Below are 57,381 nucleotides of genomic sequence, written 5' to 3' on the forward strand. Positions count from 1 at the left end.
CCCCGGCCTCCTCAGTAGTGAAACGCTCATCCACATACTCGACTTTCAGGCCTGTTTCAGCCTCAAGCGCCCTGCCGAACTTCATTACTTTTGGATAGATAGTCCCCTGACTGCCGTCAAGCCTTAAAGGGAGGCCGAGAATTATCTTTTCCGCGCCGACTTCATCAATTATCGCCTTGACTGCCTCGATATTTACGCGTTTTCCGACGCTTTTAATCATGCGGAGAGGCTGGGCCGTTTTCCCCAACTGGTCGCTTATGGCGACACCAATACGCCTTTCGCCATAATCAAGCGCTAAAACCCTAATTTTATTTACCTTTCCTCCAGAATCCGCATATCCCATTGTAAAGAAAACGAGTTGACTTGACAAATGCATTCTGGTAGCTTTCAACGTGCAACAAAGTTGCTGGTATCAACAATAACCTGTAAAGAATCATACAGTTAGGAGGTCCTCTTGGGCGGTCTGCGGGAAAAGATTTTCCACCATACCATCAATACGTCTCTCGCCAATTTGAGAAGCGAGATGTGCAAGAAATACAAGCCGAAAAAAGAGGGGCGTTTCTTCCTTGACGGGATCACATACGAGGTGAGCGAAGGGAAGCTGACGGTTGACGGGATACAGATAGAGATAAGCTCCAAAATACCAAACGAAATATTTGACAAGAAGGGCCTCAGTGAAAAATATTTCAAGGAAATAAAAAGAATAATGTCTTCAAAGGACAAGAAACCTTTGGACGTAAAAATGGAAAACATCATCCACTCCACCACTATAAACGAGATCAAGGAGCGGGATTACGTTAAGTGTACCTACGTTTACAAGGAAGATGAACTTTTTACCGACAGCGAAGTAATGAAAGTAGTGAAAGAGGCCGAAAGCGGGAAAGTGGATCTCTCCGGAATAACCGGCGTAAATACCGCCGCCGGACGCGCCGTGATATACATAATCGGCGAAAACATCTTCAAGACTGCGAAAAAGAACCTGGAAGATCTTGTTGATGCCAACAGCGAAGCGGCAAAGAAGTTTTAGATGATACATACACTCGATGAAATCAAGGCAATCCTTCTCGACCTGACCGCCAGGATGGAACGTCTTCGAGGTTTTCTTTGACTTTGAAAGCAAGGTAGAAGAACTCGAACGACTGGAAAAGAAAATTCACGAACCGGATTTCTGGAACGATCCCCATTCCGCACAGAAACTGTTAGCGGAAAAAACCGCGCTGACAAACCGCGTTAAGCTGTTCAAAGATACATACATGAAGGTAAATGACGCGTCACAACTCCACCAGATGGCGGAGGAAGAAAAGGACAACGAAACGATCGAAGAGATCGACCGCTCCCTGAAAAAACTGGAAGACGAAGTATCCTCGCTTGAGATAAAACTCACGCTTTCCGGCGAATACGACCGCGGTAGCGCGATAGTTACCGTCCACGCCGGGGCGGGGGGGACCGAATCGCAGGATTGGGCACAGATGCTTTTCAGGATGTACATGCGCTTTGCCGAGAAAAACGGATTTAAAACCGAAGTGCTCGACTACCAGCCGGGAGAAGAAGCGGGAATTAAGAGCGTCACCTTTTCAATTGACGGCGAATATGCATACGGATATTTGAAGGGGGAGACCGGGGTTCACCGCCTTGTGCGCATCTCGCCGTTTGATTCCAACAAAAGACGGCATACCTCCTTCGCAAGCGCGCATGTGCTCCCGGAGATCGACGACAACGTGGCGGTGGAGATAGATGAAGCCGATCTAAAGGTCGACACGTATCGCGCGTCGGGAGCCGGAGGACAGCACGTAAACAAGACCGATTCCGCGATAAGAATTACCCATATACCTACCGGAGTCATTGTGCAGTGCCAATCTGAGAGATCCCAGCATAAGAACAGGTCGACCGCCATGAAAGTATTACGATCCAAGCTTTTCGAAATTGAAGAGGACAAGAAAAAGGACAAGATCGATTCCATCTCCGGCGAGAAGAAGGAGATAGGATTTGGAAGCCAAATACGCAATTACGTACTTCAGCCATACAGGATGGTCAAGGATGCGAGAACCGGCCTTGAAACCAGCAATACCGAAGCGGTGCTCGATGGGGATATAATGCAGTTCATTGAAGCGTACCTGTCGAGTTCCGGCAACAAGCCGAAACCTGCAAATTCGGGATCAACCAGCGGGAAGGCGTAATAATGTCGAAAAAGAAAAACGAAAAGAGAGTTCTTATCCGGGCAGACGGATCGAAAAAAGTCGGGTTTGGGCATCTGGTCCGCACTGCGAATCTCGCCCAGGAGCTGATCAAGGCTGGGTGGGTTGTAAAATTCTTTACCCTTATGGAAGAAAACGACAAAAGCCCCGCGAACTTCTTCGAACTGCGCAACCTCAAATACCGTAAGGAGCTGAAGACAATTCACGATCCGGCCAAGGTACACTTGGAAGAGATGAAACACTTTAACTGCTCCATCACGATACTCGACTCCTATTCGGTGGACGACTCCTATCGACATTACCTTAAAAAGGCCGGGGTTACCATTATCGCCGTGGACGATGTATACAAGCATTACTCCCACTCCGATATAGTTCTGAACCACAATCCCTCCGCGGACACCAGCCGATACGGGGATTACCGCGGGAAGATGCTGGTTGGCCCTACCTACTCGCTGATAAGTCCGAGATTCAGCAATATCAAAAGAAAGCTCCCCTCATGGCTAAGTCCCCCCAACATCCTTGTCACCATGGGGGGCTCCGACGCAACGGACCAGAGAACCCGCGTGGTGCGCATACTTGAAAGCATGACGGAAAAATTCAACATCACCGTCGTCGGCGGATTCTACTCCGCCAGATCCGAAACCGGAAAAAAAGGGAGCGGTGTAAAACATAAAATTGAGTTCATCGGAAAGAGCGACGATTTCCCCGCAGTTGTTGAAAAATCCGACGCCGCTATCACTGCCGGAGGAATTACGACAATGGAGCTTGCATCAGCCGGCATTCCGTTCATTGTGCTCCTTACCGATTCCTTTCAACTCGACAACGCGAAAGAATGGGAAAAACTTGGAGCCGGCATTTACGGCGGAGATACATCGAAACTTTCGGACGAAGAGTTAAGGGAGGTTTTCAGCCGGTTCATCGCGCTGAACAGGAAGTGGGTGACAATGGGACTTTCCGGACGCGAAATATTCGACGGCAAAGGTGCGGAAAGAGCGGCTCAAAAGATCACAGAATTCCTCTCCTGAAACAACCTTTTTCTTGGATAGCCCCGCGATGGGGAATACAATGTAAACCAATATGGAATTTACAGAAACTAAACCGCTTGTCAGAATCGTGGAACCTGTCCCTATCGAATACGGTGGACAGAAACTCATTCTCCTAAGGGATCCGCAGAGGATTACCGACATCACCCTTACCGTTTCCTTTCCGGCCTACTGGGTTATCAGCCAGATGGACGGCCAAAATACCGTGCAACAGATAAGGGACGCGTACAACGGCACGTTCAAAACGAGCCTCCCTGTCAGCGAGGTGGAAAAACTGGTGTCGATGCTCGACAAATCATTTTTCCTTGAAAACGACAACTTCAGCAAACACAGGGAATCGGTGATAAAAACGTTCTTTGACAGCGATACTCGACCGGCAGTCCTTGCCGGGCAGAGCTACCCCAAGGACGGCAAGGAATTAAACGCAGAACTTGACAGTTACCTGTCGCAATTCAAGCCGAACGGAAAGATACCGTACGCCATTGTCGCCCCCCATATCGACCTGAAAGCGGGCTCCCGCTCCTTTGGCGCGGCCTTTTCAAATCTCAAGGATTCAAAAGCTGAAACATTCCTGATACTGGGAATAGGCCATTCGCTCGGCGGGGATTTCTTCGCCTGCATAGACAAGGATTTCGAAACACCGCTAGGCAGAAGCGCCATAGACATGGAATTCCAGGGGGAACTTGAGAAATACTTCGGAGAGCCGATATACAACGACGCCTTCGCCCACAAGTTCGAACATTCGATCGAATTTCAGGTTCTGTTCCTGCAAAAACTTTTCGGTGGAGATTCAGGCAGAAAAATTGTCCCTATCCTCTTCTCGTTCCCGGACGAGATAGACGGGCTGGATCATCCGAAATTCAACCTGGCCCGGGTTCAGGCTTTTTCCAGCGCGCTTAAAAAAACGGTAGAGAAAATGGGTGACCGTCTCTGCATCGTTGCAGGGATAGATCTCGGGCATATCGGAAAAAGGTTCGGTCAGCCGGATGGAGCCACAAAAGAGCGTCTTGAACTTCTTGAAAAGGAGGACAGGGAACTTCTCTCGTTTGTCGCCGAAGTGAACAAACCGGAATTTCATAAACTCGTGAAGAATATAAATCCGAAAAACAATATCTGCGGTTTTCCAGCCCTTTACATCCTGCTCGACCTCCTGCAAGGAAAGAAGGGGGAACTGCTCGACTACGGTCAGAGCGTGGAAGGGAACAACGACTCCGCAGTATCGTTCGCCGCAATGGCGTTCCACCACGAATCGTGAAAAAACGGGGCGGTTTCATAACTCCCCCCCATCCCGCATACAGTATTGATTTACTCAATGGAATCAAATAGCATCTCTCTTTAATAATTTGAATTTAGGAACATAACCGTGACATCCCAAAACAGCGTAAAAAAGATAGCCATCGCAAGCGACCATGGCGGATATGAGCTGAAGAAAGCGATAGTAGAACTCTTTCTCGAAAAAGGGATCGAATTCGACGATATCGGCACAAACTCGACAGAATCGGTCGATTATCCCGATTTCGCCCATGATGTGGCGGGGCGTATCGCCAACGGTCAAAATTCCAGGGCTATACTCATATGCGGCACAGGGATCGGAATGAGCATAACCGCGAACAGGTATGAGAACGTACGGGCCGCCCTCTGCAACGATGTCTTTTCTGCAAAGATGAGCAGACAGCATAACGATGCGAACGTCCTTGTTCTCGGCGGGCGCGTGGTAGGCCCCGGTCTCGCAAGGGAGATAGTCGACACCTGGCTCCAGGCCGAATTCGAAGGGGGACGGCACCTGCGCCGCCTCGGAAAAATAGAGAATGAACATTTAAAGAATGTCGTCCACGCCGTAGTCTCCAGACACATAAAGGAGAAAAAGGAGATGGACGAAAATGGAATTAAAAAGATCGTGTCGGAAACCATTGACCAAATATCTCAAAAGAACGAGAAGGAGAAGAAATGACGCCTCTTGAAAAACTGGATCCGGAAATTTTCAAGTCGATACAGGATGAAACCCGCAGACAGTCTTCCACACTTGAAATGATAGCTTCAGAAAATTTTGTTGAGGAAGCGGTACTCGAGGCGCAAGGCTCCGTTCTGACAAACAAGTATGCTGAAGGATACCCCGGCAAGAGGTATTACGGCGGCTGCGAATTCGTCGACGTGGCGGAAACGCTCGCTATCGAACGGGCGAAAAAGATCTTCGGCGCGGATCACGCAAACGTACAGCCACACTCCGGTTCGCAGGCGAATACAAGCGTCTACGTCGCCATGCTGAAGCCCGGTGACAAGATCATGGGGATGGACCTCTCCCACGGCGGACATCTAACGCATGGTCATCCGATTAATATCTCCGGCAGGATGTACAACATCGTCAGCTACGGAGTAAACAGGGATACCGAGAGAGTTGAGGCGGACGACATCCTACGCATAGCACGCGAGCACAAGCCGAACCTGATAATCGCCGGGTGGTCGGCATATCCGCGCATACTCGATTTCGAGGTTTTCGCGCAGGCGGCAAATGAAACAGGCGCCCTACTCATGACCGATATGGCACACTTCGCAGGACTCGTCGCCGCGGGGCTTCACCCAAGCCCGGTGCCGCACTCCGATTTCGTAACAACAACTACACATAAAACCCTCCGCGGTCCGCGCGGAGGGATGGTGCTCTGCAAAAAGGAACATGCAAAAGCTCTCAACTCCGCCATCTTCCCCGGTATTCAGGGGGGGCCACTCATGCATGTAATCGCAGCGAAGGCGGTTGCCTTCAAGCTCGCGCTTGAGCCGGAGTTCAAGGTTTATCAGGCACAGATATTGAAAAACGCGAAAACCCTTGCGGACAATTTATTGAGCGCGGGTTTCAGGCTGGTAAGCGGCGGGACAGATGTGCATCTTGTGCTTGTCGACCTTAGACCCAAGAACATAACCGGCAAGGAAGCTGAGGAGGTTCTTGAAAAAGCCGGCATTACCGTTAATAAAAATACGATCCCATTCGATCCTGAAAAACCGATGGTAACGAGCGGCGTACGCATCGGCACACCTGCGCTTACCACGAGAGGGATGAAGGAAAAAGAGATGACACAGATTGCCGAATGGATAACCGAGGCAATAGAAAAGCGTGACAACGAAACAGCTATCGGTGAAATCAGAAAGAAAGTGGAAAAGCTCTGCGCCAACTTTCCGCTGTATAAAGACCGGCTTGTAAGCTGACGCTCCAAGCCGGCTTCAATTATTAGGGGTGAGTTATTAAATCTCCACCGCTGAAATAACAATAGTCGTCGCGAACGTGCCGTTCCGCTCGATATAAATATTTCCGTCGCTGTCACATGGACACCATCCGGTATCGGTATGATTCTTCGCCGCAACTACCGCATCAACTCTCGGCCCCTCCGCTCCGGCACTCCCTGCCCGAAGCATCAAATATGTATCGACAGCTCCCGGATTCCCGGTCAGCCGCGCCTTCACCGCCTTACATCCTCTCGGTATCTTGCCGTTGGATTCGCTTTCCAGATTAATAGCCGCGTTCGCGGAAACCGATGTGGCATTGTAATTCGTAAGCGTCACCGGCTTGTCGAAATGGATAACGTTTTTACCGGGGGAATAATTCCCTGTTCCTATTTTTGAGCCAAGAATCAGCATTGGTCTGGATATATAAGTATTCAAACCGATTGCACCAGTAACCGATATGCCGTATCTCAATGCCGTTGCTCCGACAGGTACTGTTATAGTTTTCTCGATCCAAACAAGGCTACCGGTTTGGGCCACATCGCTATAAGAGACAGTAGTTCCATCATCAATTACGATTTTGGCGGTGTTCCCGGCTTCCGTATATACAAAACAGCCGAATGTAATAGTCCGCCCTTGATATTTTTTAAGATGTGAAATTTCTGTGTAGTTATACGGCCCATAGAGCCACCTCTCGGACGCGGAGCTGTTTTTTATCCATGCCGCATACTGTCCCTTTCCTTTTGTCTGGTCGGTCAGTCTGTGTCGATACGATTCTAAGGTATCGCTTCGCCATCCATCAAATACCGGGACACCGCCGGTTTTTTTACCCGGCACCACTTCGTGAAGCGTGAGGTTGTCAATCGTGCCGGTAAATGCGGAACCTACGGATATCCCTGTATTGGCCCCAGCCGAACCCGTGGCGATGAATCGTCTAGACCAAGTTCCGTTTGCATTTATAACTTCACTTCCAGATACACCCTCGGCATTGAAGCGTATATAACCGCCAACATATCCAGACACATCAATTTTAATTTCATAAATAGCATCTTTTGTAAGCGTCTTTGATTGAAGCACCGCGCCTGTGGCCGCGGTTCCCGCGACATTATTCGCGCCGTATGCCCACCCGGTGCCTAAAGCCCACCCTGTCGCATCCCCCGTGAACGTGGCATTACTGAAAATTTCGTTGGCATCACCGGGCGCTGAAACGCTTCCATCGACGGCGGAATACATCCCCGCCGAATTGCTACACCCGCCGAAGTTAGAATTAGTAAGTAGATTTATTCGTGCGAGGGTGCTCAAGTAACCGATGTTCTCGTCGAGGAGGTCGAGGTTCTGGTCGTACTCCGTCTTGTACTCGCTGTCGAGAACGCTTTTCTTCAGCCCGTTCGTCGTTGTCGATTCAACTGTCATTCTATATTCTCCTATCTATAGTAAGGGAGGGTTTCAAATCCTCCCGGGTAGTCACCCATAACTTGCTCCCGAATCGGTCCCCTTTCCGTGGCGATGACCGAAATAATGCCCGAATCCCCCCGCATTGGCGGGTCTGTGTGAAACAACCAGTTTTGGAAATACGCTGAACGGCGTGTCGACTGCCGATGGAACATTTAACCGCATCTGGATGTGCCGCGCCGCTCCTGGTGGTATGTTGCCGATCCTTCGCCCTTCGCTCACCGGTTCGCCGCCGACAGGAGCAAAAAAGGAATGCGCGTCGTCCGTAATGCCTGTACCAGAAACGCCGGAGCTTTTTACCTCCAGCCATTTTTCATCAACCATTTCCTGACCATTTGGGAGCGAACCTCCGCTGTACTCGCCGTCCGTCAAGGCAAGAGAGAGGTAAACATCTTTCATCTCCAAAACTTCCGCTGTTCCGCTCTTCCGGTTCCAAAGATACAGCGTCATCTCGGCCGACATTTCGCCGCTTTTCAAAAGTCCGAAATATAGAGTGTCGATCTTCACACCAGAAGAGGTGTAAATTTCCACTTCCGGGACCAGGAGACGATATGAAGCAAGCAAATATTTTTGTATCGTCTGGAAATTGGAATAAATATTTGAGAAATTCTTAACCGATCTCTGCAGATTGGAATAGCGGGAAGAGGCCGTCTTTGTCATCGGCTGGAGCACGTCATATCTTGGAATTGTGGATTTCACCAGATAGAGCCTCTCCATAAGCTCCATCTCCTTGATCCCAGTAAAGTACGCGCTGAAGGGGGTATACCAGTGGTCGATGATCTCCAGCTTGTAGTAGAGATAAGCCGTAGAATTTGAAAATGCATACTCAAACCACTGATCCGCGTTTGTCGATGTAGCTTCCGTCAACAGATTGTCCCACACGCTATCGTCGTTGGAGCCGTACAGCTTGAAATTCTTTATCAGCAACACCGACCCGCCTGTCGAATAGTCGGGGCGAAGGCGGAGTTTTTCTCCCCTCTTCGCGGTAGCAAGCTGATACTTTATCCACTGCGGAGAGGTAGTCGCGCTCGCTTGCCACTTGGTTCCGGTGTCGTCATCGAAACCCTTGCTCGGCGTATTCGAGCCGTTTGTGCTGGAAGCTGTGGCCGTCCCCCCTATCAGGAAATCGATATCGTATGCCATCTCTTAAACCGTGTCCGCCTTGAAGGTGAATGAAAAATAGTTGTTCGCGTACCGCTGACTCGTTACGCTTACTACCCTTTTTATCCAGAGGCCATACACCGCTCCCGCCGCCAAGTTTCCAATTGAAAGGGCGTTCGCTTCCCCTGCGGCTGTGTAAAAGGTAAGGCCGGTCGGCGCGGTTGTCTCGTTTGCAATGCTCTGGATCGCGTTGCTGACCGGAAGCTCTATTGCTATCTCTACAGCATCGTCGGCAAACGGAGTGTTTGTTTCGATCCACACCTTCATTGAATTCATGGCGGCGGCGGAATCGTTCTTTACCATCACGGCGCGGTACTCGGTGCGTCCGACAGCAGCTTCCCCCGACAAGACATTGTCGAAAAGATTTTCCGACATTGTGGCAAGCGCAATGCTATCGCTCTGATTGGATGCCGGAAGGCTCGCCGACGTTACGGTAACTATCATGTATTTTGTCGCGGTGTCGGAATACAAGACGTAGGAACCGTCAGCAGAAACATCCACTCCGGGTCCGGCCGTATCTCCCGGTGCAGTGTAGGCCAGAAGTTTGCCGGTGAACGTAAATCCAAGCGTTGCCGAACCGGCCCCGCTTGGCGATGGCACATCGTTTATCACAACACCGGTCACGTTTGACGGCGCGCTTGCCGAAAGCGATTTTAATACCGTTCCGGAACGCTTCCCTCCAAGCGACGCGCTTGGATTCGATTGCGGGTCGCCGTCCGTGGCGACACCCGTTAAATAAATATTCAAGTGATCTTCAGCCATTATTTCCTCCTGTAAATGATCTGGCGGTGCTTGAAACCCGCCCCTACAATGTTGATTGCCGTTTTGCTTTAATCGTCATCCGCTCGTCCCTCGGCTGAACTCTGTAACCGATCTCCGTCACCTCGACTATTTCGGAAATACCCGCACGCGAAAAATTCAGTTTCAAACGGGAGCCGAGCTCAATGTATGGATTTATTCTTGAAAGCGAGAAACGTAATTCCGCATGGCCGACCTCAAGACCTGACGCCATCGAGGATTCCGAATACTCGAAATCAAATTCACCGCCGATGCCAACCGGATTGAATGGCTGACCGGGCGCGGGATCCTCAACCAGCCGATATACGATCTGCCCGTTGCGGTCGCCGTACCTTATCCTTTTCTGCCCGACAAGCGGATTTGATTTATCCTGCTCCCCTATCAGAATTGCGTCCGCCGCCATAAGCGCGTTTGGATAATTCCCTACGCAACCGCCGACCGGTTCCAGCGGATAGAGCGTCGCATGTTCTATCGGGTCGAGCACCACATCAGCCGCGTAATCGGCGTGAATGGTGGAAACTATTGCAGGCTTCGTGTAGTCGCTCATCCGTCCCGCGACGCCCGTCACATCATCAATCCGTATCTCCACTGTCTCCGCGCCGTAGCTTTCCGTTATCCCGCCGGGGAACGGCACACCGGTCAAAAGGGGAATTTCCTTTTCACCGCTAACTGTATGCGCGACAAGGTAGATCCGTATCCTGTCGAAATCTCCCGGCACAAGGAGGTTCTGCCACCCCCCCGATGTTCGGGGATTCTTTTCGTCCGGCCATGCTATCGTGAGCGATGCGAATGTGCCGGAGAAGGAAGTTCTGCCGCTGAAACCGGCGATAACCCCGAGGTCGGTTACAGCCGCCCCGTCGTCCCAGACCGCTCTTAAGCGCTTCATTATCTTTTTCGGTTCAGGCAATGTTTGCGGAACGGAGCTTCGGGTCAGGGTCTCCACCACCTCTTTGTTGGCAATGACGGCGCTTACCGGAAAAAGGGAGATCATTATTAAATTTCTCCTGTTACGGCAAGGCTGATTTTCACCGCATAGCAGTTATCGGATTTCCGCCTGCTCTCGAAGGAACTTACAAGACATGCATACTCAGCAAGCGGTTCCGAATAGCCGACAGGCGCGCCATTTTGAAAATATCGGTAGAGAACAAAGAGCTTGTCCCTGTCCAGCTCCGTCTCCAGCGCAAACGAAAGGTCCGAAGCCGAAGAACCGACCATCCTTGAATCGGTCCCTTCCAGCGTCTCAATAGAGACCACCCTGTTTTTCAGGCGCAACGCCTCGAACCCCGGAACCTCAAGAAAAAGTCCCGCATCGTTCAAACTGAAAAGTGTCGCCATAACATCCCCCTACAAATAAAAGAATTCAAGATTTTTGCATTCAAGCTTCACCGGGTTCGCCCTGAATGAAACTCCCCCCGGCGAATAATCGATATCGTGAATCTTCCCTTGGGCGTAGAAGGAAATCTTTGACAGCTTCGGGAATATCCGTTCCGGGTTAACCTCTTCGTTGAAAACAAAAGGATAGGCGGCGGAAAAATCTGCCGCGATATTTCTTATGACATCCGACCCGCTGTTTATTTCAAAGTAGCCCGGAAAAACTCCGTATTCCCCTGATGGTGATGGGGGCGGCGTCACGTCGGCTCCGCCTGAATCAAAACATCTCATCAGGAGGTTTCCGATATTATCGAAATCGTTTTCATCTCCCGACATCGGAACATTGAACGCCATATCGGTTAGCAACCCGGAGGCGAAACCGATTGGATGTCCTTCGGCGTCCCTTCTCGGCTTGCTCCTGAACAATCCAAACCGCCCGTTATGAGCGGAAGGGAGAGAAGTTCTCAAACTTGAAAAATCAGCGCTCCCTGGGGAAACATAAAGAAGGGAAAAATGGAGATCAAGATTTACTTCGCATACCGATGAATACGCCGGCATCCCTGGTTCCGATGTATACCAACTCGTGTTTATTGTTGAACCGTCCAGATAATCGGGGTATGGGGCCTTGCTGAACGTAAGTATCATGCAGGCCGGGAGTTGAAGGCCGGTTCCATAGCCATCCACGTCAATGTAATGATCGTAAGTATCGGAGGTAAAAAGATTCACAGACATGTTCAGGTCCTTACCGGAACAGAAAAGCGGAATACTCACCTCAGAAGAGACTGCAACGGGAGGGGATATTATTATCGGGCTGTCCGACTTTTGAAAATATATCGGCCTTGGAAATTTCACCGATGCGTAATCATCCCTCGCCACAGTGAAACCCTCCTCCAGCACCGCGGTCTCAACAGCAAGCGAGCCGCCATTGACAGCGATGCCTGCCGGGATTCCAAACGGGAAACCTTCTTTTACATAGATATCGGAAAGCTTTACGTCCCACCTGTTAATTTGAAAACTTCCGTTATCCCAAACTTCGTAGTCGAGCGGATCGGTTTTAATTTTGCTGAATATGAAATATCCCGGATGATCGTCCTCCTCATTCGGATGCCCGCCGCCGTTTTCAATATCGGCCGTCGAAGGGGAGTAACCGCTCCAACTCTCGTTCCTTGACGCACAGCCTGTTTTCGGTTTCTGTCCGCATCCATACCCTGCTACCCACGGCTCCCCGTCCCGTGGTAGAAGACAGTTCTTCTCATCCTTGAGATCATGAATGACTGCAACACAATCACCGACCGAATATGAGTGCTCCTGCGGAAGCAGTGCGCAACTGGCATCTTGGAAATATGCGAGGCCGTACGCGATTTTCGATATCACCTTTTTTCTGTCGAGGGCATATGCGCCCCCCATCCTCTCCCCCCATAGATACATTGCTGAAGCTGTTGCCGGCTTACTCTTTGCCAGTTCACTAGCGGAAGCCCATCTTTTGGAGGTTCTGTATGGGAGAAGCCTGGAGTCGCATGGAGAGTATCTGCCGTCCGGCACGAAGAGCCGGTAATGTTCTCCCGCTACAAAATTGAAATCGGCAACGGCGCTCTGTACCGGATAACTGTTTCCGAGGTCATCAGCAACCATAAACCACCCTTCCATGCCATCAATCGGCATAGTAACCTTCGCCCTCCCCATCAGCCGTTTAACACCTTCAGAATATTCTCCTGCCTGGCCCGAATGATTATCTCTTCAAGTACGCGGGATACGAGTTCCGCTATCGCTCCGTCGGTATTTTCAACCTTGACTGAAATTGGCTGTGACTTCTCACGGGAGAGTACGGCGATGAGCGCATCTATCTTCGCGATCAATTCCTTGATTGAAGGTGGCGCCTCCGCTGGAACGCCATTTGGGTCGATGGTTCGATTTGTGTCAGCCATTTCTCTCCCCTCCTTTACGCGCCTGCGACGATCGGCCCGGCAACCGGAAGAAGGAGGTATTCGCCCGCCATAAGTTCACCCGGCTGATATGATAAGTTGTTTTCAACAAACGCATAGAAAATTTCCTTTCTTGTCCCGGCTGAATCGGGCATGAATTCAAAAAGCCTTACGCTCCCTTCAATGCGCCTTAGCAGATCCGACTGATCGCCGGAAAGTGATATTTGAATACGACCTTCCTGAATCTTCGACTGCGCAAGCCTGGAAAACGAATAGTCAAACTCCCTCCTTGAATAGGGAGGGGTGATTGAAAACATATCGACAGGAGCCACCACCGGTTCGCAGTACGTTATATAGATATTTTTCGATACTCCTCCGGTATGGATAAGGGGGAGCTCTTCCCGGAAGATGACTTTTCCCTCATGCGGAGAGAGGTCAAAGCTCGGCGCAAACGAATACTCCGGAAAAAATGATATTTCGCTTTCGCTTATCGGCCCGGACACATCAGAAAGTTTCAATATGGCGATCTCAACCTTTCCCACGTCTACAAATGGCGGACCTCCCGCAGCGCCTCTCGAATCGGAAAAATTCGCCCCCTCCGTACCGTCAACCAGTGAGATGCTTCCAAGAGAGTTGGCGACGACCGAAACCTTTTTCACGCTCCCTGATACCGGCCTGGTTATCGTGATATCGGAGGATGCGTTCACCGCGACCTCCGCACCTGCGATCCAAAGCGAACCTTCGGAGACATCCACCGCATCCGAAATGCCTGAGGAGGCTCCTCTTATCCGGCAGCCGTTTCGCAGACCGTCGGGGCGCACCACTGGGCGGCGGTCGACCCCGTTCTCATCCTGTTCGCAGAGTGAAAAACTTGCAGCGCCGCAGACAAAGGTTCTGCTGTCGCCGGTACCGGTCATCAGTTGCGGGCCGGCCTGAGAAAATGAATCCTCGATCTTCAACTGCATCCCGGAGGTTGTAGGCAATTTAACGCTCATATTTTCCTTTTCCGTTCACTCAAAAATTTCCAGTTCCCATTCCTGCCGAAAGACCGTCTGTGTATCCGATTTATCAAACACGCTTTCCCTGACAAACCGGATCGGCTGAATGTTCAAGCCTGCGTCCGACCCCTGGAGAATATTTCGCGCGGTATCAAGTGTGTTGTATATCCCCCCAGTGACAACGTCACCCCTTACTGCGGAAGAGGGGGATCGGAGGTTTCTCGCCACGATGTAGAGATGAAACGAGAACAGATGTCTTTTCTTCATCGCGCTTCGGACACCGGTGGTACTTCCATTAAAAACCACAAACACTTTCGGCGATGTCACCACCTCTTTTAAAAACTCATCCGCCGACGGTTTTCTTCCGAATACCGAGGCTTTCATCCCGCCGCTCTCTATAGCGGTTACTATCGCGTCTTCAAGCTGGTTTGCCGTGTACATCCGTTACCACTCCGACAGTTTTGTTCGCGAAAATTTGCGCTCTTCCGCCGTATATCCGACGCTTGATGCTAATACGCCCGAAGGTGAAGGTTTGTCGACCACCCCTTCAAGAGCGACCTTGCGTTCACCGACCAGGCTGAAAAAACTAATAGCCATTTTGTAGGCATCCTTCCACGCCGGGCCTTCAACCGAACGATAGAGGTGAAGTTTGTAAATGGCGATAGACGCCGAATACTCCTTTACTATCCTCGGGACCGGGGAGAGAGGCACCTGATACACAGGGGATATGAATCCGTTTATAAGTGCGTCCGCGTCTTCGATCGCCGCGCTTACAAGAGCGGTATCGACGACACCGCTTCCGCTCCTGTCCGTCAGCTGTATCAGCAAAGCCTCGTCGACCCTCTCCTTTAAATCCGCCTCTGTTGAATATGCCATTTTCGTTTCCCTTTTTTTGTGGGGCGGACCGAAACGGCCCGCCCCTGACCGATTGGTTACGCGCCGCCGGTGGAACCGAAGATGAGGTGCGGTAGACCGTAACCCGAATTGCCCCGGTAATCGACGCCGTATACATACTCCTTGCGCATGAAAACGTTTTCGTCCGCCAGCTGGTCAAGAGCGACAAACTGCGGCTCCCTCCTGGTCTGGAATATGAACGGTTTCGCCGCATGCCTGAGGTCCGCAAGGAACCAGTAGGTAGGATTCGCGGCAAGTTCCGGCGCGACTATTACGTCGGCTGAATCCTTCCAGATATTCGTCTCGCCGTTCGCCGATTTATCTGCGCGCAATATCTGCCTCGCAAGCCCTTCCATCTGCGGCGGAACGATGAGGAAATTCGGAAGTATCCTGAGCGGACGCCCTTCGTCATTCACGAGGCTCATCATCTGCGCCCTCGCATCCTGATAGGTCGTCGCGCTCAGCACGTCAGCCGAGGTATTGCTCCATGCCGCGAGCTTGCCGTTCGGATGCGACGCGGAGAAAAAGTTCTGGCCATCAAAACATAGCGAGGTGAAACCTTTCACCAGGAGATCAAAGATAAGTTCGTCCGGATGCTGTTTTGCCGATTCGGCGAGCTGTTCTATCATCGGCCTGTAAAGGCCTATCGCGTCGTCTTCGATGTCGTTCCTGTCCACCGAAACGGTAGCTTCAAAATCGCGGTTCTTTATCACAAAACCGTCTACCGAAAGATCCTTGACCACTCTTTCCCCTATCCACTCGCGAAGACCGGGAAACTGACCGAGCCACTTGTACTCTTCCTGCCTTGCCGAAGAGGGGACAACAACCGCCAGGTTACGAAGCGAAGTCGCCGCGCCGTCGTATGCTCTCTGGAAAACAGTCTTAAATCCTGTGTATGCCGCTTCAAGCGTCGCCTGATTGATCACTACGCCAAGCAACGCCACATTCCTAAGCGATAGAGGCGCGCTATCGTCTCCGCAAATAACCACGGCAATGACCGCCGAAATGAAACTTGATATTCTCAAAAACACTCTTTTACTCCTTTTAATAGATAGATTTTTTATTGCCCCCCCTCATGGAAGCGATGACTTCCATGAGGGGGGATGCGCATATCCGGCGCGAGGCGACAGGGAAGTGGTCCCGTAAAAAGGGGGTGATAACAGAACGGGACATAAAGGCAGGCATTCCCCTCAGCTCCTCGCCGCCGTTGAAATATCAATGAAACACGAGCTTGCCGAAACAACCTCGATTATCCTTCCGACCTTCTGGCTCCTCAGCTGGATACTGTCGCTTTGATCGGTTCCCGGAAGAGACGCCGAAACTACCGTGGCGATAACGTTCGAACCATCGGTAGCTGTCAGTGTGTACGAGCCGTCGGTACCGACATTTACCGCAGTGCCGCCGCCATAGGAAAGAAGCGTACCGGTCGCCGTGAACGCCAGCGTCCTTGTTCCGCCGGTCGATAACGCCGTCCTCGCAAGTGTGACCCCTGTCACGTTCGCAGGCTGGGCTACTATCCCCTTACCTACCGAATTGTCGTCGACGACAAACGCGTCCTTCAGCATCTCCGACTGCGTGATCGCGGAAGTTGACACTTCGAATATCCCGGTGAGGTACCCTTCGCACGTCACATCGCCATTGGCCCCGGCGCTGTTATCGGCGAACCTGCGGGCTACACCGAGGAATGTCTCGGATGAGCTGTCGCTCGACGGAACCAGATACCCCGCCGAATTTGCACTGACAAGACTGCCTGCAAATATTTTCACCGCGGCGGCTACCGGAAGCTCGAATATTATCCCCTGCTTCCTCTCTGTCTTTTTGTCCTTTGTTAAAACTGCCATTACCAACTCTCCTTAACTGTTATAGGTGTCGAATACTTCCCTGGAGATACCAAGGAGCGAGTTTATTTTTTCCTGAACTTCGCCTATCGCCTCGACAGCCGAACCGGAATTTTTCGCCGAGACTATTTCCCCCATCCTGACGATCGACCTGCTGTTGGCGAGGAATCGGCTGAATCCTTCAGGATCGGAAGAAGCGTAGCTATATGCCCACTCCTTCTGAGCCGGAAGAATTTTTCCCGACTCGATAGCGGAACCGATCTTTTCCTTCAGCTCCTTCTCTTTCATTGATGTGAGCTCTTCCCTAAGTCGCGCCAGCTCTTCGATGGTTGAGGCTGTTTCCTCTATCGTCCCGCCAGTCGATTCAATCGCCGTTTTTGCCGCCTCGAGAACTTCCTCCTCCCCGGCTTCTTCCGGCATATCGAGAGTGGCTTTCAAATTCGCAATACCCTCCCGCGCGGAATGAAGCATCTTTATGCTTTCAACCGCTTTGGATAAAACATCCGGCGTTTCCGTTTCCTCAGCAAGGCCCAGCGCCTCCTTGAGGCCTATCAACAATTCATGCATTTTTTCCTCCATTAGATTTTGGTTTAAAAGTGGCTTCATCGACCCGATATTCGGGTGATTCGTAAGACCGAAACTGACTACCCTTTCTATGTGCAGTCTCCCGCCAACAGAATGGGCGGGATTGAAGACAAAAACAGGAGACAGGTAGCGGAACCCTTTTTGCCTTAGGGACTCCTCCCCCCTTTGTGTCCATTCGATTTTTCCATACAGCCCGTCTGGAGTTGTTTCAAGACTATTCAATGCAACCCACCCAGCCGCTTCGGCCTCCGAGGCGGTAAACGATTCATGCCCGAAGTCGACCGGGATGTCGCGCCCCTCCCTTTTCGCTCCTTTGAGGATTCTCTCAAGAGCCTCCGCGTCTATAACCTGCAGTCCCGCTTCGTGCGCAAAACTCCCCGCGGGAACGAGCTGTACCTTTTTGTTTATCAAATTCATCGCGCCGCCCCCTTCCCGTTTTCACTGCGGAGGACTTCTTCCACGCTTGAAGGGGGGAGTATCCCGGCAGACTCGTATAGCTGTGAGACAGGAAGCGGTAGCCCCATTTCGAAGAGCTTTCTCAGGTCATCAAGCTTTTTTGTTTTTGATTCGCGGTTCTCGAAATCAGAAACAAAACGTGGATAGACTTTCTGCTCCCCGAAATTCGCCTTGATGAGGGGGACAATGAAATCCCTTGTCAAAGTCTCATCAAGCATCGCGCAATCGAAACGGAGTATGTCCATCCTCACCCTGTCGTGAACATTGCCAAGTGAGTATGAACCGCTCTGCCCGTGCTCCGTCGTAAGCGTCTGCCCCAGCACCCGCTTGCTCTTCTGACGATTGAAAAACTCGACTGCGTTCTGAAAAAGATCGTGACTGCCGGCTAGCCGCGATTCTATGAATTCTATTGTTGTATCCTCGCTGATAATCGCCGCCGCGTCCGAGCCGAGATCCTGCACAGCTTTTTTCAGGATATTCCGCGAACTTTCATCGGCAGACGGCTTGAATTTGCCAAGTCTTAACGGAATTCCGTACACATCCATGAAAGACATCCAGTCTTTTATGGAGTAATTGGTAAAAAGAAAGTACCACGCAAGGCCGCGGTACAGCCCCCCCTGCAAAAGACCGCTCCCCGCCGAACGGTTTATGTGAAAAATGAATTTATCTCGCGGAAGCTTCTCCCCTTCAGACTCTCCGTATGGGAGATAGAGCGGAAACTCAAGTATCTTTCCGCCCCCCTTCATGTCGAAAAAGGTAAAGAGCGTCTGCGGACAAAACTTCAGTTCGCTCACTATCAGGTTTCCTTCGCGAACCTCAAAGACCATCTCAGTAACCGAAAAGCCTTTTCCTATCGATGAAAGGATGTCGTGAATGGCAAGAGTTTTTCCGCTTATCCCCTCCCACACCTCGGAGATGAAATCGCAATGCTTCCTCGCCTCATCGCTATCAGAGGCTGGAACAATCCGCCTTGATGTGGAAGCTGTCGCGGTTATCCTCGTCTGCATGACGGTAGCAAGATGGATATCCTTCTCCTCCATTTCGCCGAAAAGCTCCATCGCGTTTCTGCAGTAACCCTGGTCAAGCTCCCTCAACAGGGAGGCAAGCTTTTCAGGTGTGAGGTTCTTTCCCGGGTAAGAGCGGAATCCCGCGGGCGAGACAGCCTCAACCAGCTTGACCCCAGGCGCAAATTTTCCAGAATCGTTCATACCTTTACCATCTCCATCCATTTGAAATTTGTTTTTCAGCTCCGTATCGAGGCCTTCGGCTCAATGTTTCGTAAACTATCTGTTCCTCCCTTCCCTCTTCCATACCAGCTAGGCACGCGAGGAAAAGGGCCCATGCCGCGTCGGCATGATGCTCCGAAGAGGATGCCACCGTGAAAATGACGTTCCCCGCGCCGGTAATTTTCTGCTCAATCGACATAAGCTGTGATATGAGAAACCTGTCGAGCGGCAGGACGAGCCTGTCATCCATGAGATTCACGCGAAAGAGGTTGATCATTTTCGCTTTCGATTCCGCCGTGAAATGTACAGGGATGATCCTCTCTCCGAAACTGTCTTTCAGTCTCTCGGAAAGGTGGAGCCCTATTCCTGTCGAATCGATAGCCACCCTCCTTACTCCGTGGCTAACCGCCTCGCATAGAACCTTCTCCTGCGAAGTGAAATCGACATTCGCAAGCCGCACAAGCATCCTCGCTTCCATACGGCCGTTTTTTGTTTTGTCGAAAATGAAAAGCGCCGATTCGTCCTTTTTTCTTCCGACGTCATACCCGGCGAAAGCTGAACCTTTTATCCGGCACTCCAGCCACTGCCAGTCCGACATGGCGGGAACTCCGTTTATGGTTGCGAACATCAGATCGGCATCGTCGGTGACGCCGTAATCCGGCGTACAACATCCGGTTATCGAGTCGACCGGGAACGCCGAAGAGAGCGAATCGAGAAATTCAAGCTCCGACTCCTGTCGGAACGCGGCCTCCGGCATCGAACCATAAATAAGGCGCATAGAAGGGGTCCCGAAACTTTCTACCCTTTCGGCTGTGGAAAGCTTCGGGGCCTCCAACTTTGCCCGCGCCACATCCACGCAAAGCGCGCTCGATTCCCACCATGGGACTTCGAAGAGGGAAAAGCCGGGATACTTCCCCCTTGAGATCGGATAAAAAACCGAATCGGCGCCAAGCGGGGTGCTCTCTATAACTAGAATGTCGTTCTCGCTTCGCGATGTGGAGTGAAGAGCGCCTTCATATATCTTCGCCGCGTCACGGCAGTGGGGGAGTTCGGAGATACCAATGTCTCCCCCCTTCCCTCTTGGAGGACGGGAAGCAAGCGACCTTAGCGCGGACCTTCCGCCGCCCGAATCCTCGAAAAGAAGTTCGGTGCGCGATCGCGCCACCCGCTTTTTCCTGAATCTGCGCGGTATCGAGTCGTAAATGGCGTCCGCATATTCTATCTTCCCTTTTGCCTCCTCAAGATTCATGCTGATGAAGGTGCCTGAATAGTTTCTCTTCAGCTGTGAGCGGATGAACATTTTGAGCGTCAACGCCCAACTCCCCCCGACGCGCCTGCTCTTGAGGATATTTATGAATTTCGACTCGCATCGCAAAAACTCCCTCTGCCAGTCATCCAGCCTTATGCTTCTGCCGTTTGCCTTCACAAGGAGTTCCGCGAAATTCTCCGGCTTTATCAGCCAGGCTAAGAATTCCTTATTGTCGGCGCGGTCAAACATCAGCTACACCAGCCTTGTTATTTTGGAATTGCTCGTAAAGGGCCTGCATCTGCTCAAGTTCAGCGAGGTCGTCCTTCAAACCCTCCTCGGCGACAAGTTTTTCAAATTTTTGTATCAGCGACTTTTCGCATTTTGCATAAGCCTTCTTTAATGAAGCGTCATTTGCTAACTCCATTCTGACCAGCTGGATGATCTTCGCCGCAAGCGCGCCCGACAGCTTCTCCCCCGTGGTAGATTTGAGGCGCATCTTCTTGTAGTCGTTCGTAACCTTTATTACGTCCTTTATATCCCAGTCGCCGAAAGCATCTTCCTCGATGGAATACCTGTTGAGACAATCGACATAAACTGCGTGTTCAAGCACCGCTTGAATATGCGATACATCTTCACCAACTTTTATCTTTTCCAGAAATTCCCTTACTATCTGCGCGCCGCTATTCTTGAAAAGAAGGTTCCGGCTCACCTTCTCCCCTTTCCCCTGCATGTATTCTGTAATCTGCTTTTGGGGAATCGTCCGGTTCAGTGACTTCCTGATGGAGTTTTGAATTTGAATCGCATTTTTTCCGTCTTCGATGCCGCGCGAAATTATTTCCTTCGCTTCAGGTGAGATCTCTGCGGCGGTCGGCCTTGCACGTTTTTTCATTTTCAGGAAACTCCCGCCTCGCTAACGCCGTTTTCAATTACGTCGATCCCCTTCGCGGTGATGCGCGCCATGAAGACCTGCTCTCCGCCGACGCTGTATGTATTGAGCGTTAAGAGGGATTTCCTGTCGAGGTACCAGAGATGGAAGCGGATCTCTTCAAGTAGCAGATTGGAAAATCCCGATTCCCTGAATTCCTCCAGAATTTCCGTATCCTCATTAAAATACTCCTGGAACGAGTTGCAGTACGAAAGTATCTTTCTGCGAAGCTCCTTTTGATATTCAAGCTTTGTGTACTGCCCCGAAGAGGCCTCCACACCCCGAACGGTCACCGCGCCGTCCAATACGTCGATCCCCGCCGGAGTTATCTGTATGGAGGATGTTGACCCGTTTTTTCTCAGCAAGACAAGTTCCTTCTGCTCAAGGTAGTTGAAGAGTTCCTGCACATGCTCAAGGGAGAGGGCTGGAAACCTTGTCTTGAGATTGGAGGCAATCGCCCTGTCGGTCTGCGGATGAAGATAAAGCTCTCTTGCCAGCTGAAGGAGATGTTTTCTCAGTACCCTTTTCTTTGCGGCGTTCAGAGGCACGTTCATTATTGTTTAATCCCTTCCATGGTTAATCTTTCGTAAATGGAATCTATCTTGTGATTAATGTTCGCGGCGAACGCGCCAAACTCCTGCCTGCTTGCGAACGACTGCGCGTGCGATCTCGAAAGTTTTTCTATCCTTTTCTCCATTTCATCCATGTTCATATCGCTCTGGCTTTTGATATTTCTGATCACCTTTATGAACTCCCTCCTTGCCCTTATGGAAAGATTGCGGATTTCGCGCCCCCTGCGTGCGTCCTTATGCGCAATCTGCTTCTTGAGTTCCTTTGCTTTCGCCTGCAACTCCTCAAAATTTGCGTCCATCTTCCTGTCCATGGACGTCAGGGTTCGCTTCCCAAGGAACAAAAGGAGCGACCAGCCGATGCTGATGAACAAAACCAGTAATTGCGCAACAAGGCTTTCAAACATAGGTTGCCTTCCCGGAATCAAGGTCGATAGAAATGAATACCGCGCCAGCCATCACTGGGACAGCCCGTTTAAACTTTAATTGCCCCGCTAGATGGCGGCGCGGTATTCCCCTGTTTCTTTTTCCGTATTTCTCAAAAGTCCTGGTAGCAAAATTCATGACCGAAAAATAACCGAAATTTCAACCGAAGTATATCGCTATGCGGTCATTTGCAAATAAAACAGAATTTTGATGATTGATACGCTTCCGGTGAACTACAATCTAAAGGCAAACCTGGTGGATTTGACGGGATATAGACCTGATTCCTGTCGCCTGTCACCGACGCTTACAACTTAAGGAAGTTTTTTTAAATTTTAAGATAAGACTATGATTTGACTAGCATTAATATATTCGGTAAATTAACAAGGTTGCGAAAGTGGCGGAACTGGTAGACGCGCTGGATTTAGGATCCAGTGGGTAACCGTGGGGGTTCGAGTCCCCCCTTTCGCACCAGGCGAATTTTTGGCAAAGGTTGCTTATTGGAATTACCGGTCTTATAGGTACCGGAACAGTTTAAATAAAGGAAAGACGACGTGACGACTACAGCAGAAGATATAAAGATAGAAACAACCGACGTCCAGCCATGCGTAAAGAAGCTGGATATTGAGATCCCCGAACCGCTCGTTTCAAAGGAATACGCCAAAGCGCTGAACAGCATCAGGAAAACAGCCGCTGTTCAGGGTTTCAGGAAGGGGAAGGCTCCAAAGGAGATCCTCGAAAAACTGTATTCGCACTCCCTTCTTCTGGAAGTCGGGCAGAAGATGATCAACGACAGTTATGAAAAGGCGGTCACCGACAAAAAGGTAAGAGTTTACGGCGATCCGGCCATTGAAAATGTCGTTGTGGAGCAGGGGAAACCGATCTCCTATTCGGCGACGGTGGAGACGATACCCGAAGTAAAACTCCCAGACTACTCCTCCTGGAGTTTTGATAAAAAGATCGAGAAGCTGGATGAAAGCGAAGTGGAAAAACCTATCCAGAACACGCTTGAACAGTTCGCCGAACTTGTCCCTGCCGATGAAAATCCGGTAAAGGAGGGGGATTTCATCATTGCGGACTACTCGGCAACAATGGATGGAAAGGTAATGGAGAACATGACCGGTGAAAACCGGGAGATGATAATCGACTCCAGTGAAGGAAACCTTCTTGCCTCATTTTTCGAACAGATAATAGGGATGAAGAAAGGGGAGGAGAAGGAGTTCACGGTAAAACTTTCCAAGCAGTTCCCTGATCCCGAACTGGCCGACAAGGAGGCGCTTTTCAAGGTGAAGATCCACTCCATCAAAGAGAAGAAGCTTCCCGAGCTGAACGACGAATTTGTTTCCACCAACACATCCTTTAAAACCGTGGAGGAGATGAAGGAGTCGATTAGGAAAAACCAGACCGAAAACCTAAAGCGGAAAGCCGAGGAAATGCTCAGGATGGAAATTGTCGACAAATTCATAAAAGAGACAAAGTTCGAGCTTCCGCCGAACATGGTAGGTGAGTATGCCAACATGCACGCAAACCGGGTTAGGGAGCGTGCGCGGTGGAGCGGGATCGACCTGGAGAAAAGTCCCGGATTCAAAAAGGACGAATTCGAAAAGGCCTGCCTAGTAGAGGGTGAAAGGCTTGCGCGCGAAGATGTGATAATCAGCGCCATAAGCGAACAGGCCGATGTAAAGCCGGATCCCAAGGAGATAATGAACGTCCAGAAAGAGTATCTCCAAATGATTGAAAACCAAGGCTCTTCCGCAAAAAACATGGAAAACGCGAGGAGGAGAGCTCTCTCGCTTGCCATAAAGGAAGTTCAGACCGGAACAGTTTATAAATATCTTTTTTCAAAATTAAACATAACGGAAAAAACTGTCGATAAAAAGAAGGAGAAAAAGTAATGCCGTTAATACCTATAGTCGTTGAGCAGACCGCCAGAGGGGAGAGGTCCTATGATATCTACTCCAGACTTTTGAAGGACCGAATCATCTTTTTGGGAACGGCTATCGACGACCACGTAGCAAACCTGACGGTAGCCCAGCTCCTTTTTCTTGAAGCGGAAGATCCCGACCAGGACATCTATATCTACATAAACTCCCCCGGCGGCGTGGTCAGCTCCGGTCTTGCGATATACGATACGATGCAGTTCGTGAAACCCGACATTCAAACCATCTGCACCGGTCAGGCCGCCAGCATGGGTTCGCTTCTCCTCTCCGCGGGAACCAAGGGGAAGAGGTTCTCCCTTCCGAACGCCAGGATCATGATCCATCAGCCGTCATCCGGCTTTCAGGGTCAAGCCACCGATATTGAGATACAGTCCAAGGAGATCGGACGATTGAGGACGTCGCTTGAGAACATATACTCAAAACATACCGGTCACCCTCTGGAAAAGATAAACAGGGACTGCGAGAGGGATTTTTTCATGACCGCCAAGGAGGCGAAGGAATATTGCCTGATCGATGAGATAATAGAAACCAGGGCCATGGCCAAGAAAAAGGCTGACGGTAAAAAAGGCGATAAGAAATAGGTTAATATAGGAGTAAGAATATGCCAAAGAAGGACGACAATCGCAACCTTGGGTGTTCTTTCTGCGGAAAGAGCCAAAGCGAGGTTAAAAAACTTATTGCCGGTCCCATGGTTTACATATGCGACGAATGCATCGACCTCTGCAATGAGATAATCGTTGAGGAGTGGAACCAGGAGAAGAGCGCCGCTTTTGCCGGGCTCCCGAAACCTTCCGAGATCAAGGCGATACTCGACGACTATGTTATCGGGCAGGATCACGCTAAAAAAGTCCTCTCTGTTGCCGTGCACAACCACTATAAACGGGTTGACGCCAATATCGGCGTGGACGATGTCGAACTCCAGAAGAACAACATACTCCTCATAGGTCCCACAGGGACGGGAAAGACGCTCCTGGCGCAGACGCTCGCGAAACTTCTGAACGTCCCTTTCACGATAGTCGACGCAACTACGCTTACCGAGGCCGGCTACGTTGGCGAAGATGTGGAAAACATCATTCACCGGCTTCTTCAGGTGGCAGAGTATGACATCGAAAAAGCCCAGAAAGGGATCATCTATATCGACGAGATCGACAAGATCAGCCGCAAGACCGACAATCCATCAATCACCCGAGACGTTTCGGGAGAAGGTGTTCAACAGGCGCTTTTGAAGATTATCGAAGGGACCGTTGCCAACGTCCCCCCTCAGGGCGGGCGAAAGCATCCACAACAGGAATTTCTGCAGGTCGACACTACAAACATACTCTTTCTCTGCGGCGGCGCATTTGTGGGCATCGACAAGATTATTGAAAACCGTCTTGGCAAGGTGACGGTAGGTTTCGGCGGAAAGATCAAATCGAAGAAGGATGTCGACAAGTCGATGTCGCTCAAGGAGGTGCTCCCCGAAGACCTGTTAAAATTCGGACTCATCCCGGAATTCATCGGCCGTCTCCCTGTTTGCGCGGTAATGGATGAACTAACAGAGGATATGCTGAAGGAGATCCTCGTAAAGCCGAAAAACGCACTTACAAAGCAGTACCAGAAACTTTTCAGCTTCGACAACATCAAGCTCAGATTTTCCGATACGGCTCTTAACGCGATCGCCAAGGAAGCGATAGAGCGAAAACTTGGCGCGAGAGGGTTGAGGGCAATTCTTGAAAGAGCGATGCTGGATATCATGTATGAGATCCCGGGAAACACTGAGATAGAAGAAGTCCTCATAAACGAGGAAGTAATAAAGCATAACGCCACCCCTCTTATCTCATACAAGAAAAAGAAAGTCGGCTAAATTTGGAACAGATAGACAACAAGGACAAGCTCGCTTCCTTTTTCAAGAACGGCATGGAACTCCCGCTGTTGCCGCTTCGCGATATAGTTATATTCCCGACGATGGTCGCACCGCTGTTCGTCGGGCGTGAAAAGTCGATCCGGGCCGTTGAACACGCGGTCGACAACAACGCAAACTATATTTTCCTGTCCGCTCAAAAATCGGCAAATGACGAGGCGCCGAATCCGGATGCGATCTATGAAACAGGCTGTATCTCCGAAATAATACAGGTCTTCAAAATGCCTGACGGCACGGTGAAGATCGTAGTTGAAGGGATTGCGCGCGCCACTGTGGAAAAGTACACCTCAAAGAAACCTTTTTACATGGTTACGGCGAATCCGATACTCGATGAGCCGGAGGAAAAGACCGGAACAGAGCTTGAAGCTCTCTCAAGAGGAATTAAATCGATTTTCGAAAAATTCGTAAAAATGGATAACCGGCTCCCTTCTGAAATTACATCCGCCGTGTCGGAAATATCAAATCTCGAGGAACTAGCAAACACGGTCATGTCGCATGTCGGCCTCCGCACAGGCGACAGGCAATCGATACTGAGCGAGCGATCGCTAGCCAAAAGGCTTGAGATGATAATCAATTTCCTGGAAACGGAAATTGAGATCCTGATGATAGAGAAGCGCGTGAAAACTCGCGTTAAAAAGCAGATGGATAAAAGCCAGAAAGAGTACTACCTCAACGAGCAGATGAAGGCCATACACAAGGAGCTCGGACGTACTGACGGAAAATCGGAAATAGAAGAGTTCCGGTTAAAAATCAAAAATGCGAAAATGCCCGCCGATATAGAAACAAAGGCAGTGAAGGAACTTGCCAAACTTGAGCAGATGCCCCCTCTTTCGGCTGAAGGGACGGTTGTAAGGAATTATCTGGAATGGCTTGTCGATATACCATGGAATAAAAAAACCGATGACAACCTTGACACAAAGAGCGCTCAAAAGATACTCGATAGCGACCATTACGGACTGGAAGACGTAAAAGAGAGGATCCTCGATTACCTCGCCGTGAAGAAACTTTCGAAAACAGGGCGCGGCCCGATACTTTGCCTTGTCGGCCCTCCGGGGGTCGGAAAAACATCGCTGGGAAAATCGATAGCCCGTTCACTGGGGCGCAACTTCGTAAGGGTTTCGCTCGGCGGTGTTAGGGATGAGGCCGAGATAAGGGGTCACAGAAGGACATATATAGGCGCTCTGCCGGGGAGGATAATCCAGTCGATGAAAAAGGCAGGGAGTATCAATCCGGTCATGATGCTCGACGAGATAGACAAGATGAGCATGGATTTTCGGGGTGATCCTTCGTCCGCCCTCCTTGAGGTGCTCGATCCGGAACAGAACAGGAATTTCAGCGATCACTACCTTGAAGTCGATTACGACCTTTCAGAAGTGATGTTTATCACCACGGCGAATATGCTTCATAACATACCGGGTCCCTTGCGCGACCGGATGGAGGTGCTTGAGATCGCAGGATACACCGAACTGGAAAAACTACAGATCGCGAAGAATTTCCTTATCAAGAAGGAGCTAAAGGAGCACGGCCTCTCCACCGAACAGCTCGATCTGCATGACGCCGAAATTAAAAAAATTATTTCAAATTACACCCGTGAAGCTGGGGTCAGGAACCTGGAGAGGGAGATAGCTACCGTCTGCAGAAAGGTGGCAAGGAAAGTGGTCGAGGAAGACAATTACAACGTCGTGCCGGACGCAAAGGATATCGCGAAGTATCTCGGCCCCGAGAAGTTCCTGGTGGAGTTAGCGGAAACTCACAGCGAATGCGGTTTCGCGCACGGCCTTGCATGGACGGCGGTCGGCGGTGAAGTAATGCACACTGAAGTAAGCATTGTCCCCGGGAAGGGGAAACTGACGCTTACCGGAAAACTTGGGGAAGTGATGAAGGAGTCGGCGCAAGCGGCGCTTACATACATACGTTCCCGCTCCGACAGATTCAAACTGGACAGAAATTTCTATTCGAAAACCGATATCCATATCCACCTTCCGGAAGGGGCAATACCAAAGGACGGGCCGTCCGCAGGAATAACTATGGCCTCGGCGATGGTATCGGCTTTCTGCAACATTCCGGTAAGGCACGACGTGGCGATGACCGGTGAAGTGACATTACGGGGGAAGGTACTCCCTATAGGCGGCTTGAAGGAGAAAGCCCTCGCCGCCCACAGAGCTGGCATAAAGGAAGTGGTTTTCCCATACGAGAACGAGAAGGATCTTGAAAAAATACCGGAAACAGTAAGGCAGGAGATGAAATTCACAAGCGTGAAGACAATGGACGATGTATTGAACATCGTCATGACGGAACCTGTCTTCAGCGACAAGAAAAAAAGGGTCAGAAAGAAAGATGCTCCACAAACCGACGCATCTCCTCGCCCGGGCATCAACTGATCTTTTCCGCCGCTTCACAATCGGCACGGCCCAAAATGCGAATTCCGCGCATATGGCTCTGTTACCCGCCTGTTTATCATTTTCAATCTGCGGAAACCGCCATACATTTCACCCAATATTTAAACGAAACCTAATATAGTTAAATAAGGAAATATTTAATATGCTCGTTGGGAGTCCAGCCAGGAAAGAAGGGGGAAAAGCATGAACAAGTTTCATGGCACAGCTCCCTGTTTAATGGATGCGATACGAATTATAATGAACTGAGAATTTAAACTTTTTAAAACCGGTAACGGATACAAGGAAAAGGGATATCAGATAGATGGTTCAGAAAATCATTCCGAAGGAGATGATAGACAAGATAATGGAGGAGTACGCCTGCACACGCGAAGAGGCTACCCAGGCGTTCCTGGAAGCACAAAGCACATTTGAGGAAACCCTGCATGAAAAGCTTGGGATGACCTCGGAGGAGAAATCAAAAGCAAAGGAAGGGCCCACTCTCCTAACCCCGTATGAGATAAAGGAATATCTCGACAAATTCGTAATAGGCCAGGAAGTTTATAAAAAGCGGCTCGCGATCGCCGCCGCTTACCACTTCGCCATGGTAAAAGCCAAGACCGACAAGCCGGACATAATCGATCGCTACAACGTAAGGAGATTCAGAAAAAAGAACACCCTGATAGCCGGTGCATCGGGTAGCGGGAAAACATACTGCGTCGAGGTCCTGGCGGACCTGATGGGCGTACCCGTGAATGTTGTGGACGCCACCGATTACACGGAGGCCGGATACGTCGGCAAAAGCGCGGACGATATGATACGGGAGCTTATAAATATGGCCCCTGGTGAAACCAAGCGGGAAAAAGCTGAATTCATAAACCGTTTCGGCGGCCTTATCTTCATCGATGAAATGGACAAAAAAGCGAAAGAGGGAAACATGGTCGGGATAGATGTATCCCGCGAAGGATTCCAGCGCTCGGTACTGAAACTTATCGAACGAAAACTGGTATCCATAGACGATCCAAACTCCCCCTCCTCCCAGATACAGGAGCTTGTGGACCAGCAAAGAGGGATTAAATCTTCCAAAAAGAAATCGATGATCAGCACGGAGAACATACTCTTTATACTCGGAGGCTCCTTTCAGCGTCCGAACGACAGTATGGAAACCATCGTAAAAAAACGGCTGGACAATAAGAGCGGGAGAGTAAAGGAAGACGGGTCGCTGACGATCAGCGGCTTTTCCGTCACTGACGCCGAGACGCGGAGGGATACCTATCGGAACTACTACAAGGAGGCCATAGAGGACGACTATATCCGCTTTGGAATAATACCGGAGCTTGTCGGCAGAGCACCTATCCGCACCTATGTAAATCCCTTGTCGAAAAACGACCTTGTCAGGATCATGACCGAGACGGAGGATTCTATCCTCAACCAGTACAAGCTGGAGTTCGAGCTGTTCGGAATAAAGGTAAACTTTACAAATGAAGCGATAGAACATGTGGCAACCAAGGCCGAAAAGAAAAAAACTGGAGCCAGGGCGCTGGTGAGCGAATGGGAGACCATCCTGACCGATTTCCAGTACACCCTGCCGGGTACCAATTTCGACACTCTTACCGTCAACGAAAAAATATGCAGCCACCCCCAGGATCAGCTTCTGGAACTTTTCGAGAAATCACCGCTGTTCGATTTTGTAAACAGGTTCAACAAGGAGTTCGGCATACAGATAAAATTTTCGGATGATGCCGCAAAATATGTCGAAGAGTACGCCAAAGCCCATAGCGTGCAGGTCTCGGACGCTCTTGAAAAACTGATGTCCGGCGCGGCGGCCCTGAACTACATCAACCTGAAAGGGGAATTCCTGGTAGAAAAACATATGCTGGACGACGAAAAATACTTCGACAAACTGTATGTCGACTGGCATAAAAAACAGATGGAAACACCGCCGGAAGAGTAGTATCCGAAGATCATTTTTAATGTGAGCGTAGCCCGTTTATCACTGGTAAAATACAAAATCATGCAATTGGAAGGGGAAATGGATATCAACACAGAATTTCGGTTTCATTTGCGCTCCACCTGTTTATTGTTCCCCGAATATGGTAAAAATCTGTAGTCATGAAAAATAAGAGAAACGCATTTATCGCTCTTCTACTCGTATTCGGTACATTGGCAGGCTGCGTGAAGGATATTCCGGAACCTGTCACCAACGCGGACTATTTCGACCAAAAGATGGAACAACTCGCGATCACCCTTGCGAACAACGACATAAAGAGGATAAGCAAAGCGGCTGTCCTTGATTTTAAAAACTCGGATGGCCGCACCTCCCAGCTTGGGAGATACCTCTCCACTAAATTTACCGATATCATCATCAGGCATCAGCTCTATACGATCCCTTCCTTCGGAGAGGTAGACAGCGCCATAAAATCCGAAGGGGTAAAATATAACGGAACGCTGGACAAGGAATCCGCGATGAAACTTGGAAAGGCCCTGAATGTTGAAGGCCTTATAGTCGGCGTAATTTCCGACCTGCAAAAAGGGAGCGATATAGACCTTATAGTCAGCATAATAGAGGTTAAAAGCGGGAACATCATATCTTCGGCAAATATAAACCTGTTAAGGAGCAAATCGGTCAGCACTATGCTGGACAATACCTTGTAACCGCATCGTCAATGAAACCGTCCCGCGCCGAAGCTACCGAAGCTCGAACTGAACGCAGTTGAGGAACGCTAAAGATATCCGGAGTGGGGAAATATGAGCGCCAAGTGGAAATTCTCTAAAATTGGAAATTCAGAAACATGAAAGTAAAAATTTGCGGTCACACAAGGCTTGAAGACATTGCCTTTTCATTTGACTGCGGCGCCTACCTCTGCGGGGTCGTGGTGGAAGTCGCTTCCTCAAAAAGATCGGTTTCAGTGGATACGGCCATCCCGCTGTTTGAAAACTACAGGAACAGGATGGTAGCGCTCACGGCAGATGCTGATAACCACCTTCTCGACAGGATCGCTACACGCCTGAAACCTGGAGCCTTGCAGCTTACGGCAAACGAAACTCCTGAAAGAGTGAAGGAAATAAGGGAACTCTATGGTATCCCCGTCTATAAATCACTCCATCTCCCCGCCGACAGCGGGACAAAACAGAAAACCTCCAACCTGGTCAGCACAGCCAAGTTTTTTATCGAAACCATAAGCCACTATAAAAAAGCGGGGGCAGACGGCTTCATACTTGACACCTCCATTCCGGGTTCCTATGGAGGATCAGGGAAAAGATCGGACTGGGGGATAGCAAAGCAGATTATCGCCGGAACGGACGCGAAGCTCTTCCTTGCAGGGGGGATAGACCCGGAAAACGCGGCTGAAGCGCTAAAACTCCAACCGTTCGCGATCGACCTCGCCAGCGGTGTCGAGACCGCCCCAGGATTAAAATCGAAGGACAAGATAAAAGCCCTTTTCAAGGCGGTAAACTCCTTAAACGACCTTTAAAAAGGATATAATGGTTTCCAGTCATGGGAGAAAGTAGCAGAGAATTATCGTCGGAACACATCTCCACCCGTACAGGCAGGGGATGGATGCGGAAAGACGGTATCTGCCAGTTTGTTTTCAATCTCCACGCCGAGGTCAAGCTCGAAGACGCGGTTTCAAATATCGCGACCGTGGTAAAACTGACAAAGGGGAAGGCATCCCCTCTCTTCGTCGATATCCGGGGGGCAAAGTCGATCACTCTCGATGCGCGAAAATATTTTTCCGGCAAAGAGAGCGGCGATGCTGCGACAGCCACTGCGCTTTTCGTTGGCGGCTCGGTAAGCAGGGTTCTTGGAAATTTCTTCCTCCGCCTCGATAAACCCGATTACCCGATAAGTCTCTTCTCTTCGGAACCGGACGCGATCCAATGGCTGAAAACATTTATAAAATGATCCTATATTAACGGCATGAGGCAGAGGGAGAATATGCCAAACGGAAGATTGAACGTGTTCACCGCCGTTTGCGTGCTTTCAATTTTCACAGCAATTACCGTGGCTCCGAAACCTCCAGCCTTCTCTGATACCGGCATTGCCCAGAACAGCACAAAGAGAATGACAGGCCTCCCTGAAGAGCCGCTCCTCACAAATGTTATAATAGGCGATTCTTCGTGCCGCATTGAGTGGAAAGAGAGCCAAACCGCCGCCGGATACAATCTATACCTCCAGATGGAGGAGGGAACATATAAACTTCTGAACACCTCCATGATCATTGACGATTTCGTCAGGATCACCGGCCTGGAAAATGGACAGCCGCACCGGTTCGCTTTGACGTCCGTTAGCCCTAACGGAAAGGAATCGGCCGCCTCCGAAACCGGGCTGGTAATACCGGTTGGATACTCCCACAAGATCCTTCCCATTACAGGCGGCTCAAAGGCCTCCGATTACCGCCTCTTCTCCTTTCCGTTCAGAACCGGTAAAAACAGCCCGAAAGAGATCTTCTCATACTTCCCGGTTTACGACATAAACGAATGGAGGCTTTTCTCCCGTGAAAGGGATGGATATAAGGAATATAAAGACATTCCGGCAATCGAACCGGGTCGCGGGTACTGGCTGTTGACAAGAAAGAACAGTGAGCTTTTCCTCTCGGGTAAAACCGTAAATCCATACGAGCCGTTTACGATCCAGCTCCGCCCAGGATGGAACATAATCGGCTCCCCCTACCTCTTTTCGGTTGAATGGAAGGAAGTGCTCCAGCACAACAGCCCGGATGAAAAAATTGAAACTGTTGCCTGGGAGTTTGCCGACGGGGGATTCAAAAAGGCGGATTCCCTTGAACCGTTCAAGGGGTATTACATATACAACGGGAACTCAAAGGATGCGGAACTCCTTATCCCCCCTATACCTCACCACTCCGAAACATATTCGGAAGATGGTTCATCTATATCGGGCATGGTTGCCAGCGCCGGTTCAACCGGTGATAGCGGCTGGGCGCTCTCCCTTTCCGCCGCGGACGGAGCATACAGCGACAATGACAATATCATTGGGGTAAATCCGACAGCCGAAACCCGGGAAGACGGCTCTCTCCGTTCAATGGAGCCGCCATCCTGGCCACAGCACCTCTCTCTTTTTTTCACAGGAAAGGGTGGAGTAAACCAGAAATTCTCCCGCGATATCAGGAAGGATGAAGGTGAATGGCTTGCCTATGTAGGGGGGGGTGAAAATAAAAAGGTTACCATCAGTTGGGAAACATTGAAAAGCGGCCCTGTGCCTGTCCTCGTCGATACGATATCTGAAAAGGAGATCAGGATGTCCGGCAACGGTTCATACACCTTTGCCAGAAAGGATATGAGCCCGAGAAAATTCATTATCCGGTCAAAATGAACTGCAAATAGCCCTTGTTGCCAGAATATCCGATGCCAGCCTGATTTGGTTCGGCTTATCCGCCGCGCAAAACAGCTCCATTTCGATACATTCCATTAACCATCATCAGAAAATGTAACTAAATTAAAAATATGAAAATATGTGAAGTTTCGAATAGAATAGCCGATGAAGAGAGGCATAATTATTAATTTACAAACAGCTTTCGGGGAATGCGAAAGCGGGGAGCAAAAGCAAAAAAGCTGAATTTGCTTGGAAATCTTCTCTCTGATTCCAATTCCCCATTTTTTTGTATTTTTTGTCTGGAGTGGAAATGTTTAGCAATAGATCTTTACGGTTCAAAATTCTGAGTGGTTTTTCCCTGATGATAGCCATAATCCTTGTTTCAGGAGCTGGGGCATACTGGGGCTTTTCTGCCATCAGCAACGCCATGATAAGGATAACTCAAGATGAAGCACCGCTTGTTGATGCTTCTATGGAGATGAAAGCGGATATTAACGACGCTCTTATAAATCTTGAAAAATACAAATCCGCAACTACATTGATATCCACAGCAACCGAAGCGGATATAAACAAGCTTATTACCGATTTTGACCACCTTGTTGAAATATACGATATTTACACCGACCTCATCCTCAAGGGGGGGGATTATGAAGGCCTTCATTTCAACGCTACCGACAACACACAGCTCTCCAATAAGACGCTTGAAGCGGACGCGATGCATAACGATAAATTCCAGCCGCTGGTAAAGAAACTCCATGAAAACGGTAAGATCAGGAGAAAGCTGAAAACCGACATCGAAAACGCAATGGTTGCGATGGAAAAGACATTCGAGGAGGTGACCGATGCCTGCGCTGCAATGGAAACCGCCGTGAAAAAGGTTATCGCCGATAAAAGGAACGGAGGCCAGGAAGCGGCCAGCCTCATTACCACCGAAGTCCCCTGGATGGACATCTCCATGGAGCTTGTTATCATCATTTCCGAATCAAGGATTGCCATAGAAGAGATAGTGCAGACAAGAGACGAAAAGGAATTGGCCGAGCTCGAGAAGGAGTTCTCCGAAACGATTGCAAATTTCGATCACAACATTGACGCCCTGCTTAGCGGCGGAACCACCTCCATGGGGAGAGTGCCCGCTGTTTCGGTGCAATCCATCAGGGATCTGGTAACACGGATCGACAAGTTCCATAACGACTCCTTTCAGCCCGCCGCAAAAAAAGTGGTAGAGGCACAGCATGCCATAGCGGACGTCTCCACGGAGATAGATAAACTCCTTGTCGATCTTGATGCCGTGGCAACAGCACAGAAAAACATACTTGGAGAGGTTGAAGAGCTTGCGGCAGGGGAAATGGCCGAAGCCACAGAGGAAGGCAATAGCGCGAGGAATATGGCAAACACCATATTCGCTTTTATGCTTATTTTTTCCGTTGCCGCCGGCGTTGTGCTGGGATTTCTTATCACTGCCTCTATTACCCGACCGATAAACGCGATCATGGAACATCTGAGGGAAGGATCGGATCAGGTCACCACCGCGTCAAGCCAAATATCCGAATCGTCACAATCCCTGGCATCCGGCGCCACGGAGCAGGCCTCCGCCCTCGAAGAAACATCGTCGTCACTCGAAGAGATATCGGGAATGGTCAAGCAGAATGCCGACAACTCCAATCAGGCAAATGCTATGATGGGCGAATCAAACAGAAACGTCAAAGAAGGGGTCGAATCAATGGCCCACATGGTAAAAGCCATGGACTCCATAAAAGACTCCTCGAACGAGATAAGCAAGATCATAAAGGTCATTGAAGAGATAGCCTTCCAGACAAACCTCCTCGCTCTTAACGCCGCGGTAGAAGCCGCGAGAGCTGGAGAACATGGAAAAGGTTTTGCGGTCGTTGCCGAAGAGGTGCGAAACCTGGCTCAACGCTCCGCTACGGCCTCGAAGGATACTGCCGCCCTGATAGAAAATGCGGTAAATAAATCGATCGAGGGTGCCAAGATAGTCGAACAGTCGGCTAAATCACTTGAGGCCATCGCCACTGGCAGCAAAAAGGTAGGCGACCTGGTCTCTGAAATATCCGCCGCTTCAGGAGAACAGTCTCAGGGTGTTTCGCAGGTTACCCAAGCGGTTCACCAGTTGGACGAGGTTACACAGAAAAATGCCGCCGTCGCCGAACAGTCCGCGTCCGCCAGCGAAGAGCTTAGCGCGCAGGCGGAAAGCCTCAACGGACTGGTGGACGAACTTGCCGAACTCATTTATGGAAAAGGAAATATCGGGACGGCCGTGAAAGGCTCGCTCCCGGCGCCAAAGCATTAATCCTGCCGGGATTGCCGAACAGCTTTCGGCAATCCCGACCTGATCCCATCCAACAACCCCCGGACATAGATCCGGCTACAGACGAATACTTTGTTTTGTAGCGAGTGCGGGCTACATCTGCATGAAGGTGGTCAGGGATATAGAAAATATAAAAAAGCCGGACCGGTCTCGCTTGGGCCAACAGAAGACGATGAAGATCTGCGCTCTTCCCTTAATGAGCCTTACGGCTCATCTATCTCAATAAGCGCCGATTTCGAGAGGTCTTCCAGCGGCTGGTAGGTGCAGTACGGTTCCGCTTCCATGTAATCATTCTTGTCGTAAAAAGCTCGCGCGCGGCACCCTTCGCAGACCGTCTTGTAATCGCATATCCCGCACTTCCCTTTAAGCGCGTCAGGATTGCGCAGGTTCTTGAAGACTTCAGAATTGTCCCATACGTTCTTGAACGACTCCCTGTGGATGTTCCCAGCTTCAACCGGAAGATAACCGCAGGGGAACACCTGCCCCTTGTGCGAGATGAAGCATATCGACGAACCGGCGAGACACCCCTTGGTCATCGCCGCCATGCCGTGTGTCTTCGGCGTTATGGTAACGCCGTCCGCCGCGGCCCTCTCCCTCATTATCCTGAAGTAGTGAGGGGCGCAAGTCGCCTTTGTCTCTATCTTTTTCTCCATGCTCACATCGTAGAACCAGTTGAGCACCTCTTCGTACTTTTCCGGCTCCAGCATCTGGTCGTCCGCTATCTGCACGCCGCAGCCTACCGGAACGAGCATGAAGATATGGAGCGCCACCGCGCCGAGATCAACGGCATTTTTATATATATCCTTGACCTGATCCACGTTGTGTTTTGCTATCGTGCAGTTTATCTGAACATCCATGCCGAGTTTCTGGAGATTCTTCATCCCTTTCACGGCGCGGTCGTAAGAGCCGGGGAGCTTTCGGAAGTTATCATGAACCTCTCCAAGCCCGTCGAGGGAAATGGAGACCCTCTGAATACCTGATTCGACTATCTTCTCCGCCATCTTCTCGTCGACCATCGTCCCGTTTGTCGCCAGCGCAACGGTCAAACCCTTCTCACCGGAGGCGTACTTCGCGATATCGAAAATGTCCGGCCTGAAGAGAGGCTCGCCGCCAGAGAGAACAAGGATCGGTTTCCCCATTTCGGCGATTCCGTCAATCATCTTCTTCGATTCTTCAAAGGTCAGGTCATCTTTCATCAACTGCTTGGAGACGTCAAGGCGTCTGCAGTGTATGCACTCCAGATTGCAACCTGCGGTTGTCTCCCAAAATACAAGACGCACCTGGTTCTGCGTGTTCCCCATGTATTTCTTGGAATGCTCGTGGGCTACCCCTTCGGGCATATCCTTCAGGTCTTTGTATGTATCCTTGATAGTTCCCGGATGCCCGCCCGGGTGCCCTCCGCCGGGATGCCCCGGTTTCTTGCCATCCATTATATTGCCGTAGCTTTCTTTATAAGCAGATTATCAGGTACGGGGAACTCCTCCCCCTTTGCCTTTAGTTCTTTCATCTTCTCAGGTGTAAGGCCGATCTCCTCATCCGTGAGGTAGCACGCGGGATCTGGCGCGGCTGGATCGCCGAATACAGTATTCCCTCTCACCCTCATTGAACCGCCGCATGCGTCTATCCATTTGCATACGCTACAGCGCCCCTTGAGGTGGTCGAGCCTGTTCTTCAATACCTTCATGACAGGATCGGATTGGTCCATCCATATTTCGCCGAAAGGCCTCTCCTTGACGTTTCCAAAGGTGTAATCCTGCCAGAACTGGTCGGCATGGACGTTACCGAAGAAATCAATATCGGCAAAACTTACGCCGGATGAATACCGTCCCCCTCCGTTCCATTCAAGCATTTTGAGAACCTCTTCGGCCCGCTTCGGATTTTTTTCTTTAAGTTTCATGTAGAGGTAAACGCCGTCCACATGGTTGTCGACGGTAAGGATATCCTTGTGAAGCCCCCGCTTGTGGAAATCCTCGGTTCGCTCCATGATGATGTCCATCGCGTGCCTGCTCTCTTCGTGTGTGAGATCCTCATTCGCGATGCTCCGTCCGCGGCCCGAATAAACGAGGTGATAGAAGCATGCCCTCTGAATCTCCTCCCGCTCTATGAAATCGAATATCTGGTGGAGATTTTCATAGTTGTGCCGCGTAAGGGTAAGGCGGAGACCCACCCTCTGATCCAGCTCCACGCAGTTCTGAAAACCTTCCATCGCTTTCTTGAATGCGCCAGATTTTCCGCGAAAATGGTCGTTTATCTCCCCTATTCCGTCAAGCGAAATGCCGACATAAACAAAGCCGCTATCCTTGATCTTCCTCGCCACCTCCTTGTTGATAAGGACGCCGTTCGTGGAAAGGGTGCACCTGAGGCCGTTCTTTTTCGCGTGGTTAACCAACTCGAAGATATCGGGCCTGATGAGCGGCTCGCCGCCTGAAAAGAGGAGCGCGGGAATCTTGAACGCCGCCAGGTCTTCTATCAGTTTCTTCCCCTCTTCGGTGGTCAGCTCACCGCTGTAATCTTTCGCCTCGGAATCGGTGTAGCAGTGAATGCACTTCAGATTGCAGGTTCTTGTGATATTCCAGGCGGTAACAGGTTTCCGCTCGCTCGATGATTTCGGCACATCGTGAGCGTGAGGCATAGACGCCATATGCTTTGACTGCGTGCCATACCTGATTGCGTCCCCTTCGTTTTCTGCTTCGCAGTAAAGCTTTGAAATTCCTATCATTACATCCTCCGATACTTTCGGTTATTTTTCGCACCACTAAAACAAATAAGCCCGCTCCCTCCTCTTGGAGCCGGCACCCTCTCTCGCCAAAGGGGTTTATTCTAGCACAATTTCATTCGCCGTCGAGACCGATGAAGGCATAAAAAAATGGCCCGCAGGCATTTAAAAGGATTAAATATCCGGCGATTTTTGCCTGCTTGCCCATGATATCACCGATCATCACCCCTGTTCATCCATAAATAATCGCCTCGCAAGGGAGTCCCTTAATTCTCCGCGTGTCGCTAAACTGTTGCCTGTACCTGTAACAGGTGATAGATTCTCCTGAACCATGGAAAAAATGAATCTGACCGTCGCCATACCGAAAGGGAGAAACCTTAAGCCGACCATCGAGATATTCAAGCGTGTGGGGATCGATCTTTCCGCATCGCTCGCCGACGACAGGAAACTGATATTCAAGGATGAAAAAACAGGGGTCTCCGGGATAATCGTGCGCGATACCGACATCCCGGTATATGTGGAGAACGGCGCGGCAGATATCGGGATATCCGGGAAGGACCAGCTCGAAGAGCAGGAGAGAAACATATACGAACTTCTTGATCTCGGATACGGCAAGTGCCGCCTTGTGCTCGCGGAACCAAAGGAGCTAAAGGAGAAGGACGACCCATCAAGATGGACAAATATCCGCATCGCGACAAAGTTTACTAACCTCACTTCCAAATATTTCCTGGAACGCGGTATTCATGTCGAGATAATCAAGCTCTACGGCTCTATTGAAATAGCCCCGTTAGTCGGCCTTTCAGAGCGTGTAATCGACCTGGTATCGACCGGCAGCACTCTGAAGGCAAACGGCCTTGTGGAAGTGGAAACTATCATGGACGTAAGCGCGAGGCTGATAGTCAACCGCGCCTCACTAAAGACCAAGCATGAGCTCATAAGCGGGTTGACTAAAAAGATCGAAGATTCGCTTAAGAAGAACCCTATCGAGGATTAGACCGTGGGCAACAGAAAAAGACTGCTGGAGATACTCGCCGACAAGTCCTTCATGTACAGCGAGGAGCCTACGTTCCGGCTCGCCTCCGGGAAGATGAGCTCTTACTATGTAAACTGCAAAAAGACCGCTTACGACCCTGAAGGGATAAACCTGATAGGCGAAGCGGTTTGCGACCTGGCCGAAAAATATTCACCCGACGCGATAGGGGGCTTGACCCTCGGCGCCGATCCGATCGCCGTGGCGGCCGCGGGAGAGAGCTTCAGGAGGGGAAAACCTGTAAAGGCGTTCGTGGTAAGAAAGCAGGCAAAGGAGCATGGGACCAAACTCCCTATCGAGGGGGATATGCACCCTGGTGAAAAGGTTGTCATTATCGAAGACGTGATCACAACCGGAGGATCCGCAATAACGGCTGTGAAAGCGGCACGCGAATTCGGACTTGTCATAGCTTGTGTTATAGCCCTGGTCGACAGGGGCGAAGGGGGCAGGGAAGCGATAGAAGCGGAGTCCATCCCCGTGGAAGCGCTTTTCACGAAAGAGGATATCTTTCACCAATTCAGGGTTAAAAATGAAACTGGAAAAAGATGACATACTTTATGAAGAGCTTAAACTCGTACTGGAAAAACTCGGCGTCACGGTCGAACTCCGCAACCTTGTCGACGATGAACTGAGCATCCACAGCGGATACTGCGAATTGAAAAGCGGCCGTAAACTGATACTCGACAAACGCTTTTCCGCACACGAAAGGGTCAGCGTGATCATGCAGTTCCTGAAAACCAGGAACCTTGATAACATCTTCATCCATCCCGCGATTCGCGCACGCCTGGAAAACATCGAAAAAAATGTTTGAGAATCTTAGAACGAATAAACCGTGGGAATCTGGTATCTCCCCCTTCATTCTGGTTCCGCTCTCTTTCCTGTATGAAGGGCTCTATATCCTGAGGCTCTTTTTATATATCATCGGCCTCAGGAGACAGGAGAAAGTAGACGGGATAAAGATCATAAGCATCGGTAACCTTACCGTCGGGGGTACCGGAAAAACACCGTTCACAATCTGGCTCGCGAGACGACTGGAAAAGCTCAACATAAGTTGCGCCATAGTCAGCAGGGGTTACGGAAGGAGATCAACCTCCCCCGTGCAAGTGGTATCAGACGGAAAAACCCTTCTCGATGATTATCCCGAAGCTGCCGATGAAGCTCTTTTATGCGCGCAGACGTTAAAGAGTGCCCCTGTCATATGTTCCCCGAAAAGAACTTCCGGGATAAAACATGCGCGGGACGCATTTAAAACCGACGCGGTGATACTGGACGACGCATTTTCCCACATCTCCGCCGGTCGCGACCTGAATATACTTCTCATTGACGCCGTCAACCCTTTCGGCAACGGGAAGCTCCTCCCTGCCGGACCTATGCGGGAGCCGGCGGCGTCGATCCGCAGGGCCGACGCGGTTGTTATCACAAGGGCCAATATGGTCGATAAATTCGCAATCAGGAAGATCGAGAATTTCATAAGGCCGTTCATCCCCGAAGAGAGCATCCACCTTGCCGATTTCAAACCTGGCGACATAGTTTCCGGTTCCGATGAAATGGTGAACGCTGAAGAATTCCTCGCCGGGAAAACGGTCTACCTTCTCAGCGGCATAGCGTCTCCCGGCCAATTTGAAGAGACCGTGAAAGGATTGAAGGCCGAGATAAAGGACCATTTCGCTTTTTCCGACCATTACAAATTTACAAAAGAAGATATGGAATTCGTCCTGGAGAATTCCGGGAAAAACATCATCATTACCACCGAGAAGGATTTCGTGAGGATCCCGGCGGAATACAGAAGTAAATTCTTCAGACTGACGATCGAATTGTCATTGAGAAGAGAGAATGCTTTCCTCCCCCTTGTAGAGAAGCTTTTTCAGACGTCGAAATTATAAAACCGCATAAGTTCCAAAATTTCCTCGCACTGACTGATGACAGCATTGAACTTGTGTTGAGGATCCTTTGCCGCAAGGAAATGAGGATAGAGCAGATTTCCAATCTCCCAATCATCGAGAAAAACTTCATGCTCCTTCAACAAAACCACTATTTTTGAGATCTGCATTATGGGGCATTTACACTCGCCATCAAAACAGAGTTTCTTCAGATGCGTGGTGAGGAACCTTAATACATTTTCCCGCAATGCCCCATAGCCGAGCCTTACGCCCCATTTTTTGGCTTCGTTAAAAATTGCTACGAGCTTATCATAGTCTTCGAGACTCTCTATATCGGCAAAAAGCCCGTTCAGACGTTTTTCAAAAACATACTTTGCGGCAACCAGTATCTCCTCCGGCACCGCTGTATCCCGCTCAATGAACGACTCCATGAACTTTTTGTGCTTATTGAAAAGATTGTCATACGAATTCCCGATCTGCTCCTTTACGTCGAACGTAAGCATCTCCATAACCGAGTTCCTCTCCTTTTCAAAAAGGGAGGCGAATGAAAAACTTTCGGAAGGAAACTTCGAGTTGATCGTTTTTTGAAACGCGGAGATGGAGCGTGTTTGAAATCCCTGAACAAGATCTTCCTTTGTTCGCGTGTAATCATCAGAATCAGAATTTGGCTTCAGATAGCATTTAAAATCATGTTTTCCAAGATTCAGCACGGCGAACTGAAATTCCCTTTTCTCGCGGGTGACCATCTCTTCCATCAATAGGCGCCCGACGGTGAGGACCTTCTCCTTTATTTCCCGCCTGTCAGCTTCAATGATGGAAAGATTAAACCGGTAGAGCCTCTTCAGGCGGAATTCCTCATTCTTTAGCGAATTTATTATTATCCCCTGCGCGGCTACCCTCATCGGGTCGGTTGAGAGCGGTTTTATTCTCGCCAGATAGATATCGGCGCCGCTCCCTTCAGATGCAAAGTTGCTTTTCGCCCTTGCAAGCGTCTCCACAAAGCGGCTTTCAATATCCTCTTCCATGAACTCTTTTGCCAAGTCTATAGCCTTGGCCGAATATTTCAATACCTGCATCGCCTCAAGGCCGCAAATATCGGCAAAAAACCATCCGCAGGAGGTAAACATCTTCATGGCGGCTGACTGCATTTCCAAAAGCTTCAACGCCAGGGTGACTTCAGCGTCATTCAGCGGTTTAGCGGAGTGCTTCTCAAAAAACTTGTCCCCAGCTCTCCCTTCCCTTTCAAGGATCATCCCCACATAATCGTTTCTCGCCTCCCAGGGTGCTTTGAAATAATTGCTCCCCTTGGCCTCAAAGATCGCATCCAGTTTGTTCTTTAAATATTCAACGGCTTCCCGCATTGGCCCGCGCCACTTCTGGTTCCACCCTGGCTCGGACCCTGTCGTACAGCCGCAATCCGACCGCCATCTTTCCACGCCGTGCGCACAGCTCCATGAGCTGTTCTCGACGATTTTTACCTCCCATGCGGGGGGATGCTTTTCAAGAAACTCGCCGAAATTGCATACCTTCACATCGCCGGTCGCTTCAATAGTTTTTATCGCGGAGGAAAGCGCCATCTCGCCAAAGCGGTGATGATGCCCATAACTTTCTCCATCTGTGCCGATGCTGACGATCCGTGCCTCATCGCCACCTTTCCCGTCCGCGCTGAAAGCGTTCAAAATTGAATTGCCGAAATTAATACCGTCTGCGAGTGCGCTGTTGAAGGCGACAGAATGCGACAGGGCGCCATGATAGAAGAAGATCGCTATTTCGCTCTCTTCGTCGGGCCGGAAGATATATGGCCTGGCGGTATCAACACCGTCACTGAAACCTTGCCACCCATCCTCGTCGTTATCGGGAGCGACCGTTCCCGCGGTCCGGTTCCTGTCCAGCCTCCTTATTTTTCCCGCCTGTGAAGGGGCGAGCAGAGTGAATTTTATCCCGTGCCTAGCGGCGATTGAGAGGCTTTCGCTGTCCACAGCGGTTTCGGCAAACCATATCCCCTCGGGTTTGCGCCCAAAACGATATTCAAAATCCCTTATCCCCCAAAGTATCTGCGTCTCCTTGTCGCGCGGAGAGTTGAGCGGCATTATCGAATGATTGTATACCTGCGCAATGGCGTTGCCGTGCCCCGAATGTTGCTTAGCGCTTGTTGCGTCAGATTCGACTATCTTCCTGTAAACATCCGGCTCCTGCCTTTCCAGCCATGAGAAGAGCGTCGGCCCAAAATTGAAACTTATCTTTTCATAGTTGTTGACTATCTCGGATATACGTTCCCGGCGCAGCACCCTTGACGCCGTATTCGCGTAGTAGCACTCGCGGGTGATTCTCTGGTTCCAGTCGTGATACGGGGCGGCGGATTTTTCCCGCTCTACTTCGCCGAGCCACGGATTTTCGCGCGGCGGCTGATAAAGATGGGCATGAATGCAGACGTACTTTAAAGACAGTGGCAACTCCAGCCTAAATATTTTTTTCCAAGCGTTTGTCCAGAACCTTCCTTATCTTGTCTATATCAGGGTCCAATTCTTCCAGCTTGTTTGGATACCTGCTCTTGATCCCTTCAAGAGATGATTTATGGTATTTCAGCTTGAAATCGGAAAACTTCAGTCCGTGAGCCGTGGATATCACAACCACCTTGCTGTTCTTCCCAATCTCCCCTCTTTCTTTGAGTTTCAGGAGAGCCGCAAGCGCCACGCCTGTATGCGGGCATGTGTACATCCCTGTTTTATCCGCCATCACGCTCGCCTCGACAAGTTCGCTCTCGCTTGCCTGCTCCACGATACCGTCAAATTCCTTTAGGATATTTATCGCCTTCTGAATGCTGACTGGATCCCCTATCTGAATGGCGGAAGCCAGAGTGGATTTCGCCTTTACGGGGTGAAAATCCTTGAACCCGTTCTTGTAGGCCAGGTAGAGAGGGTTCGCCTTTTCCGCCTGGGCAACCACTATCCTCGGCCTCTTGGCAATTATGCCGAGCCTCTCCATCATCAGGAATCCCTTCCCTAGCGCGGAAACGTTCCCTAGATTTCCTCCCGGAATGATGACTATGTCGGGTACCTCCCAGTCAAACTGCTGCACCATCTCGAGCGCGACCGTTTTTTGCCCTTCAATTCTCAGCGAGTTCATCGAGTTCGCGAGATAAATCTCGTTGTTCATCGTGATCTCCTTCACGACCTTCATGCATCCGTCAAAATCGGTGTTGAGCGATATTACCAGCGCATCGTTCGCGATCGGCTGAATGAGCTGTTCCATGGAAACCTTATTCTTCGGCAGGAAAACGATGCTTTGGATCCCGCCTGCGGCGCAATAGGCGGCAAGGGCGGCGGAAGTGTCCCCCGTGGAAGCGCAGGCAACCGCCTTGATATTCTTCCCCTCGGAGATCATCTGTTTTACTACCGATACGAGGACCGTCATTCCAAGGTCCTTGAACGACCCTGTATGCGAATTGCCACAAAGCTTTATCCATAGGTCCCTGATGCCTATCTGTTCACCCAGCCTGTCGGCCCAGAAAAGGTTGGACAATCCTTCATACATCGAGACGATATTGGAATCGTCCACTATCGGGCAGACAAGCTCCTTCTTCCCCCAGACGCCGGAGCCGAATGGCCATACGTTTGAGTGTACCCTCCCTTCAAGAAGGGATTTCCATTCGCTGGCGCTTTTTTCAGCCAGTTTTTTGATGTCGTGGTTTACCTGAAGAAGAGAACCACAGGTCGGGCAGGTATAGATTATCTCTTTTAGGGAATACTTCCCTTCGCAGCCGCCAATACACTCAAACCAGGCGTTATAAGTGTCGTTCTTGGATATCTCTGTTTGTCCCATGGTCTGGATTCTAAATTAACAAGTTCATAAAAAACAAACTTTATTATCCTTCCCGCGCGACAGTATTTGAAACACCCCGGTTTTGCATGCCGAGGGGGCAATTATCACTATGAAATCGGATTAACCCGTTTTATGAAAAGTCCGCCGAATGAAATACGAAAACCTGAGATCATAACGGCGGATATCAGGCGCTTTCCGGCAGCTTAATCAGTTACCGGATGGACATGAACATACTTTCTTTCGTGCCCCTTCATCTTGAATTCCACGATGCCGTCAGCCTTGGCGAAGAGCGTGTGGTCGTTCCCCATCCCGACATTTTGACCAGGGAAAAACTTCGTCCCCCTCTGGCGCACTATTATGTTTCCAGCCCTTACGGCTGCTCCGCCGTAGCATTTTACGCCAAGCCTTCGCCCGGCGCTATCCCTGCCGTTGGATGTACTTCCCTGACCTTTTTTATGAGCCATATCCCTATCCTTCTTTTAAGCAGTCTTTATCGAGGTAATCTCGACTACCGTATGTTTCTGGCGATGTCCGGTCTTTTTCCGGCTGTGTTTTCGCCTTCTATGCTTCTGAATATAGATCTTTGCCCCCATTACATGGGAAAGGATCTTGCCCTGAACCTTACCGCCGACCGTAACTGTCTTGCTGTCGGATCCGATTATAACGTCGTTGAATTCAACCGTATCCCCTTCTTTCCCCTTAAGGAGATCTATCTCAACATGATCCGTCTCACTAACCCGGTACTGTTTTCCACCGGTTCTGATTACTGCAAACATTTTTCCTCCGTCATTTCTGAAAAGAAGATATTCTGCATGTTTATTGTCACCTTGTCAACATTTCTGCATAAAAAACTGAAAAAAAAGGGGTTTGGCGCAAATGACCGCTACTTTCAGCTATAATGGGGGCAAACGTACCTTGACATGAAAAATTACGGCTTGGATAATGGCATCAGGATCATGGGGGACAGGAATTTGAGAGGAGAAACATCATTTTGCACGTTCGCGAAAATGCCGCCATCTCCGGGATAATAACCCCGGCTGATATTCAGGATATCCTGAAAAAAGAGCTGGCCGCTGTGGAGACCTCCATAAGCGAAAATTTCCAGTCTTCGGTAGCCATGATACCCCTTATCAGCGAATACCTCGTGAGCGGAGGGGGGAAAAGATTGCGCCCGATGCTCCTTCTCGCTTCAGCCAGACTGTGCGGATTCACCGGCAAGGAGAACGACAAAGACATTATTCATTCAACGATAATGGAATACATTCACGCGGCATCGCTCCTCCATGACGACGTGGTGGACACCGCGGATCTCCGCCGAGGAGTATCAAGCGCGAACGCCAAATGGGGCAACCAGTACCCCGTCCTGGTGGGGGATTTTCTATTCGCGAAAACATTCTCCCTTATGGCAAAACATAGCCCGCCGGGTGTGATCGAGATAGTAAGCGAGGCCACGAGGCTCCTCGCCGAAGGGCAGATATTGGAGCTGGTTCACAGCGCCGACATAGAGATGACGGAAGAAAAATATATCGAGCTGATATTCAGCAAAACAGGGGCTCTCATCACCGCCTGTTGCCAAACCGGGGGTATTATCGGCGGCGCGGACGAACAGCGTCTGAATGCCCTTTCGGAATACGGAAAAAACATCGGCATAGCTTTCCAGCTTGTTGACGATATTCTCGATTTCACTTCGGACGAAAAGACGCTCGGAAAGCCTGCCGGTCATGATTTTATTGAGGGACACGTCACCCTTCCGGTCATCGCCGCCTTCGCAAAGGGGTCAAAGCAGGAAAAAAAGTTCCTTATGGAATCGATCAAGGACGAAGCGCTTGCCGTTAAAAATATTTCCCAAGTAATGGAAATTGTGAAAAAACATGACGGCATTGAATACGCAACAACAATGGCCGAGAGCTACTCCGAGAAAGCTGTAGCTTCTCTTGATGTTTTCCCGGCGGGACAGTTCCTCGACGCCTTAAAGGGTCTCGCTGAATATATAGTCACCCGGAAGACCTGAAATGCACCCGTACGTCGAACTGGCGTCGGAGGCAATCAGGGAAAAGGTGCTGACCAATACGCAGACATCCCCCCCTTCACCGTTGCCCGCCGAATTTGAAAAACCGGCAGGGATTTTCGTCTCCATCAAGGAAGAGGGGGAGCTGAGGGGATGCATCGGCACAATTCTTCCGACCAGGCCAACACTGGCGGAAGAAATTATCGCGAACGCGATCGCCGCCGCAACCCGCGACCCGCGTTTCGACCCGGTGAGAGAGGATGAGCTTGAAAGGATCAATATTTCCGTGGACGTTCTCTCCGCGCCCGAACCTATAAACGGCATGGAAGATCTAGACCCGGTAAAATACGGACTTATCGTTTCATCCGGATTGAAAAGGGGCCTTCTTCTGCCGAACCTGGAAGGGATAGACAGGCCTGAACACCAACTGCAAATCTGCAAACGAAAGGCGGGGATCCATCCAAACGAAGCTGTTACCCTGCAAAGATTCACCGTCACCAGGTATAGATGACAGGCAAGAACCTGAATGCCCAAAAGGAGGCTCTTTTCTGGAGAGGGGATGAGAAACGGCCCGGCCGCGTAGTCTGCTTCCTCTGCCCCTTCAAATGCATCCTTCCCGACGGAAAAACCGGAATATGCAAAGCGAAAAAAAATATCGGCGGAAGATTGTTCGCCATCTCCTACGGTCTCACCACCTCGCTGGCGATGGATCCGATAGAAAAAAAACCTCTCTATCATTTCTATCCAGGCACGAAAATACTTTCACTGGGGCCAAACTCCTGCAACCTCGATTGCAGTTTCTGCCAGAATTTCCAGACTTCACAACTGAAAGCCCCCACTAGATTCATCTCCCCTGAAGAGGTTGCCCATGTCGCGAAATCGGAAGGGAGCGTAGGAGTGGCCTACACATATACCGAACCGCTGATGTGGTACGAGTTCATAATCGACACCGCCCCTATAGTGAGAGGAGCCGGCCTGAAAAATGTGCTCGTGACGAACGCACACCTTGAAGAAGAACCGTTTATCAAGATCCTCCCGCTTATCGACGCTCTGAACATAGACATAAAATCGATGGACCCTTCCTTCTATCGGAAAATCTGCAAAGGGAAACTGGAGCCTGTACTGAACAACGTACGGCTTACCGCGGAAGCAAAGAAAGTGCATCTCGAAATCACCAATCTTGTAATTCCAGGGTTGAATGACTCCGAAGACGACTTTGTAAAACTTTCAAAGTTCCTGGCCGGGCTTGACCCTTTCATACCGCTGCACTTTTCCAGATATCGCCCCATGTACAGGATGAACATACCTCCTACTCCGGTGGAAACGCTTTTCAAGGCGAGAACGATAGCCGAAAAATATCTTAAGTACGTGTTCATCGGCAACGTTCATGATCCGGATGGCAATACTTTCTGTCCGCATTGCAGGAGCGTGGTTATCGAGAGGGATTATTCGGCGACAAAGGTTAATCTGAAGAAAGGCAAATGCCTCAAGTGCGGAAATGATACGAAAATAATTTCGGAATAAGGACGCTACTCTTTTTTCGAAGGGGTAACCGCCCAAGAGACTATCCCCACCAAGCTCTTAGCTTGGCGATGCAATATCGCTTTATGAAAAGATATGGGGATTTATAAGGCGAGGAAAAATCGCCCTCCCGAAAACACCATTAAGTAAATCTGTCAACTCCTGGCGCGTGGTGTATTACAATTAAGAAATGGTTAATGAAGAAAATCTTGAACTTCCGCCAGCCGGGATAACGGTGGAAGTAGCCTTCCCTGTGGACTACCGCGTTCTGAAAGGGGAAGAAAGGGAGGACACTATCCAGAGTGTCCAAAGCCACAGAACCAGCGACAGGCTGGCTCTCCCCCCTCCCACCGAGGAGTACCCCTCCGACCTCTCCAAATTCCGTGATTTTCAGGATATCCCGGAACCTATAAGAAAAATGTGGCTTGCGATCGATCAGAAGCTTGATTCGCTGATACGCCATATCGGAGAGAAGGAGAGCGCCTTGGGCGGTTCCATGAAGGGAATTATTTCCGGCATTTCAAAAATGGGAGCCGTGCTGAAATGCGATGCTGACGAAGGAGACTATCTTCATATCCGGCTATCACCCCCCGCATACCCCCCATTCACGATAGATATCGTGGGGAAAGTGTCTGACGCGAGAACAGACCCTGCAGTACCAAAGGGGAGAAAGACCTGCAATTTACGGTTCGAGGCTCTGAATGTTGACGACCGTGAGCTTCTTATCAGCTATATCTTCAAGAGGCAGAGGGAGATACTGAGAGGGAAACATTCAGACGAAGCTGAGGAATAGCTCAAAAATCCCCTAAAAATCCGCTCAAACAACCCATCGGCCCGACACCTCTTTTTTTAAAAAAAGCCCTTTAGTAAATTTTTCGGATTTTCGATAAGTTATATGTACAGAGGATAGTAAGTGAACTGGTTTTGTTGCGTGTAGGCCGTACCCGCGTAAAACCTCAGTGTTCATCGCCTAATGCGGATCCGGAGGAAACTCCGAATCCGCTTAGGCGCCTCCTGTATACCGCTCCCTTTTAGAAGGGAAAAAACAAAGAAGGGCCTTACTCCCCTTCCTTTTACCCGTATCACTCTACTTCCGGCTCTCTGACGAGGACGCTAAAAAAGCGCAACTCCAGAGAGAGGAAGTGGGGAGAATCTCCAGACCATCGCACTGTCACGGCTGAAGCTGACCGGGTCAATCCGGTGTGTTGTATCTTATGACCTTGTAAAGCTCCAGCGAAGAATCGGAATCAACATCTGTGAAATTTATACCGAAACCCGGGTTTGATTCCCGTTCCTGCCAGTTGACAACCTTGAATTTCCCGTTGATATTCACCTCCGGTGAATCACCAAAGGCAAGATTGAAGCTGAATGTCCCTTCAGTTCCCACAGGGGGCCGGAGATCGGATATAACAAAAACACCTTCCATGGAGATGTCCCATGTTTCGTCATAACGATGCGATTTGCCGCCGAAGGTCAAAACAAGGTCGGTAAGGAAATGAACTCTGCCGTAGTGGCGTTTCTCTTTATTTAGGTTATCCGTTTTTTCCCGCATTGGAATAGAACTCCACAATTTTCTTGGTAAGGGCATCCATAGTGTATTCCGCCGGTTCTACATCTATTTTAAACCCAAACTTCTTTGCTGTGGTAGTGGTAATTGGCCCTATTGAGGCCACACGCAGTTTTTTCCTGATCTCTTCGATTTCGGTATCGGAGAACATGCTGACGAAATTTGAAACTGTCGAAGAGGATGTAAAAGTGACCATATCCGCATCCCCATTCTTTATCGCCTCGAATAACTCGTCTTTCCTGGCGTCCGGTCTATGGGTCCTGTACGCCGTTACAACATTCACTTCGGCTCCTTTCTCCCTTAGCGTATCGGGGAGTACCTCTCTCGCCTCTTCGGCACGGGGTATCAGTATCTTCTTCCCCTTTACATCGCCGATCGATTCGAGAATCCCCTCCGCGCGGTATTCATCGGGCACCAAGTCGACCCGTATCCCGAGCGCTTCAACCGCCTCGCCCGTGCTCTTTCCAATGGCGCATATCTTCGGCCCCGCGAGGTCGCGGATATCGCGCCCCGTCTCCTTGAGCCTTTTCAGAAGATACGCAACGCCGTTAACTGACGTGAAGATCATCCAATCATATTTCCTTGCCTCCCCCAGCGCCTTGTCGAGAGGCGACCAGTCTTCGGGATCCGCCGTTTCAATGGTCGGGAACTCAATCGTTGCCGCGCCCATCTCCTGTAGCTTGTGAAGGAAATCGCTTGCCTGTGCGCGCGCCCGTGTGACGATTATGGTCTTGCCGAAAAGCGGCCTGTTCTCGAACCACCCCAGTTTCGGCCTCAGGGAAACAACCTCACCGACAATGATAAGTGACGGAGGCTTCACATTCCCCTTTTCAGCCACCTCAACTATATTTTTCAGTGTCCCGGTCCAGGTCTGATGTTTCGCGGTCGTCCCCCATCGAACAAGAGCGACAGGCGTTTCGGGACTTCGCCCGTTTGAAACAAGTTTATCGACAATGTACGGGAGGTTTTTAACCCCCATGTAAAATACCAATGTTCCAATACCGGTCGATATCTTCGCCCAGTCGATCGCGCTTTCATCCTTTGTCGGATCTTCGTGCCCCGTAATGAAAGCAAGTGACGAAGTGCAGGAACGGTGAGTTATCGGAATACCGGCATAGGCCGATGCGGCCACTCCGGCGGTGACACCGGGAACTACTTCAAATCCTATCCCCGCCTCAACCAGCTCTTCGGCCTCTTCCCCTCCGCGGCCAAAAACATACGGATCCCCCCCTTTTAGACGGGCTATCGACTTCCCTTCCTTGGCCTTCCGCACAAGGAGGTCGTTTATCTTTTCCTGCGGGAGCGTGTGATCCCCCCCCTTTTTCCCAACATATATTATCTCTGCACCCTTTTTTACGAAATCAAGGAAGCGGATATTAGCGAGGTAATCGTAGACTATCACGTCGCAAGTGCGGATAAGCTCCATCCCTCGCATCGTCATAAGGCCGGGATCGCCCGGTCCGGCGCCAATTAAATATACTTTTCCATTCATAATTTAAGAGAGAAGACTACCATAAACACGCTTACCATTTCCAAATAAAGGTCGAAGTTTTTTTTGGCGCGTAGAAGGATTCAATCCTGGCTCTTTTGTGACCTCTCCCACTCAAGGAACTTCTCAAGCTCTTCCTTTATATTGCCAAGAACATAGAAAATGAACACAACGTCGTCCCCAAATCCTATTAAAGGTAAAAAATCTGGTATGGCGTCGAGTGGGTTAAGGAAATATATGACCGCCGCCACGAGGAGCACGATAGTTTTTGTAGAGACATCACGATACTCCCCCTTTACCCACGCCCTGATTAGCCGAATGAAGGCAAACAGGGTATCCAGTGCCGCGCCAAACGCGCTCCTGTTCCTTTCCGCTTTCTCCTTCGCCCTGTCCAACACGGATGAAAGACCTTCGCTGTCGCCAACCATGTCGTTCGCGCGGGATACGAACCTCTCGAAAAACCATGGCTCTTTTGTCATTGCTGGATTTCCCCATGCTCCCGGCAAAATTTTAGTTTTAGGGAATTACACCCTTTGGACTTATATTGTTAGCAGATATTGGAAAATATGACAAATAAAAGGAATACTTTTTATGCGAAGTACCGCTTGATGAACAGAATTGACGGCCTGAATTTCATACACAGGTTGACTTGTTTCAAAAGCATCACTTATCCTAGTTGCCATGAATCAAAATAACGAACCAGAGGATAAAATGAGAAATATTTTTCAGAAAATGCAAGTCCCGGGTCTGAGGATAATAGAGTTCGGCCTTGCTATTTTTATGGTAATCGTTGTCATCTGGGGTCTGGTCACCTTGGCATTTTCCATCCCCTGGTATGGCGAAATCTTAAACTTCAAACAGTTCAGGGAGATGATGGAAGGTATCCTGAGCGATATCCTTCTTCTTGTTGTCGGCCTTGAACTTGCCGGGCTCCTCGTGCACAGAAAGATCGAATTTCTCATTGAAATTGTCCTGTTCGTCGTTGCGAGAAAAATGCTGATAAGCGCCTACAGCTCCACTGAAATCCTGTTAAGCGTTGTTGCGCTTGCCGGCCTCTTCGCGGTGCGGAAATATCTCCTTATCTGCCCCGGCTGCGACAAGATTTTTGTGGAAAATAACAAAAGTTAAATCTGAGGAAAATCATGGGTGGTGACGCTGAAAAAGAGATACTGAAGATACTTGAAACAGCCATGAAACGTGAAATCGACGCTGAAAAACTCTATCGACGCGGAGCAGAGATCGCCGTACGGCCGGAAGTAAAGAAAATGTTCATTAAACTTGCGGATGAAGAAAAAAAACACGAAAAGGTATTAAGGGATTTTTACAGAGAGACCAAGAAACGTCTTGGTTTGAAGATTTTCGGAGAGGATGATCCCAGCTAGGGCGAAGAGGAGAATATCTGTCGCCGTAATCGGCGCGTCTGCCGCCGACAAGGGAACGGCAGACATAGCATATGACACCGGGTTCAGAATCGCAAAGGAGGGATGGACGCTTATCTGCGGAGGGCTGGGAGGCGTTATGGAACATGTTTCGAAAGGGGCATTTGATGCCGGAGGCCAGACGGTAGGGATACTTCCAGGATACGCGCACGACGACGCCAACGAATACATTAAACTTCCAATTCCTACCGGACTGGGGCATGCAAGAAACGCCATAGTCGCCTCTTCAGCAAACGGAATAATCGCTATCGGCGGAGAATACGGAACCCTTTCAGAAATTGCGCTTGGGCTGAAAATGGGGAAACCTGTCGTAGGGCTTTCAATCAATTTTGACATAAAGGGTGTGCTCCCCGCCAGCACGCCTGAAGAAGCAATCTCCATTCTCAAGGATCACCTTGCGTAAAACCCTAATTTCCCTATCACTCATCTCTATTTTCCTAATATCAGGATGCGCCTACGATCCAAATCTGAAACGGGACAAGCTGGCAAAAAGGGATGCCACAAGGCATCGGGTCTATATAGTAAACAGGGGGGATTCTCTCTCAAAGATATCCAAAAAATATGACGTGGAGCTTGATGCCCTCAAGAAAAGAAACGGGCTTAAATCGAACAAAATAATCGTAGGACAACGCCTCTACATTCCGAGCAACTCCTTCAATGAGCAATATAAATCAGACAAACCCGTACCGCAAAAAGGTAGCAAAAAATGGAAAAGCGGCAGAAAAAAAACTGCTGACAAAAAAGGGGGAAAATATGTCCCCCCAACCAAAGCACCAAACATAGATATCCGTCTTGCCTGGCCCGTGAAAAATCCGAAGATAACTTCCAACTTCGGTGTACGGAAATCGGGCAAACATGACGGGATCGATATAGCGGCGCCGAGAGGAACTAAAATATACGCCGCCGCCGACGGCATCGTGCTGTTCAGCGGCTGGGGACCGACAGGTTACGGACTCACCGTTCTCGTTAAACATAGCGAAAATATCTTCACCGTCTACTCACACAACGATAAAAATATTGCAAGAAAAGATCAGAAGGTCAAAAAAGGGGATGTGATCGCGACGGTAGGAAAGACCGGAAGGGCCACCGGCGAACATGTTCACTTCGAAGTGAGGGTAAACCGGGTTGCCTACGATCCTCTCGCCTACCTGCCAAAACTCGGAAAGTAAATGGCCCACGGATGCAAAAAGGAATTTGTCCCTGCAGAAACCCCAGTCGCTCTTCCCCTGTTACTGCGCTTTCCTTAATACCTTTATGAACTTCTCGTCGATCCCATTCTTCTCCATCCAATCGATGCGATTCAGCATGCGAGCCTTGAAGATCATCCGGTAGGTATCGAGATTTTTCTCATCGACTTTGTAGATTTTGTCATAACCTGGAAAGAATTTCTCCATGGAGCCTGGAGCCGGCACCTTCGTACCCGGCATCATGTTCCAATCAACCCATTCAATTTTATTGGCCGCGATAAGCGGGTAGAGAATAATCGACAGATCCTTCGATATGTCTATCTCTTTCCCGGCCTTTTCATCCACTTCGGAGATGAAAAATCCCCCTGTATTCAGAAGGAACCCGGATACTTTGTGTTTTTTAACGGTTTCAAAGAACATCTCACATTCGGTATTGCGCTTCCATATGCCGAAGGGGTTGGCGCCAGGGGATATCTTCAGCTTGCCTATCTCCTCAAGGGAAATATTTTCAGCCGCGGTGCTTTTTGTGGAAAGGGTAATGTACAACGCGGCCTGAAGGAGCGGGTCCTCGATAAGCGTTACCGGTCCCCATGTGTTGTCCTTCTGGATAGTACAGATAAAGTTCGGCGCCGGAGTATCAAGCTCGTTCGGATTCGCGCCGGGGAGGAAATGCCTCGCCGAAATACATCTTCCGTTCTTCGTGTAAACGTCCATGTAATAAGGTTTCCTGCTTCCAGATTCGTCGAACAACACCAGGGCGTTCTCCGCGGACTGCACGGTTTTCTCCCAGAATGAGCCGGGATCGTATGCGTCCGTCTTGTTGTAGAGCCCCGCTTCAAGCCCCGAAGTCTCGTTTACATCCGCCTGCACGATAATGGCATCATCGTTGCCAAGCTCTACATCCTTGAGCGTGCCGTCCTTGATAAACTCATCGTGATACGCGTTGCCGAGCGAAGACTTGCCCGAACCTGAAAGGCCGATGGTAATAAACACCTTCTTGCTGCTGTCCGGCATTACCAGCGACTTGCTTGAACCGTGTATCGGCATTCCAAGCCCGTTATTGAGAAAGGAGCTCCATATCAGCGAGAGAGCCGCTTTTTTACATTCACCGAAGTAGTAGTTGCCAAGAAGGAACGCCACGTTGTTTTCCACATCGAATATCATTTTAATGCGCGGCGGCTCCGGATCTTCCTTGTGTTCGCGCCTGTCGTGCGGGTTTACCCTGTTATGCCACGCCTCCCAGTCGGGATTCACCCAGTCGGGATGCGAGATGACCTTTATGTTCTTGAACCCAAGCGGCTTGCTCTTTTTATACAAACTTCTTGTTTCATCCGTTGACGGAACAAAATTCATGATGAAGTCGAGGGCGTGCTTTGCGTATTTCTGGGTAACCATGAATTCACATTCACCCATCGCATTCTTGCTTCGGCCAAAAAAACATTTCACCTCCACCTTCGGAACAGGGAGGAGTTCGCGAACCACGTTCTTTATCAGTTTGCCTATTTCATCCACCTCGGAAGCGCTTGATTTGTCGACAACATGCCTGGCCCACGGAGAACGACCCGTATCCTTGCCCGTTATGCTTACAAGCACCTTGTTGTTTGTCTCGAACAGACCTACCCCAGCGACATCGGACATCAGAACATCCGTCTTAATTACGTTTGGCTGCAAACAAGCAAGCTCATAAGCGATGTTGATACCCCCCCTTCGGGTATTCGGCGAGCTGAAAAGCTGTACAGCCGAAGCCTCCAGAACGCTTCCAATATTCAATTTCCCGTTTTCATCTACCTTTGTCGGTATTGTGCTCATAATAAAAACCTCCTCGCGGTATGCCGGTAAATATGCTGACTTCAGCAAAAATAATTGCTATTACTACATAAATAACTTTATGGATTACGCTGCGCACAGTCTATCAAAAAGAGGGGTACGAGACTATATCCAATATCCTGATTTCTCGTTTTTTTTACGCACTTTTCTGCCTACAGGAGAGGAAGGACAAGGAGTGAACTTGATGGAGCGGAACATAGGCTGTAATATTCGTGGAGATGACACAAATTATCCGATACCCGGACAAGATATTGCTTCAAAAATCCAAAACCGTTGAGAAATTCGATAAAAACCTGGCCCTCCTTGGGGATAAGTTGCTCAAACATCTGGATATAAGTGGTGGGATAGGCCTCAGCGCGGTTCAGCTGGGGGAGCCGCTCCGCCTGGTGGCAATCGCCCATCCGGAGAGCGAAACCGGAAAAACAGGACGTATGCTCCTTGCCAATCCCGAAATCATCAAAACCGAAGGGAGCGTTTCGGACATTGAAGGGTGCTTTTCACTCCCGGGGTTGTGGCTTGAGATCGAGAGGCCGGAGAGTGTTGAAATAAAGGGGCAATTGATAACAGGTTTCCCCTTTTCAGCCCGGTTCACCGGCTACCTTGCGCGAGGGATGATGCATGAAATTGACCACCTTGAAGGGAGGCTGATCTGGGATCTCCTGCCGGGACCAAAAAGGGAAGAAACCGTAAAAAATTACCTT

At 50.0% G+C, this 57,381-nt stretch carries 57 protein-coding genes, 1 tRNA gene and 1 pseudogene (1 of these 59 only partly in view); 30 read left to right on the forward strand and 29 right to left on the reverse strand.

Translation table 11 applies throughout. The features are described from left to right. Positions 1-376: Holliday junction resolvase RuvX (gene ruvX / locus OEY64_08485; GenBank protein ID MDH5542984.1), on the reverse strand; the 376-nt coding region annotated here is incomplete at its 3' end. 78 nt (positions 377-454) lie between these two features. On the opposite strand from ruvX, the gene OEY64_08490 reads away from it, so the two are divergent. From OEY64_08490 to OEY64_08515, 6 genes and pseudogenes are all read left to right on the forward strand, one after another. Beyond that, positions 455-1,027, forward strand: a complete 573-nt coding sequence (locus OEY64_08490) for a hypothetical protein (GenBank protein ID MDH5542985.1) — start codon at positions 455-457, stop codon at positions 1,025-1,027. After that, positions 1,028-2,177, forward strand: a protein-coding gene (prfB, locus tag OEY64_08495) for a peptide chain release factor 2 (protein ID MDH5542986.1) whose coding sequence is annotated in 2 segments (ribosomal slippage) — positions 1,028-1,093 and positions 1,095-2,177 — 1,149 coding nt in all. Because the reading frame shifts where the segments join, the coding sequence is not laid out codon by codon here. A 2-nt stretch (positions 2,178-2,179) separates the two neighbouring features. After that, a complete protein-coding gene (gene pseG, locus OEY64_08500) occupies positions 2,180-3,220 on the forward strand; it encodes a UDP-2,4-diacetamido-2,4,6-trideoxy-beta-L-altropyranose hydrolase (protein ID MDH5542987.1) in 1,041 nt (346 codons plus the stop codon). 52 nt (positions 3,221-3,272) lie between these two features. Next, positions 3,273-4,493, forward strand: a complete 1,221-nt coding sequence (gene amrB / locus OEY64_08505; protein MDH5542988.1) for an AmmeMemoRadiSam system protein B — start codon at positions 3,273-3,275, stop codon at positions 4,491-4,493. A gap of 108 nt (positions 4,494-4,601) precedes the next feature. After that, positions 4,602-5,039, forward strand: a pseudogene (rpiB, locus tag OEY64_08510) (ribose 5-phosphate isomerase B). Positions 5,040-5,185: 146 nt separating this feature from the next. Beyond that, positions 5,186-6,436: a serine hydroxymethyltransferase gene (locus OEY64_08515; protein MDH5542989.1), complete on the forward strand. Its 1,251-nt coding sequence runs from the start codon at positions 5,186-5,188 to the stop codon at positions 6,434-6,436. A 36-nt stretch (positions 6,437-6,472) separates the two neighbouring features. Here OEY64_08515 and OEY64_08520 read toward each other — a convergent pair whose 3' ends face one another. The 18 genes from OEY64_08520 to OEY64_08605 all read right to left on the reverse strand — a co-directional run bounded on the left by OEY64_08520 (position 6,473) and on the right by OEY64_08605 (position 22,302). Next, positions 6,473-7,864, reverse strand: a complete 1,392-nt coding sequence (locus OEY64_08520; GenBank protein ID MDH5542990.1) for a hypothetical protein — start codon at positions 7,862-7,864, stop codon at positions 6,473-6,475. 51 nt (positions 7,865-7,915) lie between these two features. After that, the gene (locus tag OEY64_08525; GenBank protein MDH5542991.1) at positions 7,916-9,046 is read right to left on the reverse strand and encodes a discoidin domain-containing protein; all 1,131 of its coding nucleotides are present in this window, start codon (positions 9,044-9,046) and stop codon (positions 7,916-7,918) included. Between the two features lie 3 nt (positions 9,047-9,049). Then, entirely contained in the window at positions 9,050-9,826 is a 777-nt protein-coding gene (locus OEY64_08530; GenBank protein MDH5542992.1) for a hypothetical protein, read from the reverse strand. Between the two features lie 43 nt (positions 9,827-9,869). Next, complete coding sequence (locus OEY64_08535; protein ID MDH5542993.1) at positions 9,870-10,853, reverse strand: hypothetical protein; 984 nt, start codon at positions 10,851-10,853, stop codon at positions 9,870-9,872. 2 nt (positions 10,854-10,855) lie between these two features. Then, the gene (locus OEY64_08540) at positions 10,856-11,197 is read right to left on the reverse strand and encodes a hypothetical protein (protein ID MDH5542994.1); all 342 of its coding nucleotides are present in this window, start codon (positions 11,195-11,197) and stop codon (positions 10,856-10,858) included. A gap of 9 nt (positions 11,198-11,206) precedes the next feature. Then, a complete protein-coding gene (locus tag OEY64_08545) occupies positions 11,207-12,895 on the reverse strand; it encodes a hypothetical protein (protein MDH5542995.1) in 1,689 nt (562 codons plus the stop codon). A 20-nt stretch (positions 12,896-12,915) separates the two neighbouring features. Next, entirely contained in the window at positions 12,916-13,158 is a 243-nt protein-coding gene (locus tag OEY64_08550) for a hypothetical protein (protein MDH5542996.1), read from the reverse strand. 14 nt (positions 13,159-13,172) lie between these two features. Continuing rightward, complete coding sequence (locus OEY64_08555) at positions 13,173-14,150, reverse strand: hypothetical protein (GenBank protein MDH5542997.1); 978 nt, start codon at positions 14,148-14,150, stop codon at positions 13,173-13,175. 15 nt (positions 14,151-14,165) lie between these two features. Continuing rightward, positions 14,166-14,594, reverse strand: coding sequence for a DUF1834 family protein (locus tag OEY64_08560; GenBank protein MDH5542998.1), 429 nt, complete (start codon positions 14,592-14,594; stop codon positions 14,166-14,168). Between the two features lie 3 nt (positions 14,595-14,597). Then, complete coding sequence (locus OEY64_08565) at positions 14,598-15,029, reverse strand: DUF1320 domain-containing protein (GenBank protein MDH5542999.1); 432 nt, start codon at positions 15,027-15,029, stop codon at positions 14,598-14,600. A 56-nt stretch (positions 15,030-15,085) separates the two neighbouring features. Beyond that, positions 15,086-16,072, reverse strand: coding sequence for a Mu-like prophage major head subunit gpT family protein (locus OEY64_08570; GenBank protein MDH5543000.1), 987 nt, complete (start codon positions 16,070-16,072; stop codon positions 15,086-15,088). Positions 16,073-16,237: 165 nt separating this feature from the next. Further along, the gene (locus OEY64_08575; protein MDH5543001.1) at positions 16,238-16,888 is read right to left on the reverse strand and encodes a hypothetical protein; all 651 of its coding nucleotides are present in this window, start codon (positions 16,886-16,888) and stop codon (positions 16,238-16,240) included. A 12-nt stretch (positions 16,889-16,900) separates the two neighbouring features. Further along, positions 16,901-17,887: a phage protease gene (locus OEY64_08580; GenBank protein MDH5543002.1), complete on the reverse strand. Its 987-nt coding sequence runs from the start codon at positions 17,885-17,887 to the stop codon at positions 16,901-16,903. Further along, a complete protein-coding gene (locus tag OEY64_08585; protein MDH5543003.1) occupies positions 17,884-19,134 on the reverse strand; it encodes a DUF935 domain-containing protein in 1,251 nt (416 codons plus the stop codon). The genes OEY64_08580 and OEY64_08585 overlap by 4 nt, the downstream gene beginning before the upstream one ends. A 4-nt stretch (positions 19,135-19,138) precedes the next feature. Beyond that, complete coding sequence (locus tag OEY64_08590) at positions 19,139-20,650, reverse strand: hypothetical protein (protein MDH5543004.1); 1,512 nt, start codon at positions 20,648-20,650, stop codon at positions 19,139-19,141. Next, positions 20,643-21,290 carry a hypothetical protein gene (locus OEY64_08595; protein MDH5543005.1) on the reverse strand — a complete coding sequence of 216 codons (648 nt, stop codon included), beginning with the start codon at positions 21,288-21,290 and terminating at the stop codon, positions 20,643-20,645. The genes OEY64_08590 and OEY64_08595 overlap by 8 nt, the downstream gene beginning before the upstream one ends. Positions 21,291-21,292: 2 nt before the next feature. Further along, on the reverse strand, positions 21,293-21,880 hold the full coding sequence (locus OEY64_08600; protein MDH5543006.1) for a hypothetical protein: 588 nt from the start codon (positions 21,878-21,880) through the stop codon (positions 21,293-21,295). After that, positions 21,880-22,302: a hypothetical protein gene (locus tag OEY64_08605; GenBank protein MDH5543007.1), complete on the reverse strand. Its 423-nt coding sequence runs from the start codon at positions 22,300-22,302 to the stop codon at positions 21,880-21,882. Before OEY64_08605 ends, OEY64_08600 begins: the two co-directional genes overlap by 1 nt. Before the next feature lie 407 nt (positions 22,303-22,709). On the opposite strand from OEY64_08605, the gene OEY64_08610 reads away from it, so the two are divergent. The 11 genes from OEY64_08610 (at position 22,710) to OEY64_08660 (ending at position 36,176) form a co-directional block, all read left to right on the forward strand. After that, a tRNA-Leu gene (locus OEY64_08610) sits at positions 22,710-22,792 on the forward strand. An 80-nt stretch (positions 22,793-22,872) separates the two neighbouring features. Continuing rightward, positions 22,873-24,213, forward strand: a complete 1,341-nt coding sequence (tig, locus tag OEY64_08615) for a trigger factor (GenBank protein ID MDH5543008.1) — start codon at positions 22,873-22,875, stop codon at positions 24,211-24,213. Then, positions 24,213-24,839 (forward strand): ATP-dependent Clp endopeptidase proteolytic subunit ClpP, encoded by a 627-nt coding sequence (gene clpP, locus OEY64_08620; GenBank protein MDH5543009.1) that lies wholly within the window; start codon positions 24,213-24,215, stop codon positions 24,837-24,839. The genes tig and clpP overlap by 1 nt, the downstream gene beginning before the upstream one ends. A gap of 20 nt (positions 24,840-24,859) precedes the next feature. After that, positions 24,860-26,101, forward strand: coding sequence for an ATP-dependent Clp protease ATP-binding subunit ClpX (gene clpX / locus OEY64_08625; GenBank protein ID MDH5543010.1), 1,242 nt, complete (start codon positions 24,860-24,862; stop codon positions 26,099-26,101). A 2-nt stretch (positions 26,102-26,103) separates the two neighbouring features. Beyond that, on the forward strand, positions 26,104-28,539 hold the full coding sequence (lon, locus tag OEY64_08630) for an endopeptidase La (protein ID MDH5543011.1): 2,436 nt from the start codon (positions 26,104-26,106) through the stop codon (positions 28,537-28,539). A gap of 319 nt (positions 28,540-28,858) precedes the next feature. Continuing rightward, on the forward strand, positions 28,859-30,487 hold the full coding sequence (locus OEY64_08635) for an AAA family ATPase (protein ID MDH5543012.1): 1,629 nt from the start codon (positions 28,859-28,861) through the stop codon (positions 30,485-30,487). Between the two features lie 158 nt (positions 30,488-30,645). Continuing rightward, a complete protein-coding gene (locus tag OEY64_08640; protein ID MDH5543013.1) occupies positions 30,646-31,188 on the forward strand; it encodes a hypothetical protein in 543 nt (180 codons plus the stop codon). A 137-nt stretch (positions 31,189-31,325) separates the two neighbouring features. Next, positions 31,326-32,009 (forward strand): phosphoribosylanthranilate isomerase, encoded by a 684-nt coding sequence (locus OEY64_08645; protein MDH5543014.1) that lies wholly within the window; start codon positions 31,326-31,328, stop codon positions 32,007-32,009. Between the two features lie 23 nt (positions 32,010-32,032). Further along, positions 32,033-32,440: a hypothetical protein gene (locus tag OEY64_08650; GenBank protein MDH5543015.1), complete on the forward strand. Its 408-nt coding sequence runs from the start codon at positions 32,033-32,035 to the stop codon at positions 32,438-32,440. A 33-nt stretch (positions 32,441-32,473) separates the two neighbouring features. Then, the gene (locus tag OEY64_08655; GenBank protein ID MDH5543016.1) at positions 32,474-33,868 is read left to right on the forward strand and encodes a hypothetical protein; all 1,395 of its coding nucleotides are present in this window, start codon (positions 32,474-32,476) and stop codon (positions 33,866-33,868) included. A gap of 361 nt (positions 33,869-34,229) precedes the next feature. Then, complete coding sequence (locus OEY64_08660) at positions 34,230-36,176, forward strand: methyl-accepting chemotaxis protein (protein MDH5543017.1); 1,947 nt, start codon at positions 34,230-34,232, stop codon at positions 36,174-36,176. A 221-nt stretch (positions 36,177-36,397) separates the two neighbouring features. On the opposite strand, the gene OEY64_08665 is transcribed toward OEY64_08660, so the two are convergent. Both OEY64_08665 and OEY64_08670 read right to left on the reverse strand, forming a co-directional pair. After that, entirely contained in the window at positions 36,398-37,624 is a 1,227-nt protein-coding gene (locus OEY64_08665; protein MDH5543018.1) for a radical SAM protein, read from the reverse strand. Then, positions 37,624-38,913 (reverse strand): radical SAM protein, encoded by a 1,290-nt coding sequence (locus OEY64_08670; protein ID MDH5543019.1) that lies wholly within the window; start codon positions 38,911-38,913, stop codon positions 37,624-37,626. Before OEY64_08670 ends, OEY64_08665 begins: the two co-directional genes overlap by 1 nt. 337 nt (positions 38,914-39,250) lie before the next feature. Between OEY64_08670 and hisG the strand changes: the two genes are divergently transcribed. From hisG to lpxK, 4 genes are read left to right on the forward strand one after another with little or no spacing between them, the layout of a single operon-like run. Beyond that, positions 39,251-39,904, forward strand: a complete 654-nt coding sequence (gene hisG, locus OEY64_08675; GenBank protein ID MDH5543020.1) for an ATP phosphoribosyltransferase — start codon at positions 39,251-39,253, stop codon at positions 39,902-39,904. 3 nt (positions 39,905-39,907) lie between these two features. Beyond that, entirely contained in the window at positions 39,908-40,489 is a 582-nt protein-coding gene (pyrE, locus tag OEY64_08680) for an orotate phosphoribosyltransferase (GenBank protein ID MDH5543021.1), read from the forward strand. Beyond that, entirely contained in the window at positions 40,470-40,751 is a 282-nt protein-coding gene (locus tag OEY64_08685) for a hypothetical protein (GenBank protein ID MDH5543022.1), read from the forward strand. Before pyrE ends, OEY64_08685 begins: the two co-directional genes overlap by 20 nt. Further along, positions 40,744-41,823: a tetraacyldisaccharide 4'-kinase gene (gene lpxK, locus OEY64_08690; protein MDH5543023.1), complete on the forward strand. Its 1,080-nt coding sequence runs from the start codon at positions 40,744-40,746 to the stop codon at positions 41,821-41,823. Before OEY64_08685 ends, lpxK begins: the two co-directional genes overlap by 8 nt. Here the strand turns inward: lpxK and OEY64_08695 are convergent. From OEY64_08695 to rplU, 4 genes are all read right to left on the reverse strand, one after another. After that, the gene (locus OEY64_08695) at positions 41,805-44,273 is read right to left on the reverse strand and encodes a DUF3536 domain-containing protein (protein MDH5543024.1); all 2,469 of its coding nucleotides are present in this window, start codon (positions 44,271-44,273) and stop codon (positions 41,805-41,807) included. The two genes, lpxK and OEY64_08695, sit on opposite strands and share 19 nt — an antisense overlap. Before the next feature lie 7 nt (positions 44,274-44,280). Further along, the gene (gene thrC / locus OEY64_08700; GenBank protein ID MDH5543025.1) at positions 44,281-45,642 is read right to left on the reverse strand and encodes a threonine synthase; all 1,362 of its coding nucleotides are present in this window, start codon (positions 45,640-45,642) and stop codon (positions 44,281-44,283) included. A 203-nt stretch (positions 45,643-45,845) separates the two neighbouring features. Further along, complete coding sequence (gene rpmA / locus OEY64_08705; protein ID MDH5543026.1) at positions 45,846-46,106, reverse strand: 50S ribosomal protein L27; 261 nt, start codon at positions 46,104-46,106, stop codon at positions 45,846-45,848. Between the two features lie 15 nt (positions 46,107-46,121). Then, a complete protein-coding gene (gene rplU, locus OEY64_08710) occupies positions 46,122-46,418 on the reverse strand; it encodes a 50S ribosomal protein L21 (GenBank protein MDH5543027.1) in 297 nt (98 codons plus the stop codon). Between the two features lie 215 nt (positions 46,419-46,633). Here rplU and OEY64_08715 point away from each other — a divergent pair, with 215 nt between their 5' ends. From OEY64_08715 to OEY64_08730, 4 genes are all read left to right on the forward strand, one after another. After that, on the forward strand, positions 46,634-47,653 hold the full coding sequence (locus OEY64_08715) for a polyprenyl synthetase family protein (protein MDH5543028.1): 1,020 nt from the start codon (positions 46,634-46,636) through the stop codon (positions 47,651-47,653). Position 47,654: 1 nt separating this feature from the next. After that, positions 47,655-48,161, forward strand: a complete 507-nt coding sequence (gene amrA / locus OEY64_08720; protein MDH5543029.1) for an AmmeMemoRadiSam system protein A — start codon at positions 47,655-47,657, stop codon at positions 48,159-48,161. Then, positions 48,158-49,174 (forward strand): AmmeMemoRadiSam system radical SAM enzyme, encoded by a 1,017-nt coding sequence (amrS, locus tag OEY64_08725; GenBank protein MDH5543030.1) that lies wholly within the window; start codon positions 48,158-48,160, stop codon positions 49,172-49,174. Before amrA ends, amrS begins: the two co-directional genes overlap by 4 nt. A gap of 187 nt (positions 49,175-49,361) precedes the next feature. Continuing rightward, positions 49,362-49,964 carry a hypothetical protein gene (locus OEY64_08730; GenBank protein ID MDH5543031.1) on the forward strand — a complete coding sequence of 201 codons (603 nt, stop codon included), beginning with the start codon at positions 49,362-49,364 and terminating at the stop codon, positions 49,962-49,964. Positions 49,965-50,363: 399 nt separating this feature from the next. Here the strand turns inward: OEY64_08730 and OEY64_08735 are convergent, their stop codons facing one another. The 3 genes from OEY64_08735 to OEY64_08745 all read right to left on the reverse strand — a co-directional run bounded on the left by OEY64_08735 (position 50,364) and on the right by OEY64_08745 (position 52,706). Beyond that, positions 50,364-50,723, reverse strand: coding sequence for a PilZ domain-containing protein (locus OEY64_08735; GenBank protein ID MDH5543032.1), 360 nt, complete (start codon positions 50,721-50,723; stop codon positions 50,364-50,366). Next, entirely contained in the window at positions 50,704-52,230 is a 1,527-nt protein-coding gene (cobA, locus tag OEY64_08740) for a uroporphyrinogen-III C-methyltransferase (protein MDH5543033.1), read from the reverse strand. The genes OEY64_08735 and cobA overlap by 20 nt, the downstream gene beginning before the upstream one ends. Before the next feature lie 80 nt (positions 52,231-52,310). Further along, positions 52,311-52,706 (reverse strand): DUF1232 domain-containing protein, encoded by a 396-nt coding sequence (locus tag OEY64_08745; protein MDH5543034.1) that lies wholly within the window; start codon positions 52,704-52,706, stop codon positions 52,311-52,313. 253 nt (positions 52,707-52,959) lie between these two features. On the opposite strand from OEY64_08745, the gene OEY64_08750 reads away from it, so the two are divergent. Genes OEY64_08750 through OEY64_08765 form a run of 4 tightly spaced genes read left to right on the forward strand, consistent with a single transcriptional unit; the run spans position 52,960 to position 54,835 of the window. Beyond that, positions 52,960-53,355: a hypothetical protein gene (locus OEY64_08750; protein ID MDH5543035.1), complete on the forward strand. Its 396-nt coding sequence runs from the start codon at positions 52,960-52,962 to the stop codon at positions 53,353-53,355. Positions 53,356-53,369: 14 nt separating this feature from the next. After that, positions 53,370-53,609 carry a rubrerythrin gene (locus OEY64_08755; protein ID MDH5543036.1) on the forward strand — a complete coding sequence of 80 codons (240 nt, stop codon included), beginning with the start codon at positions 53,370-53,372 and terminating at the stop codon, positions 53,607-53,609. Then, positions 53,596-54,069, forward strand: coding sequence for a TIGR00725 family protein (locus OEY64_08760; GenBank protein ID MDH5543037.1), 474 nt, complete (start codon positions 53,596-53,598; stop codon positions 54,067-54,069). The genes OEY64_08755 and OEY64_08760 overlap by 14 nt, the downstream gene beginning before the upstream one ends. Beyond that, positions 54,062-54,835 (forward strand): M23 family metallopeptidase, encoded by a 774-nt coding sequence (locus OEY64_08765; protein ID MDH5543038.1) that lies wholly within the window; start codon positions 54,062-54,064, stop codon positions 54,833-54,835. Before OEY64_08760 ends, OEY64_08765 begins: the two co-directional genes overlap by 8 nt. Before the next feature lie 60 nt (positions 54,836-54,895). Here OEY64_08765 and OEY64_08770 read toward each other — a convergent pair whose 3' ends face one another. Continuing rightward, on the reverse strand, positions 54,896-56,662 hold the full coding sequence (locus OEY64_08770) for a phosphoenolpyruvate carboxykinase (ATP) (GenBank protein ID MDH5543039.1): 1,767 nt from the start codon (positions 56,660-56,662) through the stop codon (positions 54,896-54,898). A 236-nt stretch (positions 56,663-56,898) separates the two neighbouring features. Between OEY64_08770 and def the strand changes: the two genes are divergently transcribed. Continuing rightward, positions 56,899-57,381, forward strand: partial view of a peptide deformylase gene (gene def, locus OEY64_08775; GenBank protein MDH5543040.1) — the 5' portion only. Its footprint extends 15 nt past the window's final position; 483 of the gene's 498 nt are visible here — the first part of the coding sequence; the start codon lies at positions 56,899-56,901; its stop codon lies beyond the right edge, outside the window.

Source organism: Nitrospinota bacterium (assembly GCA_029881495.1).
Lineage (GTDB): Bacteria > Nitrospinota_A > UBA7883 > JACRGQ01 > JACRGQ01 > JAOUMJ01.

Coding starts and splice junctions, on each gene's coding strand:
- pseG (MDH5542987.1), top strand. CDS start 2,180: ATGTCGAAAAAGAAAAACGAAAAGAGAGTTCTTATCCGGGCAGACGGA.
- amrB (MDH5542988.1), top strand. CDS start 3,273: ATGGAATTTACAGAAACTAAACCGCTTGTCAGAATCGTGGAACCTGTC.
- OEY64_08515 (MDH5542989.1), top strand. CDS start 5,186: ATGACGCCTCTTGAAAAACTGGATCCGGAAATTTTCAAGTCGATACAG.
- OEY64_08520 (MDH5542990.1), bottom strand. CDS start 7,864: ATGACAGTTGAATCGACAACGACGAACGGGCTGAAGAAAAGCGTTCTC.
- OEY64_08525 (MDH5542991.1), bottom strand. CDS start 9,046: ATGGCATACGATATCGATTTCCTGATAGGGGGGACGGCCACAGCTTCC.
- OEY64_08530 (MDH5542992.1), bottom strand. CDS start 9,826: ATGGCTGAAGATCACTTGAATATTTATTTAACGGGTGTCGCCACGGAC.
- OEY64_08535 (MDH5542993.1), bottom strand. CDS start 10,853: ATGATCTCCCTTTTTCCGGTAAGCGCCGTCATTGCCAACAAAGAGGTG.
- OEY64_08540 (MDH5542994.1), bottom strand. CDS start 11,197: ATGGCGACACTTTTCAGTTTGAACGATGCGGGACTTTTTCTTGAGGTT.
- OEY64_08545 (MDH5542995.1), bottom strand. CDS start 12,895: ATGCCGATTGATGGCATGGAAGGGTGGTTTATGGTTGCTGATGACCTC.
- OEY64_08550 (MDH5542996.1), bottom strand. CDS start 13,158: ATGGCTGACACAAATCGAACCATCGACCCAAATGGCGTTCCAGCGGAG.
- OEY64_08555 (MDH5542997.1), bottom strand. CDS start 14,150: ATGAGCGTTAAATTGCCTACAACCTCCGGGATGCAGTTGAAGATCGAG.
- OEY64_08560 (MDH5542998.1), bottom strand. CDS start 14,594: ATGTACACGGCAAACCAGCTTGAAGACGCGATAGTAACCGCTATAGAG.
- OEY64_08565 (MDH5542999.1), bottom strand. CDS start 15,029: ATGGCATATTCAACAGAGGCGGATTTAAAGGAGAGGGTCGACGAGGCT.
- OEY64_08575 (MDH5543001.1), bottom strand. CDS start 16,888: ATGGCAGTTTTAACAAAGGACAAAAAGACAGAGAGGAAGCAGGGGATA.
- OEY64_08580 (MDH5543002.1), bottom strand. CDS start 17,887: ATGAATTTGATAAACAAAAAGGTACAGCTCGTTCCCGCGGGGAGTTTT.
- OEY64_08585 (MDH5543003.1), bottom strand. CDS start 19,134: ATGAACGATTCTGGAAAATTTGCGCCTGGGGTCAAGCTGGTTGAGGCT.
- OEY64_08590 (MDH5543004.1), bottom strand. CDS start 20,650: ATGTTTGACCGCGCCGACAATAAGGAATTCTTAGCCTGGCTGATAAAG.
- OEY64_08595 (MDH5543005.1), bottom strand. CDS start 21,290: ATGAAAAAACGTGCAAGGCCGACCGCCGCAGAGATCTCACCTGAAGCG.
- OEY64_08600 (MDH5543006.1), bottom strand. CDS start 21,880: ATGAACGTGCCTCTGAACGCCGCAAAGAAAAGGGTACTGAGAAAACAT.
- OEY64_08605 (MDH5543007.1), bottom strand. CDS start 22,302: ATGTTTGAAAGCCTTGTTGCGCAATTACTGGTTTTGTTCATCAGCATC.
- clpP (MDH5543009.1), top strand. CDS start 24,213: ATGCCGTTAATACCTATAGTCGTTGAGCAGACCGCCAGAGGGGAGAGG.
- clpX (MDH5543010.1), top strand. CDS start 24,860: ATGCCAAAGAAGGACGACAATCGCAACCTTGGGTGTTCTTTCTGCGGA.
- OEY64_08635 (MDH5543012.1), top strand. CDS start 28,859: ATGGTTCAGAAAATCATTCCGAAGGAGATGATAGACAAGATAATGGAG.
- OEY64_08640 (MDH5543013.1), top strand. CDS start 30,646: ATGAAAAATAAGAGAAACGCATTTATCGCTCTTCTACTCGTATTCGGT.
- OEY64_08645 (MDH5543014.1), top strand. CDS start 31,326: ATGAAAGTAAAAATTTGCGGTCACACAAGGCTTGAAGACATTGCCTTT.
- OEY64_08650 (MDH5543015.1), top strand. CDS start 32,033: ATGGGAGAAAGTAGCAGAGAATTATCGTCGGAACACATCTCCACCCGT.
- OEY64_08655 (MDH5543016.1), top strand. CDS start 32,474: ATGCCAAACGGAAGATTGAACGTGTTCACCGCCGTTTGCGTGCTTTCA.
- OEY64_08660 (MDH5543017.1), top strand. CDS start 34,230: ATGATAGCCATAATCCTTGTTTCAGGAGCTGGGGCATACTGGGGCTTT.
- OEY64_08665 (MDH5543018.1), bottom strand. CDS start 37,624: ATGGATGGCAAGAAACCGGGGCATCCCGGCGGAGGGCACCCGGGCGGG.
- OEY64_08670 (MDH5543019.1), bottom strand. CDS start 38,913: ATGATAGGAATTTCAAAGCTTTACTGCGAAGCAGAAAACGAAGGGGAC.
- hisG (MDH5543020.1), top strand. CDS start 39,251: ATGAATCTGACCGTCGCCATACCGAAAGGGAGAAACCTTAAGCCGACC.
- OEY64_08685 (MDH5543022.1), top strand. CDS start 40,470: ATGAAACTGGAAAAAGATGACATACTTTATGAAGAGCTTAAACTCGTA.
- lpxK (MDH5543023.1), top strand. CDS start 40,744: ATGTTTGAGAATCTTAGAACGAATAAACCGTGGGAATCTGGTATCTCC.
- thrC (MDH5543025.1), bottom strand. CDS start 45,642: ATGGGACAAACAGAGATATCCAAGAACGACACTTATAACGCCTGGTTT.
- rpmA (MDH5543026.1), bottom strand. CDS start 46,106: ATGGCTCATAAAAAAGGTCAGGGAAGTACATCCAACGGCAGGGATAGC.
- rplU (MDH5543027.1), bottom strand. CDS start 46,418: ATGTTTGCAGTAATCAGAACCGGTGGAAAACAGTACCGGGTTAGTGAG.
- amrA (MDH5543029.1), top strand. CDS start 47,655: ATGCACCCGTACGTCGAACTGGCGTCGGAGGCAATCAGGGAAAAGGTG.
- amrS (MDH5543030.1), top strand. CDS start 48,158: ATGACAGGCAAGAACCTGAATGCCCAAAAGGAGGCTCTTTTCTGGAGA.
- OEY64_08730 (MDH5543031.1), top strand. CDS start 49,362: ATGGTTAATGAAGAAAATCTTGAACTTCCGCCAGCCGGGATAACGGTG.
- OEY64_08735 (MDH5543032.1), bottom strand. CDS start 50,723: ATGCGGGAAAAAACGGATAACCTAAATAAAGAGAAACGCCACTACGGC.
- cobA (MDH5543033.1), bottom strand. CDS start 52,230: ATGAATGGAAAAGTATATTTAATTGGCGCCGGACCGGGCGATCCCGGC.
- OEY64_08745 (MDH5543034.1), bottom strand. CDS start 52,706: ATGACAAAAGAGCCATGGTTTTTCGAGAGGTTCGTATCCCGCGCGAAC.
- OEY64_08750 (MDH5543035.1), top strand. CDS start 52,960: ATGCAAGTCCCGGGTCTGAGGATAATAGAGTTCGGCCTTGCTATTTTT.
- OEY64_08755 (MDH5543036.1), top strand. CDS start 53,370: ATGGGTGGTGACGCTGAAAAAGAGATACTGAAGATACTTGAAACAGCC.
- OEY64_08760 (MDH5543037.1), top strand. CDS start 53,596: ATGATCCCAGCTAGGGCGAAGAGGAGAATATCTGTCGCCGTAATCGGC.
- OEY64_08770 (MDH5543039.1), bottom strand. CDS start 56,662: ATGAGCACAATACCGACAAAGGTAGATGAAAACGGGAAATTGAATATT.